Here is a 56,183-nt window from a genome sequence, read left to right on the forward strand (position 1 = left end):
ATCTGCACACGCTCTGCACGGCAGGCGCACATGTCGCCCGCGCCCGAGTGGCAACCGGCGTCCCGATACGGGCTCCCACGCACGGGTGATGTCGGCAACATGGCCGGACAGTAACGGTTTTCGGCCAAGTCGACGTGGCGCGAACATGTCAAAATGTACATTGACGTGCGCAAATGAATTTCAACGCAACGGAAATGGGAATGCTTGACGGTAACCCTCCGCAGTGGTACGGAAGTTAACAACTCTCGGTTTGATCTGGTTTCGTACGTGGGTGTCGCGTGGCTGATGCAAGGGTGTTGCCATACCGGGTTCCGCTGGGTGTTCTCTGCCGTGTACGACGTGGTTAAAGTGCTGGAGCAGAAGCTGAGGCAGGAGCACGGAGCAGGAGCGATTGCGGCCGACGTCATGGCGACGCCGGCCGGAGCCGAACGGGGAACAGCGTGCCGACCGCAATAGCAGTGACCAGTGCTGATCTGGTCCTACCGCCGACCGATCAGCAGACGCCGACGGCTGCCCTGCTGCAGGCGCCCGGTGCCCAGGCGATGGACTTGGCGATCGGCGACATGCACCTGATGCTGGAGCAGCACGGGTATGTGATCGCCGTCTATTCGACGGGCATCGCACCCGAGCACGAGCGGCGGCTTCACGCCGTCCGGTCCGTGCTGGAGAGCGATCGCATCGCGCTGCTCAAGGTGGACCTGCCGCCCCTGGGGGTCGCCGTGCTGGTGCGGCAGTTGAGGCAGCTGTCCATCTGTGACTTCAGCCCCGGAGTGGTGGCCTCCTCCGCACGGCTCCTGTCCCATTACATCCATGCGGGCGCCCTGCTGAACTCGGTGACCAAGCTCGATCGCGTCCCCGTCAGCCTGAAGGCGCACGCCAAGTCCTGGGTCCCCGGATCCCAGTTCGCCGTCCTCGCGGGACCGAACCCCCAGCTCATCAAGGTCGGCCCGGCGGCGGAGCCGCTGGCCGGTCCCGAGTTCGGCACGCATCTGCTGGTCGCCAGGGGGCAGTTGCAGTCCGACTGGGTGCAGCAGACCCTGGCGCCCGCCTGGAAGGTCCAGGCGACTCACGACGCGACGCTTCCCGCCGATTCCTCCCGTTGGTGGGGAACCGGGAAGCTGATCGAATTTGCCGCTTACCTTCCGGATATCTCCGTCCTGTACCAACTCGTGTCCTCAGTAAGGCGAGAGACGTGTCACTGGTGCGGAATGGAGCTCATCGGTGATCGCTGCGGGTTCTGTTCCTCACCGCTTGCCGTTCCCGAGAACCGAATGCCGCCGTCCGGTGTCCTGAACCATGGAGCGCCGGCACCGCCACGGTCGTAGCGTCCGCGGATTCCTCCTCCCCGGACGCCCCCGTGGCACGGACACCGCCCGTGCCACACACCCCGCTCTCCAGACAACAGCCCCGCTCAGCGCCCCACAGCCCCCCGCGCATTCTTCTGTCCGCTGCCCCACGCATCCGACCCGAACGAGGTTGTCCGGCCCATGAACTCCCGCCAGCGCCGCGGCGTGATACTCCTGCTCCTCTCGGTCCTGTGCGCCTTCGGCGCCTTCGCCGGAGTGCTCTCGGTGATCAGCGACGTCAACTCGAAGGTCGGACCCGAGGTCTCGGCCTACGAGCTGAAGAGCGACGTCGCACCCTTCACCAACTTGACTCCGGACAAGTTCGAGAAGGTCTCGATGCCGAAGCGGTGGCTCTCGTCCAACGCGGTGACCGACATCTCCGAGGTCAACGGCAAGATCTCCCTCACCACGCTCAAGGAGGGCTCGCTGCTCCAGTCCGACATGATGCAGTCCCGGCCCGCCCTGCAGCCCGGTGAGCAGGAGATCGCGATCATGATCGACGCCGCGACCGGCGTCGCGGGGAAGATCACCTCCGGTGCCACGGTCAACGTCTACGCCACGTTCGCGGGCGAGCGCGAGGGCGAGCCGGCGCAGTCGAAGGTCATCGTCTCCAACGCCAAGGTCCTGGACGTCGGCAAGCTGACCGCCCTGGACCCGAGCCGCGACGGCAAGGGCAGTCAGGCCACCGAAGCGGTACCGATCACCTTCGCGCTGAACACGCTCGACACCCAGCGCATCGCGTACGCGGAGTCGTTCGCGATGCACGTACGCCTCGCGCTCATCGCCACCGGCAGCGACAGCAGTATCCGTCCGGGCGACCGCACCTACACGCTCGACAAGGACAAGTGAGGATTGGATGACCACGAGGATCCTCCCGGCCGTCGGTGAGGCCGATGCGGCCAGATCCGTCACCACCCTGCTCAGCCAGCTCCCCGACGCGGAGCCGGCCGCTCCGGTCGGCGACTCGACACAGCTCATCGACACGCTCGCGCGCCTCGCGGGCGAGTCGCTCGACGAGCTGCCCGAGGTCGTGCTGGTCCACGAGCGGATCGGTCCGGTGCCGGCTCTGGAACTGATCCGGGAGGTATCCCTGCGCTTCCCCGCCATCGGGGTCGTGCTCATCACCGCCGACGCGAGCCCCGGTCTGTTCTCCGCCGCGATGGACTCCGGGGCCCGTGGCCTGGTCACGTTGCCGCTGAGCTACGAGGAACTGGTCAACCGGGTCCAGTCCGCCGCCCAGTGGTCCGTCGGCGTCCGCCGGCACCTGGGCGCCGGCAGCGACGTCTTCACCGGTCCCGGCGGCACCGTCGTGACGGTCAGCGGCGCCAAGGGCGGTGTGGGAGTCACCGTCGCAGCGGTCCAGCTCGCCCTCGCCGCCCAGGCATCGGGCCGGACCGTCGCCCTGGTCGACATGGACCTCCAGTCCGGGGACATCGCCTCGTACCTGGACGTGCAGTTCCGCCGGTCCATCGTCGACCTGGCGGCGATCAGCGACATCTCCCCGCGCGTCCTGGCCGACGCGGTGTTCAGCCACAGCACCGGAATCGCCCTGCTCCTCGCACCCGGCGAGGGGGAACGAGGCGAAGAGGTCAGCGACCGCGCGGCCCGGCAGATCGTCAGCGCACTGCGCTCGCGCTACGAGATCGTGGTCATCGACTGCGGCAGCCAGATGAACGGTGCCAACGCGGCGGCCATCGAGATGGCTGACACCGCACTGCTGGTCACGACCCCGGACGTGGTCGCGGTGCGCGGCGCGAAGCGCATCGTACGGATGTGGGACCGGCTCCAGATCCGCAAGGCGGAGGAGACGACGACAGTCGTCAACCGCTTCAACCGCAACACCGAGATCCAGCCGCCGCTGATCCAGAAGATCACCGGAACCCGGATCGCCGGAACAGCGGTCCCCGCCAATTTCAAGGAACTTCAGGGTGCCGTCGACGCGGGACGGATGCATGAACTCGATGCGAAGAGTGTCGTGAAACAGGCACTGTGGGCCTTGGCGGGAGAGCTGGGCCTGGTGAAGCTCCCCGCAGGCGCGGCAGGCAGCGAGAAGTACAAGACCGACCGGGGCTCGATCGGCCGTTCCCGCAGACGGGGCGATTCCGCGGGCCGTGGCAAGACCGACTGAGGGGGCAGGTTGATCCATGGCAACCATGGAGATGGCGGAAACAGGCATAGGCAGGAGGCGTGACCGCGACCGCGGACAGACCGCGATCGAGTTCGTCGGGGTTACGCCACTGATCATCCTGCTGCTCGTCGCGCTCTGGCAGTGCGCGCTGATCGGCTACACGTTCAGCCTGGCGAGCAACGCGGCGGATCAGGCGGCGCGGGCGGGAAACGTCTCGCAGTCGGGCCATAGGGCGGCCTGCACGAGGGCAGCGAACGAGGATCTGCCCAACGCCTGGCACACCGACGACATCGACTGCATCAGCGGCGAACGCGGCTTGTACCGGGCCAGGGTCCACCTCGCCGTACCCGTCCTGGTACCCGGAGTGCTCGACTGGGGACCGAAGATCACCGGCGAAGCCGCCTCGGCGAAGGAGGGCTGATCCATGGCCGGGAACAAGCGAAGGTCCGCTCGCGACCGCGGGCAGGTCGCCTTCGAGTACATGGGGTTCATCCCGCTGCTGCTGCTGGTCGGCCTCTGCGCCATCCAGCTGGGCATCGCGGCGTACGCGGCCAACCAGGCGGGCACCGGTGCCCGGGCGGCGGCACGTACGGCCAGTCACGACCGGCCGGAGATCCCGCCGGAGGTGGCGGGCAGGTCGGCCATGAGCCATTGGCTCACCAAGCAGGGCCACACCGACTTCGACCACTCCTTCGGCGACGGCACGGTGACCTACACCGCCAAGGTCAAGGTCCCCTCGATCATCCCGTGGATCGACGACTTCGGCCCCGCCGAGCGCAGCTCCACCATGCCCCTCGACTGACACGGCCACCCCACCCCACCCCACCCCGCACCACCGGCAAGCCGGACCTAGGAGTCAGCGAAATGAGCCTGCGGGCACGCATCACCGCCCCCGAGGAGCACGGTGGGGGGCGGGAGGACGGCCACATGGTCGCCTCCTACCGGGCCAAGCTGCTTGAGGAGATCGACCTCGCGGAGATGTCCTCGCTGGCCGCTGCCGACCGGCGGGCCCGCCTGGAGCGCGTACTCGGCCACATCATCAGCCGTGAAGGACCGGTCCTCTCGACCGTCGAACGCTCACAGCTGATCCGCCGGGTCGTCGACGAGGCCCTCGGCCTCGGCATCCTGGAACCACTGCTCGAAGACGCGTCCATCACCGAGATCATGGTGAACGGACCGGACCAGATCTTCGTCGAGCGCAGCGGCAAGGTCGAACAGCTCCCGATGCGCTTCGGCTCGCACGAACAGCTGATGCAGACCATCGAGCGCATCGTCTCGACGGTCAACCGCCGTGTGGACGAAGCGAATCCGATGGTCGACGCCCGCCTCCCCAGCGGCGAGCGTGTCAACGTGATCATCCCGCCGCTGTCCCTGACCGGCGCCACGCTCACCATCCGGCGGTTCCCGAGGGCCTTCACCCTCCAGGAGATGATCGGCTTCGGCTCGCTCGACGAGCAGATGCTGGTCCTGCTCTCGGGACTCGTCCAGGCCAAGCTCAACATCATCGTCTCCGGCGCCACCGGCACCGGCAAGACGACCCTGCTCAACGCGCTCTCCGGACTGATCCCGAACAACGAGCGCATCGTCACCATCGAGGACTCGGCCGAACTCCAGCTCCAGCAGAACCACGTCATCCGGCTGGAGTCCCGCCCGGCGAACGTGGAGGGCAAGGGCCAGATCAGCATCCGCGACCTGGTCCGCAACTCCCTGCGTATGCGCCCCGACCGCATCGTCGTCGGTGAGGTCCGTGGCGGCGAGTCGCTCGACATGCTCCAGGCGATGTCCACCGGTCACGACGGCTCCCTCGCGACCGTTCACGCCAACAACGCCGAGGACGCGCTGATGCGTCTGCAGACCCTGGCCTCGATGTCGGAGATCAAGATCCCCTTCGAGGCGCTGCACGACCAGATCAACAGCGCCGTCGACGTGATCGTCCAGCTCACCCGGCACGCCGACGGTGGCCGAAAGATCACCGAGATCGCGATCCTCGACTCGCACGGCCGCGACAACTACCGCATCGTCAGCGTGGCCCGCTTCATCCCCCAGCCGATGTCCGCCGACGGGCGGATCCACGGCCGGTTCCAGTACCTTCCGCTCCCGCGCAAGATCGCCGAACGGCTCTATATGGCCAGCCAGCCCATCCCCCAGGCGTTCGGCGTCGCCTCGTCCGACGAACAGCTCGCCACCCGAGAGGCCAAGTAGGTACCGCGCCATGACCAATCTCCCCCTCCTCACGATCGGCGTCACGCTCGTCTGCGGCGTGCTCGGCGTCATGGGCCTGCACGCGTACGCCGGTGGCAAGGCCGACCGCGACGCCCTCGTCGACCGCCTCTCGCACACGGGCCAGATACAGGCCGCAGGCCGCCACCGCCGCTTCCAGGGCGTCGACCGCAGACTGCGCAGAACGAGTCTGGGCCGCAAGATCGAGCTGAAGCTCGCGGTCACTGGCCTGGAAATCACCCCGGGCGAGTTCTTCGTCTACGCACTGGTCGCCATGGCCGGGCTGTGGATGACCGCCTCGTCGATCCTGGCCTCCTTCTTCGGCCCGGTCGCCGCCCTGATCGGTCTCTGGGGCACCAACGCCTTCCTGAACTGGCAGCGGACCAAGCGCACCGACCGCTTCATCAACCAGCTCCCCGAGCTCTCCCGCATCCTCGCCAACGCCACCCAGGCCGGACTGGCCCTGCGCACCGCGCTCGCCATGGCCGCGGACGAACTGGAGGACCCCGCCGGCGAGGAACTCGCCCGGGTCGCACGCCGTCTCGGCGTCGGTGAATCGCTCGACGAGGCGCTGAGCGAGCTGACCGAGCGGCTGCCGTCCCGCGAACTCGTCGTCCTCGTCACGACCCTCGTCCTGTCCAACCGGGCCGGCGGTACGGTCGTCAGCTCCCTGCGCAACCTCACCGAGACGCTGGAGGAACGCAAGGAGACCCGGCGTGAGGTCAAGACGCAGCTGTCGCAGGTGACGGTCACCGCCTACGCGGTCCCGGGCTTCGGCTTCGGCGCGATGCTCCTGATGAACGCCGTGATGCCGGGCGCACTCGACCGTATGACCGGCGCACTGATCGGCCAGGCCGCGGTCATCGTCTCGCTCATCCTGTACGCGATCGGATTCATCGTGATCCGCCGCCTGTCCCGTATCGACGTCTGAGGGGAGGACCTGACATGGACCTGTTGCTCGCACTCGTTGTAGGTCTCGCAGTGTTCGGAGCCATCGCCGGCATCCGGATGTACCGGGCCGACGCCAAGCTCCCCGGCGACCTCGCCATCGCCCTGGAGGTCGGCTCCACCCGCACCGGCGCGGTCGGCTCCGGCATCGACCGGATGGGCATGCGCTGGGCCCCCGCGGTGCTCAGGATGATGGGCCCCAAAGCCGTCAACAAGAAGCGCCGCCAGATCGACATGGCCGGTAACCCCGGCGGTCTCACCATCGACCGGTACGCCGCCCGCCGTGCCGTCTACGGAGCGCTCGGCGCGTTCGGCGCCCTGTCGATGCTCATGCGCGGCCAGCTCTTCTTCGCCATCCTGCTGCTCGCCTTCGGCGCCTTCTGGGTCGAGGTCGGCATCTGGTCGGCCGTCCGGGTCCGCAAGGAGCACATCGAGCGCACGCTCCCCGACTTCCTCGACGTCCTCGCGGTCGTCGTCTCGGCGGGCCTCGGCTTCCGCCAGGCGCTGGAACGCGTCGCGGAGAAGTACGAGGGCCCCTGGGCCGACGAACTCCGCATCACCCTGCGCCAGATGGACATGGGCGTCAGCCGTCGCCAGGCCTTCGAGGAGCTCCGCAAGCGCAACGACTCGGAACAGGTCGCGATGTTCGTGACCACACTCCAGCAGGGCGAGGAACTGGGCGCGCCGATCGTCGAGACACTGATCCAGATCGCCAACGACATGCGCCGCACCGATGCCCAGAACGCCCGGCGCAAGGCGGCCAAGGCCGTCCCGAAGGCCACCTTCGCGGTCACCTCCTTCCTGCTCCCGGGCACCCTGCTGCTGCTGACGGTCGGATTCGTGTACGGGGCCAACGTCGACTTCTCGTTCCTCGGCGGATGACCCGCATGACGGGGATGATGGGCATCACGAGCAGGGGGAGGTGACAGGCGCATGGCATTCCAATTCAGCGACTCACAACCGGGACTGACGAGCGAGGTGCGCCAGGCGCTCTCCAATCCGGGCGCTCAGCCGGCCTTCACGATCCAGCTCAACGCGCTCCAGGCCATGTGCCGCCAGGTCTTCGGGTTCCGTCTCGCGATGACCGCCATAGCGACACCGTTCGCGATCGCCCACACGGCACCTGGTCTCGCGACCTGGCTGATCGGCGCGGCCATCCTCACCACCTTCATGGGCTCCTACGTCCTCTTCCGGGACTGGGAGCGCTTCGGCCCGCTCTTCCTGCGCCACCGCTGGCTGCTCGGCGTCGACGCGTTCATCGGCGCGCTGCTGCTGATCACCGCCACACCCGAATCCACCCTGGCGTACGTCACCGTCTGCACGCCGCTGCTCGCCGGGCTCGTCTACGGCTGGCGCGGCGCGGCGGTGTTCACCACACTCCAGACGCTGATCATCTTCGGCGTCCACGGAACCAACCCGAGGCTGGAGGGCGGTGGGGCGACCGCGCTCCTGCTCCCCGGCTTCTGCGTGATCGCCGGGGCCGTCGGCGTCACCCTGCGCAACCTGCTGCTCCGCTTCGGCACGGCGAGCCAGGCCCTCACGGAGACCAGGGCACGGCTCGCGGTCAACGAGGCCGTCGAGGGAGAGCGCACCCGGCTGGCCCGCGAGATGCACGACTCGGTCGCCAAGACCCTGCACGGGCTGGCACTCGCCGCCGATGGTCTGGCCCACTCGTCGGACCGGATGGACCCCCTCACGGTGAAGCACCAGGCCGAACTGGTCGCCCGGTCGGCCCGCCGGGCAGCCGCGGAATCACGCGAACTCCTGTCCGACCTGCGCAGGGAGTCCGGCCTGGACGGCGGTGTGGACCTCGTCGGCGAACTCCGCGCCCGTGCCCAGGACTTCACCCGCCGCCACGGCCTCGTCGCCACCTTCAGGACCCTCAACGAGACACCGGTCCCGCCGGTACCCCAGGCGGTCGGCCGCCAACTCCTCACCATTGCCTCCGAGGCCATGGAGAACGCGCACCGCCACGCCCACCCGACGTACCTGGTCGTCCTGGCCGGGGTGAAGGGGGACGTTCTGCGCGTCAGCGTCTACGACGACGGGCGGGGCCTGCCCTCGGGCACCACGCTCGACGACCTCAAGCGGGCCGGCCACTTCGGCCTCGTGGGCATGGTCGAACGCGCCGCGTCCATCGGCGCCCGTATCCGTATCGGCAAGGGCAAGGCGGCCACCGGCACGGAAGTCCGCCTGGAGCTGCCGATGGCCGCCCTGTCCCAGGAACCATCCGTGCAGCAGTTCAACTGACCCGTTCCACACCGTCCCCCACAGAGTCTGAGAGGAGGTCGCAGAATGCCGGACGAGATCTCGCACACGTCGGGCCAGAACTGGGCAGCACAGCATCACGCATCCCAGCACACGTCCTCGCATGCCACGCCCATCAATTCGGAATCCAGCTCCCCAGGATTCCCCGCTCCGCAGCAGCCCGCGGCATCCGGAGCGCTGCCCGCCTTCCCCCCCGCCCCCGACCTGCCCGCCCCCGGACCGTTGAGGGTCGTCGTCGCCGACGACAACCCCGTGGTCCGGGCCGGCCTCGGCGCCCTGCTCTCGGGCCGTGACGACGTCGAGGTCGCGGCAGAGGCGGCGGACGGCCGCCAGGCCTACGACATGGCCTTGCGGCACCGTCCGGACGTCGTCCTGCTCGACGTCCGGATGCCCGGCGTGGACGGTATCTCCGCCCTGCCCCACCTGGTACAGGTCGCACCCGTCATGATGCTGACCTACAGCCGCGAGAGCGAGATCGTCCACGAGGCACTGCGCCTGGGCGCGAGCGGCTATCTGGTCCACGGCGAGTTCACGGCGGACCAGCTCGTGCAGGCGGTACGCGACACGAAGAACGGCCGCGCGCACTTCACGGCCACGGCGGCCAACGCGCTGCTCGCCCACATGCGACAGGGCCCCGGACCGCAGGGCGCACAGCTGCCGGAGGGCCTCGGATCCGCCCTGACCACGGGCGTTCCCTACCAGATCCCCGGCTACGACGCCCATGGCTCAGGCCATGCGCCCGGATATGCGCCTGGTCATGTGCCCGGCCATGCGTCCGGACCGGGAGTGTCACCGCAGCACGGTGCGTATGCATACATGCCCCCGCCCGGAACGGCTTCGCCGATGCCGCCACCTGCGGCGCAGCCGGTACGACCATCTCAGGGTCTTTCGCATGTGCAACCAGGTATGGGACAGTCTTCGGTAGTCGGGGGGCCGGGCGCCGCCCAGAACAGGCAGCAGTACGGGTTGAGTTCGAGGGAGGTGGAGGTCATGGAGCTGATCGCGTCCGGTATGAGCAATCAGCAAATCGCCGCCACCTGCTTCATCAGCGAGAAGACCGTGAAGAACCACATCAACCGGATCTTCACCAAGCTGCACAGCAGCAGCCGCAGCGAGGCGATCGCCCGCTGGCTCGGCACAGCGCCGGCCTCGGGTCCCGGTGCACAGGGGGGCAGGTAGCCGTGTCCGAGCGGGGGAACCGGCGAGACGTCGGTACGGGTACGGGTACGGCCGGCGCAATGAGTGAGGGCCCCGGGGCCCAGCACCGGTCCGGCAGGGCCCAACTGGGCGATTGGGCCCGGGAATGGGCCCTGGGACCCTCTGGTGGGCATGGTGTTCCGCCGTATGTTTCTCATGTCGCAAACGGCACCGGCCAGGAGGAAGCCGGTAACGGGAGTGACAACAAAGGAACGTGCGAGTCGGCCGGCAAACGGTCGGCCGAATCTGGAGGGGAACACCATGTCGAACATCACCCTGAAGACCGCCGTCCGCGTCAACGGCTGGGCCAACACCGCGGTCTCCAAGATCCAGAAGCGCTACGAGACCGCGGACCGCGGCCAGACGGCCTTCGAGTACCTCGGCATCATCCTGGTGGTCGTCGCGATCATCGGTGGCATGGTGGCCTCGGGCATCGGTTCGGCGATCACGACTCGCATCACCGGCCTGGTGGACTCGATCACCGCTGGCTCGTGATCGATCGTCGCCGCAGCGACCGAGGGCAGGCCTTCCCCATCTACATTGTGATGGTGGCGGGCCTGCTCTTCCTCGCGTTCGCCTTCTTTGCTGTTGGTCAGGCCTCCGCCACACGTAACGGCGCCCAGGGTGCTGCGGACGCCGCCGCGCTCGCTGCCGCTCAGGAAGCCCGGAAGGACCTCGGAGTGCCGTTCCTCGCCGCTCTGCGGACACCGGACGGCCTCACCGAGTTCTTGGCGAATCATCGGTACTTCAGCGCCGGTTGTTCGGACGCGCAGCAACTGGCATCCGTCAATCGCGCGTATCTCTACACCGATGATCCCGTCAGCCGGCCTCGTTGCCGCTGGGACGAGGGATTCCTCCAGGACAAGGTCACGGTCAGCGTCAAGACCAGTTACACGGTGGGTTCCTCGGTGATCCCCAGCACGAAGACCAAGCACGCCACGGCCACGGCCACTGCCGTGATCGAGTTCCGGTGTTCGCCGGAGCTCAAGGATGTGCCGAGTGCCGACCCCGACCCTGGCTCCGACGACAAGGACGACGAGGGCGACAAGCCGGATCTGCCGATCTCCACTCTTGATTGTCGCGGGGGCAGTCTTGATGTCGACCCCGCTCATCCGGAGCTGTGGGCGGACGTGGCCAAGACCATCTTCGCCGTGCACTTGATCGACGACTGACAGCGAACGACGAGTAAAGGAATCTGAACCCATGAGCATTCGGCGCACCTCGAAATCCCGAAGGGTAGCGGCAGTTGCCTCTATGGCAGCTGTTCTGGCCCTGGTTGTCACCGGGTGCGGTGGTGACGACGGCGGAACCACAAAGGATCCGGGATCGTCGTCCGCCAAGCCCTCGGATGGAGACAAGGGAGCGAAGGAAGACACTGCTGCTGGGGATCAGGTGGACCAGAATGCCAAGCTCGCTCAGGTCAACGGGCGTGATGGGCTGACTCTCGTCGTCAATGAGGTCAAGCGTGACAGCGGTGGCTTCGTGACCGTCAGTGGCGTGATCAAGAACGACGGAGACGGCGTTCGCAGCGGCGGTCAGTGGGCGGGTACGGAGAGCGCCGTCCTGGCGAAGAACCCCAACTCCGTAGCCGGTGCGACCCTTGTCGACAAGGTCGGCAAGAAGCGCTACTACATTCTCCGGGACACGGATGGACGGTGCCTCTGCACCACTGGGCTGACGGCAATTCAACCTGGAAAGTCCGTCTCTGTCTTCATGCAGTTCCCGGCACCGCCGGAGACCAGCACTGAAGTCGACTTCACGCTTCCGACGTTCGCCACCGCCTCGCTGAAGATCTCCGGGTGATGGCGGATATGAAGAGCATTCACACGCAGCACAGGGCAGGCCATCTCGTGGGCCGGGGCATCGCTGTCGCAGTACTGCTCGCCGGCGCCACGGTCTTCGGTGCGACGACGGCCCTGGCAGACGACGGCCCGAGCGTTCCTCCAGGCACTGAAGCCTCGTCCGAGCCGCCCGTCAAGCTGGACAGCAACGACCCCGACCTCAAGATGCCCGAGGGTGGCACCCTCGCCCCGGGCAAGGTCCTCGACATCATCCAGGTGGTCGAGGACGAGGGCGGCGAGGAGCGTCGCGAGGACACCAACGCGGACATCAAGTTCGCGCTGCAGTCCGAGGTCCTCTTCGGCAAGGACAGCGCGAAGCTGAGCTCCGCCGCCAACTCCCGTATCGCGGCCATTGCCGCCGAGATCAAGAAGCAGAACGCCTCGAAGGTGCGCGTCTTCGGCTTCACCGACAACCTCGGCTCGTCGGCACACGGTGACGTGCTGTCCAAGCAGCGTGCCGAGGCCGTGCACGGGGTGCTGGAGAAGCAGGTGGGCTCGTCCATCACGTTCGAGATCCGAGGCTACGGCGAGCAGTACCCGATCGCCAGCAACACCACGGAAGAGGGCCGGAAGAAGAACCGCCGCGTGGAGGTCTCCTTCCCGCGCGGCAGCTCCTCCTGACCTGACCTGCACGTAACAGGGCCTGGCACCGCAATCGGTGTCAGGCCCTGGCGCTGTGTCACAGCAGGTGGTCGGCCTTGCCGGCTTTGATGTCGAGGATGAGCTGCTGGAGTGCCTCGCGGCTGTCGGTGAGGAAGTGGTCCTCCGAGCCGAGGACGGTGATGTAGCTGTTGCCGTGGTCGTCGGTGCCGAGCCGGTAGCAGCTGGCTCCCTCACCACAGAACGGCTCTTCCCATGCGACGTCCTGCATGAAGGGTCCCTTCTCAGAGGTGGCGTGCGATGTTGCGCATGAAGTCCTGCGACCGATCGGGTGTGAGCGCAATCCGTTCCATCCAGTCCAGATGTGCACGGTACTTGGTCAGCTGATGCTCCTCATAGAGAAAATCCGGTCCATGAGTGCTGTCCACTTGCACGGTGTCCAGCTGAGGAACAGGCCCCTCTGCGTAGTTGACTGTTTGTCCGGCTCCGGGGAATGCGCCCGCCTCGAAGGTGATGACGCGCAATGAGATGTGAGGACGCTCCGAGACGGTGAGCAGGTGGTCGAGTTGGGCGCGCGCCACCGCACGACCGCCGAACTGCATACGCAGAGCCGCTTCGTGTATGACTCCCAGGTACTCGGGAGGAGCGGCGCCGTCCAGGACCTGTTGGCGTTCCACTCGGTGGGCCAGGCGCAGTGCGACTTCGTGGTTGGGCAGCGGAGGGACAACGGCCCGGAACACGGCGAGTGCGTGATCGCTGGTCTGAAGGATCCCGGGGATGTGAACGGAGTGGGCGGTCCGCATCCGTAGCGCATTGGCCTCAAGCTCGGCAATGTCGAGGAGGCCTGCCGGGAGGGAGTCGCGGTATCGAGCCCACCACTTTCGTGATGCGGGTCGGGCCATCGCGACCAGGGCGTCCACATAGTCCGTGTCCGGGCAGTCGCAAGCGTGTGCCAGGCTTCGCAAGCGCTCCTCGGTGATGGCTCGGATGCCCTGTTCGATGTTGGAGAGTCTGGACCGGTCAACCCCGAGAAGCCCGGCCGCGGTCTCGGCGGACACCCCGGCGGCCGTGCGCATTTTCCGAAGTTCGCTGCCCAGGCGCTTCTGCCGCTCGGTCGGGGACGTTCGCGCTGACATGTCAGTCCTTCCATGGCCTTCCGGGTGAAGTCTGCCGTGTGGCGGGCGCCTTGTGCCACGGAGGAGTCATCTTTACGTGAATGGGTGGCCAATATGACCCGTCGCACACTACATTCAGTGACGCACAGCTCACGCTCCGATGGGCCGGAAGTGCATCGCGCGGTGCTGCCCGCTGTCTCCTTTCCCGGGAGGGGCGGTGTCGCGTCAGGGAGACAGGCCACTGCTCATCGGACTCGGCGTGAGCCACTTGTGCGCATCGACGCGAACGCGAGATCCGCCAACTTGTCACCCGAACCAGGGGAGCCAGCCATGCACTCATCTTCACTCGCCGCGCTCTGCCCGGCCCTCGCCGAATCCCGTACGTCGATCCCGCCTCTGCTCCCGCCTCTGTCCCCCGCCCGTCAACACGCCCATGCGCAGACCTACTTGCGCCCGAAGGGTCGCTCCGGCAGCGAGCGCGGGCTCACTCTGAGTTTTACGTTGCCCGGCGACACCCGCAGTGCGTTCATCGGGCGTACGGCGATCGCTGCCGCGCTGGAGGCGTACGGGCTCGCCCCGTACGTCTGGCCGGTGACGCATGCCGCGTCCGAACTCGTCGCGGTGACCGCGAGGATGACCCCGGGCAGGGAGCTCTACGTATCACTGCGGCACCGCGACGACGCTGTCCGTCTCCTCGTCTGGGACCAGCATCCGCAGCACGCTGAAACGGACATGGCCGCACTCTGCGAAGCGCGGTGCCGACGGGCGCTGTGGCTTCTGGCGGCTGTCGTGGACGACTGGGGTGGGGAGTGGGGAACGTGCGAGGCGTCGCAGACACAGCAGGGCCGTAAGTCCTGGGTGGTTATGCCGCGTTGACGTGTGACGACGCGACGCGCTGCACAGGGTCCGCCTTCATTCCGTCCCGCACCACGACGCTCCGTACCGCCGGGCCCCTCGACGACGGGCAGAGGGGACCGGCTCGCCAAGTGCGTTCAGTCGTCCAGTTCGGTGATCGGCCGGTCGGTGACGGCGACCGTGAGGACCATCGGGGCGTCGCCGTCGCACTGGTTGACGGAGACGGCAACCCACCGGCTGCCGGTTGGCCCGGCGGCGGGCCCTGCCGGGTCCACCGGCCCCCATACCGACAGGTCGCCGAGGAAGTCCCCGTCGCACAGCGTCCGGAACAGCAGTGGCATCGGTTCGTCCGCGATCTTCCGGTTGATCGGCACCCGCATCCCCACCGACCGGTGCGGCCCCCATCGACGGTCCAACTCGGCCACGAGTGCGGCCAGGTTGCGCTCTCCGACCTCCGAGGCCGCCTCCCACTCGGAGTCGTACAGGCCTGTGAAGCTGTCGCTCTCCCAGAGCGGAGCGAGCAGGAGCCCACGGTCCATGGTCAGGGCCCACTCCTCGGTGACTGGTACTTCCTTCCAGGCTGCGGGCCCCGCCTCCGGGAGGGGGCGGGTCAGCAAGCTGTCGATGTCGGAGACGGCTCGTGCGATCTCGAAGGTCTCGCCGGCGCGGGTGGTCATTGACATGGTGTGGCCGTTTCCATGGGGGTGGGAAGTGGCTGGAGTGCGCCGGAATCGAGTAGCCGCGCGTTGGCCCGGACGACGCTCTCGGCATCTGGCACCCGCCCGGCGCGGAGGGCAGCGAGCGGGGATACGTCACCGTGACGCGGGTCGATGGCGGATCCGGCGGCGTGGACGTGAACAGGCATCCGGTCGTCGCCCGTCCTCGAACCGGAACCCGCTGCCGGGAGAAGTCCGGTGACCCGGGCGAGGACCGCCTTCCCCCGTGCGGGGAGCGCTTCGGCCAGCTCCTCCCGGGGACCCGAGGTGCCCCGAATCGCACGATCCACCTCTCGCCCCGTCGTTAATCTTCCGGCACTCTCACCCAGTCACGCTAACCGCCGTGACGCGGCAGCCGAGCTTCGGCGGGGCGGGAAGTCGGGAGAGGTATGGGCGCCCGGGGTACCGCTCGGGCGGGCCCGGTGGTGCGGGTGTGTGCCCGAATCACTTCCAACTACGTGTGCGAAGGGAATGGAGGGCCGCGATGATCTCGGCGACGACTCGCTCCGGGTGGCGGTAGATCTCCGTTGCCGTGAAGCGGAGAATACGGCGGATCTCCGGGCAGCCCTGAAGCTCGTTGAAACGGCGAAGGTCCTCCGCATGTGCTTCGCGGGTGCCGTGGAAGGCGTAGCCCTCGATCTCGACGACCAGCCCCTCGGCCCGGAAGAAGAAGTCCGGGCGAAGATTGCGGCCGTTGGGGGTGCGTAGTTCCGCCTGCGTTTCGGGGTGCAGGCCGGAGTCGTGGAGGAGCAGGCGGGCGACCGTTTCGGCGGGAGAGCCGGCGAGCGGGTCGAGGAGCGGGAGCAGGCTGCGGGCGCGGGCGGTGCGGTGACGGGGGTTCGCGAGTTCCGCGTGAAGCGCCCGGAGAGGGCGGAGCGGCGGTCGGCGTACTCCGTGCACCCGGCGCGCGGAGAGGGCGGAGTCCGCGAGGACGACCGCCTCGTCGCGGGGGAGGAGCCGTAGAAGGTCGCCGACCGTGCGGGCCGGGGACGTGACGTGGAGGCCCCGTCGAACGGTGCGGTCGGCGGGGGAGAGGGGGAGCCGGTGGACTCGGGTGCCGGGGCGCCCGCGGTACGGCCGGGGCGCGGGTCGGTGAACTCGACCTCGGCGTCGTGAGTCGGGCCGTGCAGGAGTTCGAGGCGGTGAAGAGCCGCCGCGGTGCCGTGGCCGCACACGAGGTTCGGCTGGAGGTTCTGTACGACCCAGGCGCGGGTGAACCAGTCGACCCTGCGCCCCGGGGCGGCCCAGGCCCAGGCGCCCCGGTGGATCGGCTGCCACTGCTCGTTCCGGAGCCGATGGGTCAGCCGCCGCGGGGCCCAGCCCGCTTCGAGGGCCCGGGCGGTGAAGAGGACACCACCCGGCGCGAGCTTCGCCAACTCCGCAACTTCATCGGCTCGCTGTCGGGCTCGTGGCCCCCGCGGTGGTGAGGCGACGCGTGCTGAGTTCATGGCGCCACGATTCCTCAGCGGACCTGGAGGCGTTTGAGCCTGTGGATAACCTCGGCCGCGCCGGGGTGGGCGAAGCCCGTGGACGTGAGTTCCGGGGTCGGAACCGGGCCCGGAACCGGGTGCGTTGACAGGGGATCGGCCGATGCGTGTAATGGAAGCGGTGTCGCGCGGCGCCGGTCAAAGAGCAGTGGGCCGGTCGGCGATCGAGCGAACACCCATCACTCAAGGGTCCGTTATGAGTTCTTACTCCGCGCCCTGTACCTGACGCTGCGCAGCCGCGCACTCCCGGCGCCCCCGCGTGCACCGTACGCGTGGCCCGTCCGGCGAGAGGCTTGTGCGGTCCCTTCGCCCTGGGCACATCACCACACGCCGTGACCGCAGTCGCTGCGGACTCACCGAAGCTCCCGGAGATACGCATCCGTATGCCCATGTCCTTCAACGAAACGATTATCGAGGAGTTCCGCGCCAACGAGGGGAAGATCGGCGGCCCCTTCGAAGGCGGCGACCTCCTCCTGCTGACGACTACCGGCGCGAAGTCGGGGACCGAGCGGACCACACCCCTCGGGTACATCCGGCACGGCGAGCTGCTCCTGCTCGTCGGGTCCAACCTCGGCGCCCCGAACCACCCCGCCTGGTACCACAACCTGCTCGCCCACCCGGTGGTACGGGTCGAGATCGGAACCCGCACCTTCCAGGCCCTCGCGGTTCCCGCCGAGGGGGCCAGGCGCGACGAGCTGTTCGCGCACGCCGTACGGTCTGCCCCCGGGTACGGCGACTACCAGGATCGGACCACCCGGCTCCTGCCCGTCGTCGTGCTGGAACGCGCCGAGCCCGACGGGTGGGCGGGGCCCGGAGAGGTCCGCACCCTCGCCGACAAGGTCATGGAGGTTCACACCTGGCTGCGCGGCCAGTTGCGTCAGGTGGCGGCCGAGACGGAAGCCCACTTCGCCGAGCGCGCGGCCCATCAAGGTCCCGGTGAGCCACCGGTGCCGGGCCTGGGGCTGCAGATCAGGCAGCGATGCCTGGCGTTCTGCCAGGCCCTGGAGTTCCACCACACCAGTGAGGACGGGCACCTGTTCCCCGGGATCGCGCGCCACCACCCCCACCTGGGCGACACCTTCGCCCGGCTTGAGGACGAGCACCGCACCGTCGCACGGATTCAGACGGCGCTCGTGGACCTGCTCGCCGGCATCGGGATCGCCGAACCGAAGCGCTTCCGGGTCGAGTTGGCGGCGATGGCGGCTGAGCTGAACGCCCATCTCGACTACGAGGAGGAGGCGATCGTCCCCCTCCTGGCCGAGGTCCCCTGGCCGCCGGTTCCGCCCGCGGAGGCCGCGGAGCCCGCAGGCGGCGGGGCGGGCCGCGCCTGACCCCGGTGAACGCCCCCGCGTACGAGGCATTCGTTGCCGAGTTCGCTACCGCCGCCGCCCGCTACCGGGAGTGCTGAACCCCGTAGCGGCGGCGCGCCGCCGAGGTGGGGTTCGCCCCAGTCCCAGCCCAAGTCTCAGTCCCAGCCCCGGACCCCGCCCCGGTGGCCTGGACGAGGAGTCTCAGTGCGGCCTGGGAAGCCGATCTGGGGGTGGCGGTGACCATGACCAGCGACTGCTCGGGCTGGGACGGTACGGTCAGCGTCTGCTGCCTGACCGTCAGCGGACCGACGAGCGGGTGCCGTAGCCCGTACTCGGCGGTGTCGCACGCCCGAACCCGGTGGTCGGCCCACATGCCGGCGAACTCCGGGCTCCGGGTCGTCAGTTCGCCGATGAGCGACGTCAGCAGGGCGTCCTGCGGATGCCGCCCCGCAACCAGTCGCAGATTGCCGACCACGGCTCGGGCCTTCGCCGTCCAGTCGACGTAGAGCTCACGGATGTGGGCGTCCAGGAAGACCAGCCGCGCCATGTTCGGACGGTCCGCCGGGCGGTCCGGGCCGGTCGGGTCCACATGCCCGGCCAGCAGGGCGTGCCCCGCGCTGTTCCAGGCCAGTACGTCGCTGCGCCGCCCGGTCACCACGACGGGCACCTCGGCCAAGGACCGCACCAGTTCGCGCACGGCCGGGGCCAGCCGCTCGGCCGGGGGCCGGCGGGCCGTGGTCCGGTGCCGGCAGGCGGTGGCCAGGTCGTGCAGGTGCAGCCGTTCCGTCTCCTCCAGGCGCAGGCCCCGGGCGATCGCGTCCAGCACCTCGACGGACGCGTGACACGAAGCCCCCTGCTCCAGACGCGTGTAGTAGGAGGAGCTGACGCCCGCCAGCAGGGCCAGCTCCTCACGCCGCAGTCCCGGAACCCGTCGGCGGTCCCCGTAGGTCGGCAGCCCGACGTCCTGGGGCCGCAACTGGGCCCGCCGCGCCTGGAGGAAGGCGCCGAGCTGTCCGTGTGCGTCCATGGCCCCGAGTATCCAGTGCCGAGGCGCACACAGCCTGCCCCTGCCGGGGATAGGCAGAGCCGGGGCTGGTTGCCCACCGCCGACCGGACACACAGTGGGGCCTCGGCGAGCCCCGGCCGCCACGGTGGGGCGGGAACGTCACCTGACGGGAACGCCCCCGCGCGGCAGGCCCGCACCGCACCCTCACTCACGACGCAAGGACGAGACGTGTCATCGAAGTTCGCAAGGAACCTGCTGGTCGCCGCCATCGCGACGGCCTCGCTCGCAGTTGTGGGCCCGACCGGTTCGGCGACGGCCGTCACGGCGCCGTTGTCACATGCCCGCATCACCGAGCACTTCGACCTGCCCGGCGGGCAGATGCCGGAGAACATCGTCCTGGAACCCAACGGCAGCATCGATCTGTCCTTCTCCGCCGCGGGCCAGATCGCCCAGGTCACCCGCAACGGCAAGGTGCGGGTGCTGGCGACCCTGCCCGCACCGGCCGATGACGGCGTGCACACTCCGGCGCTCGGCTTCCCCCTGGTCACCGGCCTGGTCAGGGACGCGCACGGCACGCTGTACTTCCTGTACGCCACGGGCACCGCCGACCTCACCGGCGTCTGGCGGCTCACGCCCGGCGGCACCCCGGAGCGGATCGCCGCGCTGCCGGCCGACGGCCTGCCCAACGGACTGGCGCTGGACTCCGGCCGCCTCTACATCACCGACTCGGTCCGTGGCGTCATCTGGCGCGTACCGGCCGCAGGCGGCACCGCGACGGTCTGGGCGGACGGCACCGAGCTCGCCCCGACCGGCTTCCTCGGCGCCAACGGCCTGAAGGTGCACAACGGTGCCGTCTGGGTGTCCAACCTGGACAAGGGCACCGTGGTCCGATACCCGGTGAGGAGGAACGGCGCTGCGGGCCCCGCCCGGATCAGGGCCGAACAGCTCCCCGGAATCGACGACTTCGCCTTCATCGGCCGCAGCGACCGAATCCTCGCCGCCCTCGACCAGACCGACCAGGTGGCCCTGGTCGAGTCCGACGGTACTCACACCATCGTCCTCAGTGCCCAGGACGGCCTGCAGAACCCCACGGCCGTCGCCGTGCGCGGCGACGCCGTGTACGTGACCTCGGCCGCCTACCTCACCAAGCGGGACCCCAACCTGCTCACCGCCCGCATCCACAAGCGCCACTGACGAACCCGACACACAGATGGGGCGCACCCGGGCGCCGAGGGAATGAACCGGAGCGCCGACGAGACGGACCGGAGTACCGACGGCAAACCGGAGCAGAAGAGGATAGGCAGCACACGGCGTCTCCCGCGTCCCCCTGCGTCCGCGCAGCGGGAGGCGCCGGACCGTGCTTGCCCGTCTTCCTACGCCCCAGGAGACTCATCCGTGTTCAGCAAGATCAGCGACACCGCCGCCGCGGCACCGCCCCGGGCAACCGGGCGTGCCGGGCGTGCCGGGCGTGCCGGGCGTGCCGGGCGTGCCGGGCATCCCGGGCCCGCCCGGCGCTGGCCCGTCGCGCTGCGGCGGACGCCCGTCTCCCTGTGGAACGACGACCTCTCGGACTGGGCGGCGGCCCTGACGTACTACGCCATCCTCGCGCTGCTCCCGGCGCTCCTGGTGACGGTGTCCGTCATCGGACTGGCCAACCCCCGGGCCACGGACACGCTGATCGCCGACATCACCGCCTTCGCACCGGCGGAGTCCGGCGCCGCGCTGCGCCAGCCCCTGCTGGCGGCCACGCACGAGCGGACCGCGGTCTGGCTGCTGGTCGCGACCGGCACCGTCAGCGCGGTCTGGTCCGCGTCCAGCTATCTCGCCGTGTTCCGGCGGGCGCTGCACGCGATGCACGGGGTCCGGGACACCCGGCCCGCCCTGCGCAAGGCGCACATCATCGTGGCGACGGCGTTCGGGCTGTTGCTGCTCCTGATGACGAGCGCGTTCGCCCTGGTGCTCTCCGGTCCGCTGGCCCGCTGGCTCGGACACCGGATGGGGCTGGCACATCTGGGGGACGAGCTGTGGGCGGGGCTGAAGTGGCCCGTGCTGCTCTGTCTGGTCGCCTGCCTGATCACGGTCCTCTTCCGGACCGGTCCGGCATCGGCACGTGGGTCACGGCAGGTGCTTCCGGGCGGAGTGCTGGCGGCCCTTCTGTGGCTGGTGGCCTCGGCCGGGTTCACGCTGTACGCGACGTACATCGGCTCCTACAGCCGGTTGTACGGGTCCCTGGCGGGGCTGGTGGTGTTCCTGATCTGGGTGTGGTTCACCAACCTGGCGCTGCTGACGGGCGCCCAGTTCAACGTGGAGCTGAGCCGGGTGCGGCCCGGAGGCACCGACACTCCGCGCGGAGACACCGACACCCGGCCCGGCGGCCATGACGCGGCCGAGGACGAGAGCGAGGACGGGCCCGAGGACGGGTCCGGGGACCAGACCGGCCGCGACACCCGGGACCAGATCGAGGCCTCGCCCGGCAGTTCGTGAGCCGAGCTAGGACCCCGTGCTGCCGTCGACGATCTCTCGGATGATGTCGAGGTGGCCGTTGTGCCGTGCGGTCTCCTCGACGAGGTGCAGCAGGATCCAGCGCAGATCGGGGTTGCGGCCATCGCGCCGCGGACGCTTGGCCGGGGTGTCCAGGTCATGGGCGGCGACGAGCTCCCGGTAGCGGGCGCACTGCTCCTCGTACTCCGTCAGCACGTCGGCGAGCGGCATGTCGACGGCGATGCGCATCTCGCGGTCGGGATCCTCATCGGTCCACGGGCCCTCGTCCTCCCCACCGAGGAACACGACCTCGAACCAGTAGTACTCGACCCAGCGGAGATGGTTGACCACACCCGCGAGCGTCATCAGGGGCGAGCCCGGCAGCGGAGCCTCACGGGCATCCTCCTGCGCGAGGCCTTCGCACTTGGCCGTCGCGGTCGCGCGGGTGTAGTCGAGGAATGTGGTCAGCTGAGTGCGCTCGTCCCAGGCGGGAGGCGAATCGGTGCGTGTCATCGCGGTACACCCTCGCGTCCCGTATCCGGCCTGTCCACCGATTAGGGCGCGAGGCGCCTGCCCCCTCCTTCGCTCCTTGCCTCCTTCCCCCCTCGGGCCTCACCCGCCGCCGGGGGAACCGCGTTGGGGTCCCCCATGGGCCCGTGGGCCCTCGCCGCGGGCCGCAGGGCTGATTACGCTCGTGAGTGACCAACTGCGAGCCGTCCGACACCGCCGCCATCAGGCGGCTGATCAGGCGCGCTCCGGTGCGCAGGGATCTTCACGCTCTACCTGATCTGCAGGGCGGTCACCTCTCAGCCGGCGTGCCCGGGTGAAGCGGGGTGCTCACACTTTTATGGGGTGCAGTGTCATGAGTGACGGTTTCTTCTACTCGTACCACCTGGGCTGGAGCCGCCCCGACGCCGAGTCGCTGCTCGGTGACCTGGAGGCGGCGGGCGTGGGGCCCGCCCACCCGGTCACCCGCCGCATCACGCTCATCAGCCCGGGAGCCGAGTCGTCGGGCACCCAGTCGTGGGTGACCAGGGACCAGTTGGTGCTCCTGGCCGGCCTGCAACGCCTGGACCAGGTCGACTTCCTGCTCTGGGTGGGCAGCGGAGCCGGGGTACCCACCCGGGTCCGGCGGACGGACGACGGTACGGTCGCGCTGCAGTTCACCCTCGGCCGGCTGAGCCCCGACGAGCGGGAAGCGGTCGTCCGGGCGATCCGCGAGGCGATAGGCAGGGCCTCGGTGCTCTGCGTCGGCTTCGTGGTCGACCGGGAGGGCGCGTCCGCGGAGACCGACTGGAGAGGCTTCATAGTGAAGGGGTCGGCGTACTTCGACTGCTGGCCGGACACGCTGGCGGTACGTTCCGAAGTCGCCTCCATGCAACCGCAGTTGTCCGGTGTCAGCTCGTTCGAACAATCGCCCTGGGTCGTCTACGGCAGTGAAGTCCCCAGCAGGTAAGGGCAGTAGGGGACCGCGAGCGGGATCGACTCCGGCCGGTCGCACCACAGTGAGACCGGCCGTTGAGGAGCGGCCCTCAACGGCTGCTCGCTCATCGCGCACCTGCTCCACTTCAGAGGCTGCCGCCGACACCGACACCGACACCGACCGTGGCCGCGACGAGTGCGATCACCCCGAGGTAGTCCATCGCGCTGGTGCCGTTGTCGCGCCAGTCGTACGAGCCGGGGGCGGCGGACTGCGTCCCGTCGTCCTCCACCAGCCGGTCGACGGCCAGGCCCACGGCGGAGCCGGTCACCAGAACGACGGCCGGCATCAGTGCGCCCTCGACCCCCAGGACCTCCCACGGAACGGCGTATCGGTGGCCGAGCGCCACGAGGGGAACGCCGAGTGAGGCGAGCGGGTACAGCAGACGGGACGAGCGCTGGTCCTCGGGCAGGACGCGGGCTGCGGCGAGAACGGTCAGTGCGGTGCTGACGACGGCGGGCACATGCAGCAGGGCCAGCCGCCAGGTGAACACGTCGAGCCGCTCGTCGGTGGCCAGGTGCTCGACGATCCCGCGCGAGAGCAGATACCCGGAGACGAGGAGAACGAGGACGCCGACCGCCCAGCTGCGGATCAGCGCGAAGAGCGAACCGCTGCCGCCGCGCCTGCCGCCACTGCCGGATCCGCCGGTACCGCGCCCAGGAGGTACCTGGCCCGCACCTCCGCTTCCCCAGCCGCTGCCACCATTCACGGTTCTTCCCTTCCGGCGTTCGCACGCACAGCCCACGCCCCGCACGATCCGACCACCGTGCGCGGCGTGAGCGTACGTCGGTCCGCCCCGGATTGCCTGGGCCGTTGGTCCCAAAGTCGGTCCCAAACAGGGGTGTTGCAGCGAAACCGTCAACTCCGGAGTGTGCGGGAGGAGGACGGCTGGTACCGAATCTTCGACAGGTTCAACAAGCCGTCGAACAAGAAGAAGAGCCGCCGGAGGGCACTCCCGCGTCCGAGATGGCCAAGAACGATGGCGGAGCACGTATCGCGGGTCAGGACCTGTCCCCGGATCAGCTCAGGCGAATGGACGAGGCATGGAATGCCAAGAGTGACAGCGAGAAGTACCAAGCGCGCATGACCGGCAAGTTGAAGGACCCCAGGACAGCGATGGAATACCAGGGTGTCTCGTGAGGAAGGGGTGGCGCAACCATGGGTGAGCGGTCGGATCTGGAGGCTCTGGAAGCCGCGATCGACGGGTACGAGCCACCGCCGGTCGAGTGGACGGACGACCTGTGGGCCCTGTACGAGCGTACGGAGACGGAGCCGTACCTGCCGCTCACCCAGGAGCAGCGGCGTCTCTTCGCACAGGAACGCGTCCGGGAACGCCGGATGGCCGAAGTCCAGCGTCTGTTCGAGTCCCTGAACAGGTGGCTGGAGGAGACCGGGCTGCGGGAACCGGCGCGGGCCGCCGATCTGGCGGAGCGTTGGGTGAGGATGAACCTCTACGCGCTCCCCGGGACGAGGCTGCTGTACGAGCTGGGCGTGCCGCACGGGGAGGCGGCGTTGCCGCGCCTCGTGGCCGACGAGGCGGTGGACCCTGCCGACCGGGCGGTTGTCCGTTCATGGCTCATCACGCTGCGCACGCCGCGCAACCGTGCGCTGGGCCGTCGACCCCAGCTTGGTGAGACACCGCTGTTCCCTCCGGCGGTGCACGGCCTGGCCGACGCCTGGAGGGCCGGCACCGAAGCGCCGAGCGAGGTCGCGGTGAACCGGGAGAACATCGCCGCCGTCCGCGCCGCGCTGGAAGCGCTCCTGCAAGGAGTCGGGCAGGACCTGAGCGGCACGGCGGAGCGGCGAGCCGGGCGGGGCTCCTCGCCGCGGGTTGGGCCCCTGGGCCCACGCGTCCGCGTCGATCGGGTTGTTAGCGTGCGGAGTCCGTATGCATGCGCGTCCGCGTCAGCGGTTCGCCGGTCAGGAGCGGTGAGAAATGAAGGCACGTACGGCAGCCATGGCGGCCACCACAGCAGTGCTCTGCCTCGCGGCCGTCGCCTGCGGGCCCTCCGACGACAAACCCGGGAACGACGGCAAGGGAGCCGGTACGTCCGCGAAGCCGAGCGGTACGGACACCCAGGACCCGGCCGCCGGTGACTCCGCCGCCCCGGACCCCACCTCGACGCCCACCAGCAGCGGCAAGGTCCTCAGCAAGGCGGAGCTCGCCAAGGTGGCCCTGACCACCGGCGAGGTGGCGCACTATGAGGTCACCCCCATGCAGGGCGGCGACGAGACCGGCACCGAGAAGTCCGAGAACGAGGACTGCCGGCCCCTGGTCGCCGTGATCAACGGCGCCCCCGAGCCCGCCGCGGCCGCCACCGTCTTCCGTACCGTCATGGACAAGTCCGAGGAGGGCCAGGACGACCAGACCGTCGTCACCGAGATCCTCACCTCGCACCCCAACGGCTCCGCGCAGCAGATCATGCGCGATGTCCGCGACGCGGTCCATGCCTGCGCGGGCGGATTCCGTACGTCGAGCGAGGACGGCCCCTCCTCGTACACCCAGGTCAAGCGGCTGAACCTGCCCAGGGCAGGCCAGGAGAGCATCGCCTACCAGGTGACCGGGAGCATCGAGGGGGACAAGGTGCCGCTGGTCTTCCAGCTGGTTCGGACGGGGTCGACCGTCGTCACCTTCTACGTGGCCAACTTCCTCGACACGAAGACCCCGCAGCTCCCGGCCGAGCTGGTCACCGCCCAGGCCGCGAAGCTGCCCTGACCCGGAGCAGTCGCGAGGGACAGGGCCCGGACCGGCACGGTCCGGGCCCTGTCGCCGCTGCGCAGGTGCGCGCCCCGGGTCAGGCGCCCGGGCTCTTCCCGTAGTAGGGCCTGACGGTCCTGCCCAGCTTCCGCTGGATCGACCGCAGCATCCGGATGGTCGGCTCGTCGGCGAGTCCGGTGGTCGTCGGCCATTCGACACCCGTGCCCGCGAGGTCGCTGACGAAGACGATCTCCGTGGCCAGCAGCACGCGTGCCCAGTCCGCCGGTGGGAGCGGGACGTCGTCGCCGAGCGCGTCACGCAGCAGATCGGTCCGGTCGACGAGATCCCGGGCGTCCGCGAACCCCATACCGACGGCGAGCTGATCGCTGCACCGGGCCGGGCCGCCCCATTCGAGGAGCGCCCGCCGCAGCAGCCTCGTCTCGTCCTCGGTCAGCAGTTCGCTCGCCGCCACTTCGCTTCCCGGCATCAGTTCAGCTCTTCCCAGTACTTCTCGAGTTTGGCCGGGTCCCGCCGGAACACGGTTCCGCCGTCCGGGCTCATCGGGTCGTGGATCACGATAGTCGTGCCGTCCTTGCCCAGGAACGCCTTCCGACCGCCGCCCAGCTCCTTGGTCCGCGACGGATTCTTGATCACGTCCTTGGTGAGGTCGGCGAGATCCTTCTGCGACAGACCGGGGAAGTCACCGGCGTGCTTGCCGTCCGCGTGCCCCTTGGCGATGTCGTCGGCGTCCTCGAACCGGTCCTCGTCGGTGCACCAGGAGTTGTTGTGCACCAGGAGGGGGACGCCGCCGGCCAGCACGTAGTACGTGTGGATGCCGTTGACGGTGAGGTCGTGGGTGGTCTGCCGCTGGGTGTAGCGGGAGACACCGGCGACGGTGAGCACGGAACCGTCGGGGGTACGCAGGTCCATACCCGGGGAGATGTCGCCGGCGTCGGCCCAGCGCCGCTCGCCGGTCACCCAGAACGGGTGGGTGTCGGTCGCGGTGATCACCGCGGGACCGCCGGAGGTGCGGAAGACCAGGCGGGTGAAGTCCTTGTCGTCGTGGGTCGTGATCGACCGCTCGACGCGGCGTGCCCGGGTCAGGCCGCTGTCCGGGTCCGTGGCCTCGACCAGGTCACCGGCCCGGACCGCCTCGATGGAGACCGTACGTCCGTCGGCGAGCAGTACCCGCGTACCGGGCAGGAAGCTGTGCTTGACCTTGCAGTTGGGTTTCTCGTCCTTCTTCGGCGGGCTCTTCTTCTCGCCCTCGACCTTCTTTCCGGCCTTCTCCAGGGCCTCTTCGGCTTCCTTGACCTTCTTCCGGCTCTTGATGAGGCCCTTGAGGCCGTCGTAGAGCTCGGTGCCGTGCTTCTTCAAGCTCTTGATGAGCTTGTAGGCCTTCTTCCACTTCCAGGGCGCCCCGTACTTCGCCCCCAGCTTTCCGACCGCGCCGCCGATCAGGCTCAGCAGGACGTTGATGAGGGTTTCGGTGCAGGCGCCCATGTCGCCCTTGGTGATGCAGTCCAGGGCGTCGGTGATGCCCAGCTCGTCGGCGAGGATCTTCGCGAGTTCCTTCGCGGCCTCGAGCGCCTTGTCACCGTTGGACTTCGATTCCTTCTGCGCGTCCTCAAGGCCCTTCAGCGCCTTGTCGTACTCGATCTGTGCCGGAGTCTTGGCCGAACCGTCCGGATTCCTGTCCGACGCCGGGTCACCGTTGCCCGGACTGTTCGAACCGCCGTTCCGCGCGCCGGCGTTACCGTCGCCGCCGCAGTTCCCGCCGCCACCGATCCGGCAGACCTGAACCCCGATCTTCTCCGTCAGATCGGCGCCGATCCCCGTCGCCACCAACGCGCCGACGACCGCCGCGACCACCAGGACCAGACCCAGATACTCCAGCGCACCCTGACCCCGGTCGCGCCGTCCACGGCGCTTGCGCCCGCCACGTAACCCCAGCAGACGCGCATCCGTTCGCGGCACGGCATGCCGAAACCTGCGACGCACTCGGCGTACCCGACGAAAGACCCCCGACTGTGACATGTCTCGACACTAGGTTCCGGGCACCCCCGTCGTCTTGGGCCCCCGGCCCCATCTCCGGGCTCAGCGGCGGCTGTTCAGCCGAGCTCCTCGTCGCTCTGGGCGATCTCCACCCGTATGCCCGGCCGCAGCCCCCACTTCGCCATCGCACCGGCCTCCGACTCGATCACGTGCCGGGCCTGGATCCGCGGCAGTCCCAGCCGTCCCGGCTTCATCGTGTGGACCGCCACCACGTTCAACTTCCGGTCCAGGTAGGCCACATCGATCGTGAACCGCATACGGAAGGAGTGCACACTCCCGCACGGCGTGATCAGCAGCGCGCCGTCGATGCCGTCCTGCCCGAGCAGCCCGCGGCTCCGGTGACGGTACGAGGCCGCGATCCGCAGCGGTATCTCTGCCTGCCGTTCCCCCTCTTGGTCCGTGATCGTGAGCGTTCCTGTGCCATTGCGCCATCGAGCCATGGCCATGACGGTAGCGCCACGTGACGGCCTATGGGCCCGTAACGGCGCGCTGTGGGCCCCAGGGCCCATGCCCCCTGTACGCGGGGGCGCCTAGGGTCGGTGACGTGTACGCCATGCTGATAGGGGTCGCCGCCCTCTGGGGCGCCGCGACCGGACTGCTGGTCCCGCGCGCGGCCTACCGGTTCTCCGTCGAACCCGAGGACGCATGGCGGGACACCTGCCCAGCCGGCCATGCCCTCACCGGGCCGGGCCGCGGCTGGCTCGGCTCCACGCGCTGTACGACCTGCGCCGAGGTGGGGGCGGCCATCGCCGTGCACACGGCCACCGGGCCAGGGGCGGCCCAGCCGGAGCCGGACGCGGAGGCCGATCCGGAAACGGACACAGGAACGGTCACGGCTACGGACGCCGCGGGCACGACGCCGCGCGGCGGCGGCCCACGCTACGCACCGTCCCTCCTCGTCCCCGTCGTCTCCACCCTCGGCTGCGCCGCAGTCGCCGCGACCACCGGGGCCCGCCCCGAGCTCGCCGTGTGGCTGCTGCTCGCCCCCGTCGCGGTACTCCTCGCGGCCATCGACCGCCGCGTCCACCGGCTGCCGGACGAGCTGACGCTGCCGGCCGCGGGGATCGCCGCGGCCCTCCTGGGCATTGCCGTACTGCTCCCGGAACACGGCGGCTCCTGGCTGTCCGCCCTGCTCGGCGGAGCGGCCCTCGGCGCCTTCTACTTCCTGCTCTTCCTCATCAACCCGACCGGAATGGGCTTCGGCGACGTCAAGCTCGCGCTCTCGCTGGGCGTGGCGCTCGGCTGGTACGGCTGGGCCGTCGTGTTCGCCGGGGGCTTCGCCGGATTCCTGTTCGGCGCGGCGTACGGTCTCGCCCTGATGATCATGCGCGGCGCCGGGCGCAAGACGGGCATCCCGTTCGGCCCGTTCATGATCGCCGGTGCACTGGTGGGGATCTTCCTCGGCGGCCTGACGGCCTGACGGGCGTGACGGGCGTGACGGGCCTGACGGGCGTGGCGGCCTGGCGGCGTGGCGGCGTGGCGGGCCTGGCGGCCTGAGCCCGGCCCTCGTCCGCCAACTGCCCCTGCCCCGTCCTATTACGGTCGCGTGCGGCGGTGCCCGGCTGAGACCATTCGGTATGGCCGGAACACCCGAGGACACACAAGCGGCAGAGGCGGCCCGGCGGGCCCGGTTCGACGCCCTGGTCACCGAGGCGGACACCGTCTCCGTGGCCGGCTGGGACTTCTCCTGGCTCGACGGCCGGGCCACCGAGGAACGGCCCTCCTGGGGTTACGCCCGTGCCATGGGGGAGCGGCTCGGCAGGGCGAGCGCCGCGCTCGACATCCAGACCGGCGGCGGCGAGGTCCTCGCCTCCGCGCCGAAACTGCCGCCGCTGACCGTCGCCACCGAGTCCTGGCCGCCCAACATCGCCCGCGCCACCGCCCTTCTGCACCCGCTCGGTGCGGCCGTGGTCGCGGACGCCGACGAGCCGCCGCTGCCGTTCGGCGACGCGGCCTTCGACCTCGTCGTCAGCCGGCATCCGGTGACCACCTGGTGGGACGAGATCGCCCGGGTCCTGGCGCCCGGCGGCACGTACTTCTCGCAGCAGGTCGGCCCGGCCAGCGTCTTCGAACTCGTCGAGTACTTCCTCGGCCCGCAGCCGCCGGAGGTACGCGGCGGACGCGACCCGGAACAGGCGCGCGCCGCGGCCGAGGCGGCCGGACTCGAAGTCGTCGACCTGCGGTTCGAGCGACTGCGTGCGGAGTTCTTCGACATCGGCGCCGTCGTCTACTTCCTGCGCAAGGTGATCTGGATGGTGCCGGGCTTCACCGTCGAGCGGTACCGGCCACAACTCGCCGCACTGCACCGCCGGATCGAGACCGAGGGGCCGTTCGTCGCACACACCACCCGCTTTCTGGTCGAGGCCCGCAAACCCGGGCGGCCGGTCTGAGGCCCCATGCCCTTCACACGCCGGAAGGATGGCACTCTGGTCGCTCAGCGCACAGGGAAGGAGCAGGCCATGAGGGTCGGCAGCGACGAAGAAGCCACGCGCAGCCCGCGGCAGGGGAACTCCGAATGGCTCAGAGGCGCACGGATCGTGGGTGTCCTCGGCGTCTTCTACCGCCCGGAGGGGCGGATGGGTGAGCCGGAGGCCGTCGAATTCCTGCTCTCCGACAGCCAGTCGGTGATTCTGACCTGTGCCTCCGACGGCACCCTGCACGTCGGCGCCGGTACCTGGCCACGCCTTCCCGACTGGTGTGTACCGGCCGCGCAGTGGGAGTTCGCCGCGATGGCGAACCTGCCGCAACCGCCCGACGGCGGCTGGACGGTGCTGAGCACCGAGGAGCGCCGGGACGAGCGGGGCGAGGTCCACGAGGCCGTCATCCGCTGCGAGGGCGGCCGCTTCGTGGTCATCGGCGGCGACACCGTGGGAATCAGGTTCACCCGGGGCCACCGGGGCGCCGCGTCGGCCACCTGACGGCAGGCGGCCACGGGCAGGCGGACGCCGACGCCATCCGGAGGGCACCGGCGTCGCGAACCCCGGCGGCGGCCGCTCACAGCCGGAATGTGGACGTCCTGTGCATCTCTCGTGGACACCTCCGGCGTCAAGGCGACACTCCCGGGCGTCCGCGCAGGTCCAGAGGCTCCGGAACCCCGTATTCCGTGCTCACAACGGAGTCCCGCACATTCGGAGAGTAATTATTTGACGGCGATGCACACAGCATCACTTACGAAGGGTTATGGTGTAACCCCCCCCTCGGGCCGGTCCGTAACCCCCCCCACGGACCGGCCCGTTTTTTTGTGCCCCCGCGCAAGCGGGGCCGCGGCACCCGCCGAGGTGCGGACCGTCAGGCCCGTCCGGCCCAGATGTTGGTGCCCGCGGTATCCACGGCGAAGGTGTCGATCTCCTTCAGATCCGCCGCGGACAGAGCCGGCCCGGCCAGCGCCGCGACGTTCTCCTCCAGCTGCCGCACGCTCGACGCGCCGATCAGAGCCGACGTCATACGGCTGTCGCGCAGCACCCAGTTGAGGGCCAGCTGGGCCAGCGACTGGCCGCGCCGGTGCGCGATGTCGTTCAGCCCGTTGAGCCGGCGCACCACCTCGTCCGAGAGCAGGTCCGGGTCGAGGGACTTGCCCTGAGTGGCGCGCGAACCCTCAGGAATGCCCTTCAGGTACTTGTTGGTCAGCAGCCCCTGGGCGAGCGGCACGAAGGAGATGCAGCCCATGCCGGCCGCCTCCAGCGTGTCCAGCAGACCGTCGTCCTCGGTCCAGCGGTTGATCATCGAGTAGGACGGCTGGTGGATCAGGGCCGGCACGCCCATCTCCTTGAGCAGCCGGGCCGCCTCGGCGGTCTGCTCGGAGTTGTACGAGGACACCCCGACGTACAGCGCCTTGCCCTGCCGCACGGCGGAGGCCAGCGCCCCCATCGTCTCCTCCAGCGGGGTGTCCGGGTCGAAGCGGTGGGAGTAGAAGATGTCGACGTGGTCGAGGCCCATCCGCTTGAGGGAGGCGTCGAGCGACGACAGCAGGTACTTGCGCGAGCCCCACTCGCCGTACGGGCCGGGGTGCATGTCGTACCCGGCCTTGGTGGAGATGACCAGCTCGTCGCGGTAGGGGGCGAAGTCCTGGCGGAAGAGCTTCCCGAAGTTGAGCTCGGCGGAGCCGGGCGGCGGGCCGTAGTTGTTGGCCAGGTCGAAATGGGTCACGCCGAGGTCGAAGGCGCGGCGCAGAATGGCGCGCTGCGAGTCGAGGGTGCGGTCGTCGCCGAAGTTGTGCCACAGGCCGAGCGAGACGGCCGGGAGCTTGAGGCCGCTGCGGCCGGTGCGGCGGTACTCCATGGAGTCGTAGCGCGACCCGGCGGCCCGGTATGAGGAATGGGGAGAAGGGGAATCAGTCACGTTTCCCTCTCTATCACGGACTTGTGACAGGCCGGGTTGGGCCGGTGCGGCGACCGCGCAGTAATGTGGCGGCTTCGGGACTGCCACGGCACGGCCGGGGCGATCAGCCCCTCCCAGTGCGGCGGTCCCCAGAGGGGACAGCCCCGGGCAAGGCGGCGGGCGGGCCCGCACGGAACCGAGAGGTGGACTCAGTGAACTTGCGCGACCTGGTGTACGGGCTCTATGCCCGCCGGGTGGAGGCCCGCCTCGATCACGCCCAGGTGCCCAAGCACATCGGTGTCATCCTCGACGGGAACCGGCGCTGGGCGAAGGCCTCCGGCGGCACCGCCGCGGAGGGACACCAGGCGGGCGCGGACAAGATCAAGGAACTCCTCGGCTGGTGCAGCGAGACCGACGTCGAAGTCGTCACCCTCTGGATGCTGTCCACGGACAACTTCGACCGGCCCGAGTCCGAGCTCATCCCGCTCCTCGGCATCATCGAGAACACCGTGCGGGACCTCGTCGCGGACGGCCGCTGGCGGGTCCACCACGTCGGCACGCTCGACCTGCTGCCCGCGCACACCCAGACGGTCCTCAAGGAGGCCGAGCAGGCCACGATCGGGGTCGACGGAATACTCGTCAACGTCGCCGTCGGCTACGGCGGCAGGCAGGAGATCGCGGACGCGGTGCGGTCGCTGCTGCTCGACCACTCCTCGAAGGGCACGTCCTTCGAGGACCTGGCGGAGATCGTCTCCACCGACCTGATCTCCGAGCACCTCTACACCCGGGGCCAGCCCGACCCCGACCTCGTGATCCGGACCAGCGGGGAGCAGCGCCTCTCGGGCTTCATGCTCTGGCAGAGCGCCCATTCGGAGTACTACTTCTGCGAGGTCTTCTGGCCGGCCTTCCGCCGGGTCGACTTCCTGCGGGCCCTGCGTGATTACGCGGCCCGCCACCGCCGCTACGGCGGCTGACACCACAGGCGCCCCCACCGCCGCGCGTGACGGAGCGGCTCGGGCGGCATGTCTTCGCGGGTTCCAGGGCATACCCCTGACAGGTCGACGTCCGGTCAGGAACCAGGCGGACGTCGTCACCAAGTGAGCGGCATGGAGTCCGCTCGCCCGGGAGGCCCTTTGCACACGAAGGACCGTACATACAGTGCGGCTGACGTCGAGGGCCGGCGCTCGGCCCGCGCAAGGTGGCCGAAGCCCGGTCCGTCCTCTCCCTTTGGGATGCTCCGCGACGTCGTCGCACCCCAACCTCGTCCGAGGGGGTACGTCCTTCCGTGGTGACCAGCACAAAGCGCCGCATGCCCGACAGGCGCACCTATGTTCTCGACACCAGCGTCCTGCTGGCCGATCCGAACGCCATGTCCCGGTTCGACGAGCACGAAGTCGTGCTCCCGATCGTCGTGGTCACGGAACTGGAGGCCAAACGGCAGCATCCGGAGCTCGGGTACTTCGCCCGGCAGGCCCTGCGCCTGCTGGACGACTTCCGGGTCCGGTACGGCCGGCTGGATGCCCCGATCCCGCTCGGGGATCTGGGCGGGACGCTGCGCGTCGAACTCAACCATTCCGATCCCGGCGTACTGCCCGCCGGCTACCGGTTGGGGGACAACGACTCACGGATTCTCGCGGTCGCGCGCAATCTCCAGGCCGAGGGGTACGACGTCACGGTCGTCTCCAAGGATCTGCCGCTCCGTATCAAGGCGTCGTCGGTCGGCCTTCTCGCCGAGGAGTACCGCGCCGAACTCGCCATCACCGACGCGGGCTGGACGGGTATGGGCGATCTGCCCCTCTCCGCCGAACAGGTGGATCTGCTCTTCGGAGAGGAGACGCTGTACATCCCCGAGGTCGCCGATCTGCCCGTGCACACCGGTCTGGTCCTCCAGTCCGAGCGCGGCAAGGCGCTCGGCCGGGTGACGCCGGAGGGCAACGTCCGGCTCGTCCGCGGCGACCGGGAGGCCTTCGGCATCCACGGCCGCAGCGCCGAGCAGCGCATCGCCCTGGATCTGCTGCTGGACCAGGACGTCGGCATCGTCTCGCTCGGCGGCCGGGCCGGCACCGGTAAGTCCGCACTGGCGCTCTGCGCCGGTCTGGAGGCCGTGCTGGAGCGGGGGCAGCACAAGAAGGTGATGGTCTTCCGCCCGCTGTACGCGGTCGGTGGGCAGGATCTCGGCTATCTGCCCGGTTCCGAGGCCGAGAAGATGGGCCCCTGGGCGCAGGCGGTCTTCGACACGCTCTCGGCGGTCGCCGGGCGCGACGTCATCGAGGAGGTCCTGGGGCGCGGCATGCTGGAGGTGCTGCCGCTCACCCACATCCGGGGCCGGTCGCTCCACGACGCCTTCGTGATCGTCGACGAGGCCCAGTCGCTGGAACGGAACGTCCTGCTGACCGTGTTGTCCCGGATCGGGGCGAATTCCCGGGTGGTGCTCACGCATGACGTGGCCCAGCGGGACAACCTCCGGGTCGGCCGGTACGACGGAGTGGTCGCCGTGGTCGAGAAGCTGAAGGGACACCCGCTCTTCGCCCACGTCACGCTCACCCGGTCCGAGCGCTCGCCCATCGCCGCGCTGGTGACCGAAATGCTGGAGGAAGGTCAGATCTGACAGGGGATGGGACAGTTGGTGCCGCCCGGCGAGCCAGAGAGCTTAGCCGGGCGGCATCGTGTTGCGGTGCCATTTCCGCAATTCACATGCTCCAAACGAGGTGTGAGCTTTCACACGCAACGGATAATTGCTTCCCGGCGTTCCGTTCCGGCAGAGTCTTGCTTCCGTCAGGCCCCGCATACGGCACACCCGCACCTTCAGAGGTGCACCGCACCTCACAACTCAACAATCGCCGTCCGTATGCCGCCCGCGAGCACCACGCGGCGCTTCCTCCGGGGAGTCGCCCACCGGGCCCGTGCCTCCCGTGACCCAAGCAGTAGGGAGGCCAGCGTTCAGGGGCACGATTGCGCCCGCGAGGTCACCTAAGCGGGCGATGCTGGAAGGACACCGTGTGAGCCGGATCTCGGTCCGGGGGTTCGCTGTGGCATCTGCCACAGCGGTAACCACCGTAGGCGCCGTCGTAGGAGTTGCGGCGGGCAGCACCCCTGCTGTCGACGACAACAACTTCGAGGCCACCGCAGCCGACACCACGCTGCTCGCTGACATCCCCGCGGGCCAGCAGGCCCAGGTGCAGACCGCTTCGCTGACGCAGCAGGCCGACGCCCAGGCGTCCGCGGCCGATGCGACGGCGAAGAAGTCCGCGGAGGAATCGGCCCGCATCCAGGCCGCCAAGGACGCCAAGACCAAGAAGCAGGCGGCCGAGGACCAGCTGGCGAAGGAGCGGAAGGCCGAGCAGGACAAGAAGGACGCTGCCGAACGCGCCAGCCGTTCCGAGGTCCGCAGCGCCTCCGCGTTCGCCACTCAGGGCTCGTACTCCGTCGCCGAGGTTCAGGCGATGGCGCGTCAGATGATTCCTGGCGACCAGTTCCAGTGCTTCAGCAACATCGTGAACCACGAGTCCACCTGGAACTACCGGGCGAGCAACCCGTCCTCCGGTGCCTACGGCCTCGTCCAGGCACTGCCCGGCTCCAAGATGGCGTCCGCCGGTGCCGACTGGCAGACGAACCCGGCTACCCAGATCAAGTGGGGCCTCAGCTACATGGACGGCCGCTACGGCAGCCCGTGCGGTGCCTGGTCCTTCTGGCAGGCCAACCACTGGTACTAGAACCTTCCGAGGTTCGGTTCTCAACCTCACGAAGCCCCTCGCCGTCCTACGGTGAGGGGCTTCGCGCATGTACGGTCGTGCGGGACCGCTTCCGGGGGGAGCGGTGGGGAGAGTGGACGGGGGTAGAGGAACCGTTATGTCGAAACTGCCGGGATGGCTCGGACAGCTGGGTGCCGAACTGACCAAAATGGGTGAGCGCCTGGAGGAACTCCGCGTCGAGGCGGACGACGAGGACGACCGGGCGGTGCACGAGGGTGCGCCGGTGACGGCCGACGCGGTGCCGGGGGCCGGGTCCGCGAAGGGCGCCGCCGCCGACCATGTGCCGCCACCGCCCGCGTACGCGCCCTCGGTCGCCGCGCGCCCCGATCCGGTCGCGGCGATCCCCTGGGGGATGCGGGTCGCCGCCGAGGCCGGCTGGCGGCTGCTCGTGCTCGCGGGCACCCTCTGGGTGCTGATGCGGGTCATCAGCGCGGTGCAGCTGGTGGTGCTGGCCTTCGTCGCCGCACTCTTCGTCACCGCGATGCTCCAGCCGACGGTCGCCCGGCTGAAGGGGTACGGACTGCCGCGTGGACTGGCCACCGCGGTCACCGCGGTCCTGGGCTTCGTGATCATGGGCCTGGTCGGCTGGTTCGTGGTCTGGCAGGTGATGGACAACATCGACACCCTCTCCGACAAGGTGCGCACGGGTATCGACGACCTGAAGAACTGGCTGCTGGACAGCCCGCTCCATGTCACCGACCAGCAGATCAACGACGTCGCGAAGAACCTCAGCGACACCGTCGGCACCAACACCGAGGCGATAACGTCCGCCGGACTCCAGGGCGTCACGGTGATGGTGGAGCTCCTCACCGGGATGCTCCTGGCGATGTTCTCCACGCTGTTCCTGCTGTACGACGGCAAGCGCATCTGGCACTGGGTGCTGAAGCTCGTGCCCGCCCAGGCGCGGCCGGGTGTCGCCGGTGCCGGTCCGCGCGCCTGGCGGACGCTGACCGCCTATGTGCGGGGCACGGTCATAGTCGCGATGATCGACGCGATCTTCATCGGGCTCGGGATCTACTTCCTCAATGTGCCGATGGCCGTACCGCTGGCCGTCTTCATCTTCCTCTTCGCCTTCATCCCGCTCGTCGGAGCGGTGGTCTCCGGCGCACTGGCCGTGGTGGTCGCGCTGGTCACCGAGGGCGTGTTCACGGCACTGATGGTGCTGGTGGTGGTGCTGGCGGTGCAGCAGATCGAGGGCCACGTCCTGCAGCCGTTCATCCTGGGCCGCGCGGTGCGGGTGCATCCGCTGGCCGTGGTGCTCTCGGTCGCCGCGGGCGGCATGATCGCGGGCATCGGGGGTGCGGTCGTCGCGGTGCCGCTGGTCGCGGTGACCAATACCGTGGTCGGCTATCTGCGGTCGTACGGGCAGGAGGAGTCCCGGCGCCACTCGCCGCCACCGCACGGCTCGACCGCACTGGACACGGCGCCGACCCCGGCACCCGGATCGCCGCCGGAGGACATCGACGACGGCAGCGACGACGAGCCGGTGGACCACGCGCCGAAGAAGATCTGAGCGGGCACGAAAGAAGGGCCCCGAGGACGGTCGGTCGTCCTCGGGGCCCTTCTCGTTCATGGGTACTGCGGGTGCTACTCGGCGAGAACGGCCTCGGCTTCGAGGGTCACGCCGACCGCCTGGATCACCGAGGCAATCTTGACGGCTTCCTGAATGGTCTCACGGTCCACGCCGGCCGCGCGCAGCACCTGCTCGTGGGAGTCCAGGCACTGGCCGCAGCCGTTGATCGCGGAGACGGCGAGCGACCACAGCTCGAAGTCGACCTTCTCCACGCCCGGCTTGCCGATCACGTTCATCCGCAGGCCCGCACGGAGCGTCCCGTACTCGGGGTCCGACAGCAGGTGCCGGGTCCGGTAGAAGACGTTGTTCATCGCCATGATGGCGGCGGCCGACTTCGCGGCGGTGTACGCCTCCGCGGAGAGGTTGGCCTTCGCCTCCGGCTCCAGCTCGCGCAGCACCTTCGGCGAGCGCGAGGCGATCGCGCAGGCGAGGACGGTGCCCCAGAGCTGCTGCTGCGGCAGTTCGCTGTTCCCGATGACCGAACCGAGGTTCAGCTTCAGGTCCTTGGCGAAGTCCGGAACGGCGGCCTTCAGTTCGTCGAGTGCCATGTCTGTGTCAGCTCACTCGCCCGAGAGGAGCGCGACCGGGTCCAGGGTCGTCTCGCCCTTGGTCCAGTTGCAGGGGCAGAGCTCGTCGGTCTGCAGGGCGTCGAGGACCCGCAGGACCTCCTTGGGGTTACGGCCCACGGAACCGGCGGTCACCATCGTGAACTGGATCTCGTTGTTCTGGTCGACGATGAAGACGGCGCGCTGCGCGAAGCCGTCCTCGCCCTCGATGCCGAGGTCACGCATGAGCTCGTGCTTGGAGTCGGCCAGCATCGGGAACGGCAGGTCGGTCAGGTCCGGGTGGTCCTTGCGCCAGGCGTGGTGCACGAACTCGGAGTCACCGGAGAAGCCGAGGATCTGGGCGTCGCGGTCGGCGAACTCCTCGTTCAGCTTGCCGAAGGCGGCGATCTCGGTGGGGCACACGAAGGTGAAGTCCTTCGGCCACGCGAAGACGATCTTCCACTGGCCCTCGTAGGTCTTGTGGTTGATCTGCTCGAACTCCTTGCCGCTCTCCAGCGAAACACAAGCAGTCAGGTCGAACTCGGGGAACTTGTCACCGACAGTGAGCACGCGCTCTCCTTGCAGCGTAGGAATTCCCTTTTTGGGGGAGTTCCTGAGGGTTGGACGGTTCCCACCATGGCACAGAGTGCATTGATCGCGGAAATAGCTACACTCGGTCGTGATGATCGGAGGTGCCTATCAGTGGCGCAGGCGAACCAGGGCAACCGGCCCAAACAGCCCAGCCTCTCTCAGCTGCGCGCCTTCGCGGCGGTGGCGGAACATCTGCACTTCCGGGACGCGGCGGCGGCCATCGGGATGAGTCAGCCCGCACTCTCCGGAGCCGTTTCGGCGCTGGAGGAGTCACTGGGTGTCCAGCTCATCGAGCGCACGACGCGCAAGGTACTGCTCTCGCCCGCCGGAGAGCGGCTCGCGGTGCGGGCCCGCGCCGTGCTGGAGGCCGTCGGTGAGCTGATGGAGGAGGCCGAAGCGGTGCGGGCGCCCTTCACCGGGGTGCTCAGGCTCGGCGTGATCCCGACCGTCGCCCCGTACCTGCTGCCGACCGTGCTGCGACTGGTCCATGAGCGCTACCCGGACCTCGACCTCCAGGTGCACGAGGAACAGACCTCCTCGCTGCTGGAGGGGCTGGCCGCGGGGCGGCTCGATCTGCTGCTGCTCGCGGTGCCCCTCGGGGTGCCCGGGGTGACCGAACTCCCGCTCTTCGAGGAGGACTTCGTGCTGGTCATGGAGCGCAGCCACTGGCTCGGCGGACGGGCCGACATCCCGCGCGAGGCGCTGCGGGAGCTGCCGCTGCTGCTGCTCGACGAGGGGCACTGCCTGCGCGACCAGGCGCTCGACATCTGCCGGGAGGCGGGCCGTACCGAGGGCGCGCCCGTCACCACGACCGCGGCCGGGCTCTCCACCCTGGTGCAGCTCGTGGCCGGCGGGCTCGGGGTGACGCTGCTGCCGCGCACCGCGGTGACGGTCGAGACCGCCCGCAACGAGGCGCTGACCACCGGGTACTTCGCGGATCCGGCACCCGCCCGGCGGGTCGCGCTCGGGATGCGGACGGGGGCGGCCCGGCACGAGGAGTTCGAGGAGTTCGCGGCGGCGCTGCGCGGGGCGATGACGACGCTGCCGGTACGGGTGGCGACGGCCGGCCGGACCTGATCACGGGCCCGGCCGGCCGTCAGGGCGCTACTCGCTGCGCAGCCCGTCGGGGCGCATCATGCGCCACAGCGGTGGCAGGGAGAGCAGGGTGACCACCAGGATGAGGGCCGCACCCGCGCCCGCCATCGGCAGGAACAGCCACCAGTCGGTCGCTTCCTTGCCGACCATCCAGCACAGCGTGGCGCCGAGGGCGAGGCCGCCGGCCACCGCCACCACGAGCCCGATGACCACCGGGATCGCGGTCTGCCACAGCACCGACCAGCCGAGGGTGACCCGGCGGGCGCCGAAGGCGACCAGGACCGACAGCAGCCGCTTGCGCTCGCGCAGCTGCTCCAACTGGGAGACCAGCATGGACGCGGCGATCAGCAGCAGGGTGGCGGTCGCGCCGACCTGCAGGCCGGTCCGGACGCTCGCGTACTGCCGGTCGCGCTCGACCGCGGCCAGGGCGGACACGCGCATGCCGGGGTCGAGACGGGCCGCCGTGTTGCGTACGTACTCGGCGGCGTCGGGGACGTGTTCGTCGATGCTGATCTGTGCGATGGTCTCGGCTCCTGGCAAGGACCGCGCGTCGATCGCCCCCGGCGTGACCATGATGCCCGAGTGTTCCTCGCCGAACGGGTCTGTCCTGCCTCTGACGGTCGGGCTGTCGGCCGGCAGCGTCCAGTGCAGCGGCTTGCCCCGGCCGTAGGAACCGAACTCGATCACCTTGCCCTTGCGGGCGGTCTGGTCGACCCACCCGGCCTGCCCCTTGTCCCTGGGGTGGACGACGAAGGTGTCGCCGTCCCGGCAGGACGTGATCCGGGCGAGCTCGCGCAGGGTCGCGCAGTCCCCGACGCTGAACGACGTGGTGGGCTGGAGGTCGTCGTCGGCGTACTTTCCCGGCTTGGTCGCGTATGCCTCGACCGTGCCGATGACCTTGGCGACACCCTTGGTGGCGCGGAGTTCCTTGATCGTGTTCAGGGCGGCGTCGCCGCTGACGATCTCGGAGGCGATGTAGATCTGGGCGCGGGACGGGTCCTGGCCGGTGATCTTGTTGAAGTCGTCGTTCATCGCGGCGAACAGCATCTGCAGGGCCACCGCACCGGCCACGGCGACGGTGACGCCGCTGACCGCGCGGGAGGCAGCCCCGCTGCTCAGCTGGAGCCGGCGGGTGGCCAGCTGCCAGGGGACCGGGCCGCCGCGCAGCCGTTTCACGCAGGCCTCGACCAGCCAGGGCAGGAGCAGGGCGAGCCCGAGCAGGACCAGCACCGCGCCTATGACGATCGGGTACGGGTTGACGGGTCCGTACTCCTCGAACCTGCCGGTGACTCCGAAGACCGCGAGCCCGGCGACCGGCAGCAGCAGCCGCCACCACAGGCGGCGCTTGCGGCTGCCGCCGTTGCGTACGACACCCAGCGGCTCTATGACCACGGACCGCATCGCGATCAGGGTGACGAGCACCGAGGTGAGCGGCACCGCGACGGCGATCAGTGCGGCGATCCGGGTGTCCGGGGCCAGGTCGGCGGGGAAGGCGCTGAAGTCCCACACCTCGACGTATCCGACGAAGTGACGTCCCACCAGGAAGACGACGAGGCCGATGACGAGGCCGAGGACCGCACCGAACAGGGCCTCGCCGGCTGCGATCCTGTGGGTCATCCGGATGTCCGCACCCACCAGGCGCAGCGCGGCGAGACGGCGGTCGCGGCGGTCGCCGCCGAAGCGCACGGCGGTGGCGATGAAGATGGCCACGGGGGCCAGCAGCACCACGCAGACCATGGCGGCCAGCACGACGAGCATCGGCGGCAGTGGGTCGGCAGGTCCGGTGCCGCCGTATCCCGCGATCCGCTGGCCGCCGGCCGCTCCGGTCAGGGTGTCGCTGCCGGCGTAGAACCACAGCTCGCCGGGGGAGCGCAGGCCCGTGTCCGCGATCGTGCCGGTCACTTCGTACGGCAGCCGCTCCTTGAGCAGCGCGTTCTCCGGGGAGTCGAGGAGTTTCCCGAGCGCGGGGGAGACCACCATCTCGCCGGGGGCGGGGAGGGTGTCGATGCCCGGGGGGACGACCGGGTGGCCGCCGTCGGCGCGCATCAGGAAGCCCGTGACGGGGCGGCCGTGGTACGCGGTGCTCGCTTCTATCCGCAGGACCGTGCTGTCCGACTTCTTCGCCGAGGCGCCGGGGAAGCCGGAGATCTTGGTCACGGAGCGGGACTGGTCCCGGGCGGACCGCTCGTCGAGCGCGTGCGGCACGGAGGAGGCGGTGAGCAGCAGCGCCACACCGAGTCCCACGCCGACGGCGGTGAGCAGGGTGCGGACCCAGCCCTCGCGGCCGCCGCCGGCGGCGAACCGGATGCCGAGCCCGAGGTCGCGCAGCCAGGGAGCGGTGCGGGACGGGGCCTGGGCAGGAGGCACCGGTCCGGCCGGGGCCCTCTTCCGGTCGAGCAGGGTCATATGGAGTGCTCCAGGTCGCGGGCCCGGCCGTCGCGCACGGTGACGTCGCGGTCGGAGTAGGCGGCGACACGGGCCTCGTGGGTCACCAGGACCACGGCGACGTTGGCGGACCGGGCCGCCTCGGTGAGCAGCTGCATGACGCGTTCGCCGTTGAGGGAGTCCAGGGCGCCGGTCGGCTCGTCCGCGAAGATCACCTTCGGGGAGGCGGCCAGTGCGCGGGCCACGGCGACGCGCTGGCCCTGGCCGCCGGACACCTCGCCGGGACGCTTGGCGCCGAGGTCGTCGACCTCCAGGCGCTCCATCCACTCCAGGGCGGTGCGCTCGGCGGCCTTGCGCCGGGTGCCGTTCAGCCGGAGCGGCAGGGCCACGTTCTCCACGCAGGTCAGCTCGGGGACGAGCTGGCCGAACTGGAACACGAAGCCGAACTCGCTGCGGCGCAGGGCGCTGCGCTCGGCGTCGGACATCGCCGACAGCTCCCGGCCGGCGTAGGTGATGGTGCCGGAGTCGGGGGTGATGATCCCGGCGAGGCAGTGCAGCAGGGTGGACTTGCCGGAGCCGGAGGGGCCCATCACGGCGACGACCTCGCCGGGGTGGACGGAGAACGAGGCGCCGTCGAGCGCGGGTGTCGTCCCGTACGTCTTGTGCAGGTCGTGGGCTGCGAGCAGCGAACCGGCGGGGGTCACGGGGCTACCACCTCGGCGAGCTTGTCGAGCCGTGCGGCGGTCAGTTCCAGCCAGCGCAGATCGGCTTCGAGGTGGAACAGGGCGTGGTCGCAGATCAGCTGGTCGGCGAGGTCGCCCTGGCGCTTGCGGTCGGTGAGGATGCGCATCAGGCGCAGGTGCTCGGAGCGCTGGGCGTCCAGCACCCCGGCGGCGCTGCGGCCGGTGAGCATCGCCAGGACGACCTTGGTGTAGAGGGTCGACTGGAGATACGGCTCCGGCTTCTCGGGCTGCGCCAGCCAGGTGGCGACGTCGCTGATGCCGGCGTCGGTGATGGCGTAGCGCTTGCGCTCGGGACCGCCGTCGGTCTCCACGCCGTCGACCTCGACGAGGCCGTTCTTGAGGAGCCGGGACATGGTCGAGTAGACCTGCCCGTAGTGCAGCGGGCGGTCGTGACCGAACTTCTCGTCGAACGTCCGCTTGAGGTCGTAGCCGTGGCGGGGGCCGGACTCAAGGAGCCCGAGCAGGGTGTGGCCGATAGACATGCGGGCACTGTACACGGTGTGTATACCTCGCGTGTATACCGGTCGCTCCGTCGCTCGCGGGCCCGCCCCGCGGCCGGGGAACGCCGGGGAACGGAGTTCCGGGGCGGGTCCTTCGGGCGGTCATTCCGGCTCGGGCGCCCCCGGCGGCCGCCCCCGGCGCCGGATCGGTGCGGCCCCGCCGGGCAGCCGCCCCGCCTCCGCGAGCGCCCGCCGCAGCAGGAACTCGATCTGCGCGTTCGCGCTGCGCAGCTCGTCCGACGCCCAGCGTGCCAGTGCGTCGTGTACCGCGGGATCCAGCCGCAGCAGCATCTGCTTGCGCTGCTGCGGCCTGCGCCGCGGCGTTTCGTCCGTCACTGGTAGAGCGTGCCCGTGTTGAGGACCGGCTGCACCGCGCGGTCGCCGCACAGCACCACCATCAGATTGCTCACCATGGCCGCCTTCCGCTCCGGGTCGAGCTCGACGATGTCCTGCTCGGCGATCCGGCTGAGAGCCATCTCGACCATGCCGACGGCGCCCTCCACGATCTGCTGCCGCGCCGCGACCACGGCGCCGGCCTGCTGGCGCTGGAGCATCGCGGAGGCGATCTCGGGGGCGTACGCGAGGTGGCTGAAGCGCGACTCGATGATCCGGACGCCCGCGGCCTGCACCCGTGCCGTCAGCTCCACGGCCAGCTTCTCGGTGATCTCCTCGGCGTTGCCCCGCAGCGAGAGGCCACCCTCGTCGTGGGCGTCGTACGGGTACTCGATCGCGATGTGCCGGACGGCCGCCTCGGTCTGGGTGGCGACGAACTCAAGGAAGTCGTCGACCTCGAAGAGGGCCTGTGCGGTGTCCTCGACCTTCCAGACGACGATCGCGGCCAGCTCGATCGGGTTGCCGTAGGCGTCGTTGACCTTGAGGACCGCGGTCTCGTGGTTGCGGACGCGGGTGGAGATCTTGCGGCTGGAGGTCAGCGGGTTGATCCAGCGCAGACCGTCGGAACGGATCGTGCCCACGTACCGGCCGAAGAGCTGGATGACCCGGGCCTCGCCCGGTGCGACCATCTTCACACCGCCCATGCAGAAGAACGAGACGATGACGAGCAACACCCCGAGGACGCAGACCGGGACGCCGACGCCGTTGTTCCCGTTCGAGCCGATGACGCCGCCGACGATGGCCAGCCCGACGCCGACGATCACGCCGATCACCGTCAGCAGCAGGCCGAGGCCGCCCGCGATGCTGTGCGCCTTCGTCTCGCGGACCTGCGGTTCCGGCATCTGCGGCGCGTCCGGCGTGAGGTCGGCCGACGGTGTGGTGGTGGTGGCCGGAACGTGTGGGTCAGTCATGGAATCCCCCGTGTGGATGGGCTGGCACAACGCTAGCAATGTGATTACACATTAACTGATTTGGCAACCCTGAGCGCCTCTCATGAGTCGGTTCCCTTGAAAGCGGGTGCTGATTGTCACGTACGGAAACGGGTGGATCGTTGGCTTTCCGCCCTTGCCAACGGTGTTAGCTGGCAGGTCCGAGCTGATCCGGTCGAGCAGAGAAACGGGAGCAACACAGCAATGGGTCGAGCGGATGCGCGACGAGCCCAGCGGCACGGGTCGCGGCGGGCCGTGAAGAGCGGCGGCATACGCAGGCTCTTCACCTGGCGAAAACTACTGGGCGCGGCCTTCGGGCTCTGCCTGCTGGGCATGGGCGCGTTCGCCGTGCTCTACATGGTCGTGCAGGTACCGGAGGGCAACGCGCAGGCCAGGCTCCAGGCCAACGTCTACAAGTACTCCGACGGCACGTTGCTGGCCCGGACGGGCGAGATCAACCGGGAGATAGTGAGCCTCGCCGAGGTGCCCAAGGACGTTCAGCGGACCTTCGTGGCCGCCGAGAACAAGTCCTTCTACCACGACCAGGGCGTCGACTTCAAAGGCACCGCCCGTGGCCTGATCAACACCGTTTCCGGCAAGGGCAAGCAGGGTGGCTCGACCATCACCCAGCAGTACGTCAAGAACTACTACCTCGACGCGGACCAGACGGTCACCCGCAAGCTCAAAGAGCTGGTCATCTCGCTGAAGGTCGACCAGCAGCGGAGCAAGAGCGAGATCCTCGCCGGGTACATCAACACCAGTTACTACGGCCGCGGCGCCTACGGGATCCAGGCCGCGGCACAGGCGTACTACGGCAAGGACGCCAAGGACCTGGACGTCGCCGAGGGCGCCTACCTCGCAGCCCTGCTCCAGGCCCCGAGCCAGTACGACTGGGCCGTCGCCACCCCGAGGGGGAAGGCGCTCGTCAAGGAGCGCTGGAACTACGTGCTGGACAACATGGTCGGGGAGCACTGGCTGGACTCCGGCGCGCGCCAGGGGATGAAGTTCAAGATTCCGCAGACCCCGAAGCCGGCGGAGGGGATCACCGGCCAGAAGGGCTACATCGTCAACGCGGCCCGTGCGGTGGTGCAGAAGCAGGAGAACATCACCGACGCGCAGTTCGACGTCGGCGGCTGGACGATCATCGTCAACATCGACAAGAAGAAGCAGCGGCAGCTGGAGAAGTCGGTCAAGACGAAGCTGATCGACAAGCTGGACACCAAGGGGCGCAAGCTCGACAAGGACGTCCAGGCCGGCGCGGTCTCGGTCGAACCGAAGACCGGCAAGGTGCTCGCCCTGTACGGCGGACGCGGCCTGACCGAGCACTGGACGTCGAACGCCACCCGGCGCGACTACCAGCCCGCCTCCACCTTCAAGCCGATCATCCTCGCCGCCGCACTCGACCAGGAGTCGCAGACCCAGGACGACCAGCAGATCACCGCCAACACCCGCTACGACGGCACGAGCAAGCGCCCGGTCAAGGGCAGCGACGACGCCTTCGCACCGGAGAACGAGGACGACCAGAACTACGGCCAGGTCACCGTCCAGACCGCGATGAACAAGTCCATCAACTCCGTCTTCGCGCAGATGGGCGTGGACGTCGGCATGGACCGCGTGATGCAGACCGCGGGCAAGCTCGGCATGGATGTGAAGGGACTCCCGGCGGTGCCGGCGCAGACACTCGGCTCCATGGGCGCGAGCCCGATGGAGATGGCCGGGATCTACGCGACCCTCGACAACCACGGCAAGAAGGTCACGCCGCAGATCGTGAAGTCCGCCCAGAAGCAGGGCGACGAACCGGTCAAGCTGCCCGACGCGATCGGCGACCAGGTGATCAAGCGCCAGGCCGCGGACTCCGTGACCTCCGTGCTGACCGGTGTGGTCGACGACGGTACGGCCCACCAGGCGGTGCGTAACGCCGAGGGACTGGCCGACCAGCAGATCGCGGGCAAGACCGGTACGTCGGACGACAACAAGTCGGCCTGGTTCACCGGCTACACCCCGGACCTGGTCACCTCGGTGGGCCTCTTCGGTGAGGCCGCCTTCCCCCGCACCGCCGACGACGGCAAGAAGCTGCGGACCGGGTCCCAGGTGCCGCTGAAGGGCGCCGGCGGTGGCGGCCGGGTCAACGGCGGTGGCTTCCCGGCCGAGATCTGGGCGGACTTCACCGCTCAGGCGATGGGCGCGCCGAGCAAGTTCGACCTCGACACCGACATGGGCGCGGCGGTCACCCCGCCGCCGGACACCAGCTCGCCCAGCCCGAGCACCTCGCCCTCCGACAAGGCGTCCCCGTCGAAGAGGCCGTCCAGCCCGCCCCCGTCGTCGAATCCGCCGACGCGGAGCGAGACGCCGGTGACACCGCCGCCCGTCACTCCCTCGGACGACCCGACGACGGACCCGCCCACCGACCCGACGACCGAGCCGGGACCGACGAGCCCGACCGACCCCCCGGTGAACCCGGGGGACAGCCGGCCCAACGGCGACAACAGCCTGACGCAGTGACCACCGGAACGGGCGGTGTACGAGGAGTCCTCCTCGTACACCGCCCGTTCCGTCGTTCCGGCGGCCGGGGTCAGCCGCCGTTGACCTTCTTCGCGACCCGGTCGCCGAGGTCCTTGTCCACGTTGCGCCAGTACTGCAGCGCCCGGTCCAGAACGGGGCGGCTCACACCGTCCAGCAGATGGCCGGAAATGTTGGACACCAGCCGTTCCCGCGCCGCGTCGTCGAGGACCGTACGCACCAACGTGCCCGCCTGGCCCCAGTCGTCGTCGTCCCGGCGCAGCGTGTACGCCTCGTGCACCATCTCGCCCGCGGTGGCCCAGCCGGCCGGCTCGCCGAAGCGGTCGGTGTCCGCCGCCGGACCGCCGTACGAGTTCGGGGCGTAGACCGCGCCCGTACGCGACGGCTCGTACCGCATCGGGCCGTCCTTCGAGTACGAGTTGCGCGAGAAGCGCGGCCGGTTCGGCGGGAGCTGCGCGTAGTTCGGGCCGATCCGGTACCGGTGGGTGTCCGGGTACGAGAACAGCCGGCCCAGCAGCATCTTGTCGGGCGACGGACCGATGCCGGGCACCAGGTTCGACGGCTCGAAGGACGACTGCTCGATGTGGACGAAGAAGTCCTCGGGGTTCTCGTTCAGCGTCATCCGGCCGACCTCGGTCAGCGGGTAGTCGCCGTGCGGCCAGACCTTGGTCAGGTCGAACGGGTTGAACCGGTAGTCCGGGGCGTCGTCGAACGGCATGATCTGGACCGAGAGCGTCCAGCTCGGGTGGTCGCCGCGCTTGATCGACTCGAACAGGTCCCGGCGGTGGACGTCACCGTCGGTCCCGGCCATCGCGTCGGCCTCGTCCTGGGTGAAGAACTCGATGCCCTGGTCGGTCTTGAAGTGGTACTTGACCCAGAACCGCTCGCCGCCCGCGTTCACCCACATGTAGGTGTGCGAGCTGAAGCCGTCCATGTTCCGGTACGTCTTGGGGATGCCCCGGTCGCCCATCAGCCACGTCACCTGGTGCGCGCTCTCGGGGGAGAGGGTCCAGAAGTCCCACTGCATGTCGTGGTCGCGCACCCCGCTGTCGGGGCGGCGCTTCTGCGAGCGGATGAAGTCCTGGAACTTCATCGGGTCCCGCACGAAGAAGACCGGCGTGTTGTTGCCGACCATGTCGTAGTTGCCGTGCTCGGTGTAGAACTTCAGCGCGAAACCGCGGGGGTCGCGCCAGGTGTCGGGGGAGCCCTGTTCACCGGCGACCGTGGAGAAGCGGGCGAGCATGGCGGTCTGTTTGCCCGGCTGGAAGAGGTCGGCCTTGGTGAACTGGCTGACGTCGTTGGTCACCTGGAAGATGCCGTACGCGCCGGACCCCTTCGCATGGACCACGCGCTCGGGGACCCGTTCACGGTTGAACTGGGCCATCTTCTCGATCAAATAGTGATCCTGCAGCAGGATCGGGCCGTCCGTCCCGACGGTGAGCGAGTGTTCGTCGCTCTCCACCGGGATTCCGGCGTTGTTCGTGGTGTAAGGGGCGTTCTTGGTCCTGGATTCCTCGGCCACGAGCGTCCTCCCGTCGGTGGGGGTATCGATCAGGTCGCGTCGTACACGTCTGAAGTCAACTCCGCCGACAGGAGGTCGGCAACATTTGGATACCGTCCGTGACGGTTCCCGCTCGGGGCCCGGCTACTGAACTCCGGTCGGCATCTCGAACCAGACGACCTTGCCCGACGACAGGCGCGTCGCACCCCACCGCCGGGCCAGCCGGTTCACCAGGAACAGACCGCGGCCGCCCTCGTCCATGTCCCGGGCACGGCGCTGGCGGGGCAGTTGCGGAGAGTCGTCACCGACCTCGCAGCGCAGGATGTCGGTCCGCAGCAGCCGCAGCGTCACCGGCCGCTCCGCATACCGCACGGCGTTGGTCACCACCTCGCTGACCAGCAGCTCCACCGAGTCCGACAGGTCGTCCAGACCCCATCGGCTGAGCGCGCGGCGGGCCAGCCTGCGGGCCCGTCCCGGGGCGGAGTCCTCCGGCTCCAGGAACCAGTAGGCGACATCGCTCGGCGCGATCCCGTCGAAGCGGGCGGCGAGCAGGGCGATGTCGTCGTCCCGGTCGCCGGGACCGAGCATGTCCAGCACGTCGTCGCAGAGGGCCTCCAGCGGCGGCGAGTGGTCGGGCCCGGTCAGCCGGGCGGTGGTGGCCAGCCGCTCGCGCAGCTGCTCGATGCCGGTCCAGACGTCCCGGAGGCGGGACTCCACCAGACCGTCGGTGTAGAGGAGCAGGGTGGCGCCCGCGGGCGCGTCCAGCTCGACGGCCTCGAAGTCGACCCCGCCGACGCCGATCGGGGCACCGGGCGGCACCCGCAGCACCTCGGCGTGGCCGCCGAGGTGGAGCAGCACGGGCGGCGGGTGCCCGGCGTTGGCGATGGTGATGCGGTGCGCGACCGGGTCGTACACCGCGTACAGGCAGGTCGCCATGCGGTCGCTGCCGAGCCGCTGCGCCTGCTCGTCGAGGTGGTGCAGCACCTCCTGCGGCGGCAGGTCGAGACCGGCCAGGGTCTGTGCGGTGGTGCGCAGCTGGCCCATGATCGCGGCGGAGGTCATGGAGTGGCCCATGACGTCGCCGACGACCAGGGCGACCCTGCTGCCGGGCAGCGGGATCGCGTCGTACCAGTCGCCGCCGACCCGGGCCGTCTCGGCGGCCGGGAGGTAGCGGGAGGCGAGCCGGACACCGGTGGGCTGCGGCAGCGAGTCGGGCAGCATGGTGCGCTGGAGCTCGTCGGCGATGTAGGCCTCGCGCCCGTACAGCACGGCCTTGTCGATGCCGAGCGCGGTGTGCGTCGCCAGCTGGGCCGCGACCAGCAGGTCGTTGGCCTCGAACGGCGGGCGTTCGGTACCGCGCAGGAAGACCGCCGCGCCGATCACCCGGCGCCGGCCGCGCAGCGGGGCCAGGATCGCCCGGTGTCCGGACGGCACCGTACGGCCCGCGCCGAGCAGCTCGGGCAGTGCGGCACGGGCCGCGGCGGAGTCGCCGAAGACCGGCCGCACCCCGCGCAGCACCTCGGCCAGCGCACCGCCGGGGAGGACCTCGCACAGTTCGGCGGCGGGCGTCAGGTCGGTCTGCGGATCGATGACGGCCGGCCGGAGCCGCTCGCTCTCCGAGAGCCCGTCGGTGATCTCGTCGCTCAGCCGCAGCCGGTCGGAGCGGCGCAGCCGCAGCACGAACGGGTTGACGGGGCGCTCGTCGCCGACCGGCAGCGGGTCGCGGAGGTAGACCAGTATGGCGTCGGAGAACGTCGGCACGCTGGCCCGGCACAGACCCAGCACGATCTCGTCCAGATCTATCCCGCGGGCGATCCGGCGGGTCGCGGCACCCACGAAGCGCAGCCGGTCGCCCTCGCGGCGGGCTGCCGCCTGCGGGTCGGGGCCCGCCGCGGGCCCCGACCCGGCCGCGGTCGGACCGGGGCCCTTGGCCGGGGCCGGGATCGCCGTGGTGGCGGCGGCGGGCGCCGACGCGGCGTCCCGCTGCCGCGGCCGGGTGCGTTCCTGTGGCCGGGCGGCGAGAGGCTGCCGGCCTTCGTGGGAGGTGGGATGCTCCGTCACGCTTGGGGTTCCGTCCGTCCGGGCCGGTTGTATGAGGCAATCACCTTGTGGGGCGCTACTGTCCCCCGGCAGGAGCGGCAATGACAACGGCTGACACCGTTTGCCCCGGAACACCGGGCCGAAACCGGACGTCCGGGATCGGAATCGGTGACAACGTTTTCCGTGGTGGAGCTGCGAAAAGCGTGCACATCTCCACCCCCTCGTAGTGGCTCATGCGGTTCGGGCAACTCGTGCGACTCGTACGACTGATGCGGGCCATGAAGCGTGCAGCTCGTGCGATGACGTGATGATCTACGGTCAGCTCGTGTGCGGCGCCCGTGGGTTGGGGTGGATCGGCCTTCATCGGGACGATCCTACGTTTGTCCCCCTGGGGTGCATCAAGGGTCTCACGACGGCATGGCGGAGGGGGTGCGGTCCCAGTCATCCGGAAGCGCGGGTACCCGCCAGTGCGGATCCGGCCGCCAGTCCTCCCAGCCGTCCCGGAACGGCGCCCCCCATTCGCGGATCACCCCGACCGCCGCGCGCCCCGCCGCCCGCACCCGCCGCGCGGTCGCGGAGGACATCAGGCCGACCCGCTGGGCTTGGGCGAACTCGTCCTCGTCGCGCCAGAGCCAGCTGCGGTCCGGGTAGACGGAGATGTCGAGGAAGTGGTCCTCGGAGTCGATGCCGCCGGCCCAGCGGGTACGCGGTTCCTCCAGGTTCACGTACCAGCTGCGGAACTGCCAGCCGTGCTCCCAGAACAGCCAGACCGACCACGGCTCGCCGGGCCTGGCCAGCTTCAGCACCCCGCTGCCCAGCCAGGGCGAGCGGGCGGTGGTGCGCGGTGCGGTGTACCGGGTGGCGAGCGGCTCGGCGTGCACGTCGGTGCCGTTCGCCAGCACCGGCTTCACGCACTCGGTGCCGGGCGCCACCCAGACGGCGAGCAGCTCGTCGGTGTCCTGCGCGACGGTGACCGGACGGCAGATGTGCACCGGGTTCGGCGTCCGGCCGGGCGCGGGGCCGTGCCGCAGTGGTCCGATGCCGCGGTAGCGCCACAGGATCTGATCACCCGGCGCCCAGTGCTCGATGTCTCCGGTACCTGCCATGAAGGGATCTTAGGGCCTGTCCGGCGAGTGGTCCCGTCGCGGAGACGCACGTCACGGGCGGGTCATGCGCAACACGTCCAGCGCCTCGTCGAGCTGCTCCACGGTGAGGTCGCCGCGCTCGACATACCCCGAGGTCAGCACCACCTCGCGGATCGTCCGCCGTTCGGCGAGGGACTTCTTGGCGACCTTCGCCGCCTCCTCGTACCCGATGTACTTGTTGAGCGGGGTGACGACGGACGGCGAGGACTCCGCGTACTCCCTGGCCCGCTCCACGTTCGCGGTGATCCCGTCGACCGTGCGGTCCGCGAGCAGCCGGGAGACGTTGGCGAGCAGTCGCACCGACTCCAGCAGGTTCTTCGCGATGACCGGGAGCATCACGTTCAGCTCGAAGTTGCCGGCGGCGCCCGCGACGGCGACCGTCGCGTCGTTCCCCATCACCTGGGCGGCGACCATCAGCACGGCCTCGGGAATGACCGGATTCACCTTCCCCGGCATGATCGAGGAGCCCGGCTGGAGGTCGGGGAGGTTGATCTCGGCCAGGCCGGTGCGCGGTCCCGAGGCCATCCAGCGCAGATCGTTGGAGATCTTGGTGAGCGAGACCGCGACGGTGCGGAGCTGGCCGGAGGTCTCCACGAGGCCGTCCCGCGCGCTCTGCGCCTCGAAGTGGTCCCGGGCCTCGGTGAGCGGCAGTCCGGTGGTGCGGGCGACCTCGGCGATCACGGCGGCCGAGAAGCCGGGCGGGGTGTTGATGCCGGTGCCGACGGCCGTGCCGCCCAGCGGCAGCTCGGCGAGGCGGGGGAGCGAGGCGCGCAGCCGCTCGATCCCGTAGCGGATCTGGGCGGCGTACCCACCGAACTCCTGGCCCAGGGTCACCGGGGTGGCGTCCATCAGATGGGTGCGCCCAGCTTTCACGACCGCCGCGAACTCGGCGGACTTGCGCTCCAGGGCGGCCGCGAGATGGTCCAGGGCCGGGATCAGCTCACCCGTCACCGAGGCCGTCGCGGCGATGTGGATGGAGGACGGGAACACGTCGTTGGAGGACTGCGAGGCGTTGACGTGGTCGTTGGGGTGGACCTCGCGGCCGAGGCGCTCGGTGGCGAGGGTGGCCACCACCTCGTTGGTGTTCATGTTCGACGAGGTGCCCGAGCCGGTCTGGAAGACGTCGATCGGGAAGTGCGCGTCCCAGCGCCCCTCGGCGACCTCGGCCGCGGCGCTCCCGATGGCCGCCGCGATCTCCGGGTCGAGCACGTTCAGCTCGGCGTTCACCTTGGCCGCGGCGGCCTTGATACGGGCCAGGGCCTCGATGTGGGCCCGCTCCAGGCGCTGTCCGGAGACCGGGAAGTTCTCCACGGCCCGCTGGGTCTGGGCCCGCCACTTCGCGTCGGCGGGGACTCTCACCTCGCCCATCGAGTCGTGTTCGATGCGGTGCTTCCCGTCAGCGGAGACGCTGTCCGCCGGGATATGAGTGCCGTCCATTCCGGTTCAACCTCCTGAAAAAGATGAGCAGTTGTCTTGTTCTGACTATTCCCAAGACGCCTACCGACCAGTAAATACCGTGGGTAACAACAATCTCGGGAGGCACAGTGAGGCGTACGAGGTTCAGACTCCGATGTACGGTCGCGGCCGTCGCCGCCACGGCGGCGGCAGTGGGCGGGATGACCGCGGCAGCCGGCCCGGCAGGCGCTGCCCAGTCCGGTACCACCAGTACCTCATCCACCGCCCTGTCGCCCGAACTGGAAGCCATCCGCGCGGCGGAGGCCACCCAGCTGTACGGCAGCCCGGCCGAGCGCCCGCTCGCCGACCGCAAGACCGGGCTGATCTCGCTCGGCGACAGCGAGATCTCCGGCGAGGGCGTCGGCACGTACGAGGCCGGCACCAACGGCCCCGACAACTGGTGCCACCGCTCGCCCGACTCCGCCATCCACCGCACCGGCATCCCGGCCGACGAGACGTACAACGTCTCCTGCTCCGGCGCGTACACCGGAAACATCGTCATCGGCGGATCGAAGCAGTACGCCGACGAACTGGTGCAGAGCGACAACCTCGCCATCAAGGCGCGCAACACCCGCATCAAGATGATCGTGCTGGTGGCGGGCGCCAATGACGACCTCCAGTTCGGCCCGGTCATGACGGACTGCGTCGAGCGCTGGATCCTCTCCCAGGGCACGTGCGAGCCGAAGTACAACGGCGGCTGGCAGGCCCGGGTCGACGCACTCGTCCCCAAGGTCGAGAAGACCGTGGGCGACCTGCGGACCGTCATGTCGAACGCCGGATACGCCAACAACGACTACAAGCTCGTCGTCATGGGCTACCCGAGCCCGATCGGCCCGGACTTCGGTGACAACCCGAACTTCCCCGGCAAGCTTCCCGGTGGCTGCGCCGGATACGACTCCGACGCCGCCTGGGGTCGTAACACCGCCGTTCCCGCCTTCGAGCGCGGCATGCGCAAGGCCGCGTCCGACACGGGAGCCGTCTACCTGGACAACTCCCGGCTCTTCCACGGCCACGAGGTGTGCAGCGAGTCCACCTGGGCCCGCGGCCTCTTCATCGACCTGTCGCACTTCCCGCCGGACTCCAACTCCGTCCGGCAGTCCTTCCACCCGAACGCAGCCGGCCACGGCGCCTTCGCCTCCTGCCTGACCCAGATCTACAACTCGGGTCTGCGCGAGGCGAGCTGTGCCGACCCGGCGAGCACCGGAACGCCCGTGCTGCAGCCCGCGGCCTGGGACGACGTATTCAAGCCGATGCGCAACGAGGCCACCGGCACCTGTCTGGACGCCCCCGCCTCGGTCACCCGCAACAACACCGGAGCGACCGGCTGGGAGTGCCACGGCGGCCGCAACCAGGGCTGGTGGTACGACTCCGGCACGAAGACCGTCCGTACGGAGCTGAGCCACGACCGCTGCCTGGACGTACCGGGCGCCCACTACAAGGCCGGCGCCGCCCTCATCCTCTACAACTGCTCGGGCGCGGCCAACCAGCAGTTCGTCCGGCAGTCGGGCACCCTGCGCCCCGCCGCCTCGACGGGGCTGTGCGCGACACTGGCGGGCGCACATGACCCGCTGAGGCTCCAGACCTGCGACGGGAGCGCGAACCAGCGCTTCGCGTAGCAGCACGGGACCGGCTGTACGGGGAGCGGACCAGCGCTTCGCGTGACAGCCAGGACCGGCTGTACGGGGAGGGGCGCACGACGCGGCCCCTCCCCGTACTCCGTACCCCGGGGTCAGCCGGACGTCACGAACGCGCCCAGGATCGCCGCCAGGTGCCCCGGGTCGTCCGCCCCGCACAGTTCGCGCGCCGAGTGCATCGACAGCCCCGGTACCCCCACGTCCACGGTTGGGACACCCAGCCGGGCCGCGGTGAGCGGGCCGATCGAGGTACCGCACGGCATCGCGTTGTTGGAGACGAACGGCTGCCACGGGGCTCCCGCCCGCTCGCAGGCCGACGCGAACAGCGCGATGCCCGTCGAGTCGGTGGCGTAGCGCTGGTTGACGTTGACCTTGACGGTGGGGCCGCTGTTGGGCAGCGGGCGGTGGTCGGGGTCGTGCCGCTCCGCGTAGTTGGGGTGCACCGCGTGCGCCATGTCGGCCGAGACGCAGAAGGCACCGGCCAGGGCCCGCGACCAGTCCTCCGGGCTTCCGCCGCGTGCGGTGACCGAACGGCTCAGGACGCGCTCCAGCAGCGGGCTCTGCGCACCCGTGTCGGAACCGCTGCCGACCTCCTCGTGGTCGAAGGCCGCCAGGACGGGGATGTACGCGGGCTCCTCGGCGGCCGTCGCCGCACCGGCCAGGGCCGTGACGCCGGCGTGCACCGACACCAGGTTGTCCAGCCGGGAGGAGACCACGAACTCCCTTTCGGCGCCCAGGTATCCGGGCGGCTGGATGTCGTGGAGCATCAGGTCCCAGCCCAGCACCTCGTCCGGGTCGGCCTCCGCCGCCGCCGCGACCCGGCGCAGCAGCGCCCCCTCCTCGGCGGCGCCGAGCGACCAGACCGGGGCGATATGGCGCTGCCGGTCCAGCGCCAGGCCGTCGTTGACGGCCCGGTCCAGGTGGATGGCCAGCTGGGGCACCCGCAGCAGCGGTTCGTCGATCTGGACGAGCCGGGAGTCGGTCGTGCCGCCGGGGCCGCGGAGGGCGAGGCGGCCGGAGATGCCCAGATCGCGGTCGAGCCAGGTGTTGAGCGGGACTCCGCCGTAGATCTCCACCGCGATCTGACGCCAGCCCGCGGAGGAGGTGTCGGGGGTGGGCTTGATCCGCAGGTTCGGTGAGTCGGTGTGGGTGCCGACGATCCGGAAGGGCGTGTGCGCGGGCGTGCCCTCGGGGGCGTACCAGGCGATCAGCGCGCCGCCGCGGACGACGAAGCTGCCGCCCGTGGTGCCCGTCCAGTCGTCGGTGCCCCGCAGTTCACGGAAGCCGGCCTTCTCCAGCCGCTGGGCGGCGCTC

54 protein-coding genes (1 of these 54 running past the window's edge) are annotated in these 56,183 nt (G+C 69.7%); 31 read left to right on the forward strand and 23 right to left on the reverse strand.

Annotated features, from left to right (window positions below; translation table 11 throughout):
• Window positions 1-458: 458 nt before the first annotated feature.
• From FHX80_RS19210 to FHX80_RS19275, 14 genes are all read left to right on the forward strand, one after another.
• On the forward strand, window positions 459-1,325 hold the full coding sequence (locus FHX80_RS19210; protein ID WP_145765308.1) for a hypothetical protein: 867 nt from the start codon (window positions 459-461) through the stop codon (window positions 1,323-1,325).
• A 162-nt stretch (window positions 1,326-1,487) separates the two neighbouring features.
• Entirely contained in the window at window positions 1,488-2,195 is a 708-nt protein-coding gene (gene cpaB / locus FHX80_RS19215; protein ID WP_145765309.1) for a Flp pilus assembly protein CpaB, read from the forward strand.
• Window positions 2,196-2,202: 7 nt separating this feature from the next.
• Window positions 2,203-3,474 carry a CpaE/TadZ family protein gene (locus tag FHX80_RS19220; protein WP_145765310.1) on the forward strand — a complete coding sequence of 424 codons (1,272 nt, stop codon included), beginning with the start codon at window positions 2,203-2,205 and terminating at the stop codon, window positions 3,472-3,474.
• 16 nt (window positions 3,475-3,490) lie between these two features.
• Window positions 3,491-3,895, forward strand: coding sequence for a TadE family protein (locus FHX80_RS19225; protein WP_145765311.1), 405 nt, complete (start codon window positions 3,491-3,493; stop codon window positions 3,893-3,895).
• Between the two features lie 3 nt (window positions 3,896-3,898).
• Complete coding sequence (locus FHX80_RS19230; protein ID WP_145765312.1) at window positions 3,899-4,276, forward strand: TadE/TadG family type IV pilus assembly protein; 378 nt, start codon at window positions 3,899-3,901, stop codon at window positions 4,274-4,276.
• Window positions 4,277-4,338: 62 nt separating this feature from the next.
• Window positions 4,339-5,676 (forward strand): TadA family conjugal transfer-associated ATPase, encoded by a 1,338-nt coding sequence (locus FHX80_RS19235; RefSeq protein ID WP_145765313.1) that lies wholly within the window; start codon window positions 4,339-4,341, stop codon window positions 5,674-5,676.
• Between the two features lie 10 nt (window positions 5,677-5,686).
• Window positions 5,687-6,625: a type II secretion system F family protein gene (locus tag FHX80_RS19240; protein ID WP_145765314.1), complete on the forward strand. Its 939-nt coding sequence runs from the start codon at window positions 5,687-5,689 to the stop codon at window positions 6,623-6,625.
• 14 nt (window positions 6,626-6,639) lie between these two features.
• Complete coding sequence (locus tag FHX80_RS19245; protein WP_145765315.1) at window positions 6,640-7,524, forward strand: DUF5936 domain-containing protein; 885 nt, start codon at window positions 6,640-6,642, stop codon at window positions 7,522-7,524.
• Window positions 7,525-7,575: 51 nt separating this feature from the next.
• The gene (locus tag FHX80_RS19250) at window positions 7,576-8,892 is read left to right on the forward strand and encodes a sensor histidine kinase (protein WP_145765316.1); all 1,317 of its coding nucleotides are present in this window, start codon (window positions 7,576-7,578) and stop codon (window positions 8,890-8,892) included.
• Between the two features lie 45 nt (window positions 8,893-8,937).
• Window positions 8,938-10,089, forward strand: coding sequence for a response regulator transcription factor (locus FHX80_RS19255; protein ID WP_145765317.1), 1,152 nt, complete (start codon window positions 8,938-8,940; stop codon window positions 10,087-10,089).
• Window positions 10,090-10,368: 279 nt separating this feature from the next.
• Complete coding sequence (locus tag FHX80_RS19260) at window positions 10,369-10,602, forward strand: hypothetical protein (RefSeq protein WP_145765318.1); 234 nt, start codon at window positions 10,369-10,371, stop codon at window positions 10,600-10,602.
• Complete coding sequence (locus FHX80_RS19265) at window positions 10,599-11,279, forward strand: pilus assembly protein TadG-related protein (protein WP_145765319.1); 681 nt, start codon at window positions 10,599-10,601, stop codon at window positions 11,277-11,279. Before FHX80_RS19260 ends, FHX80_RS19265 begins: the two co-directional genes overlap by 4 nt.
• Before the next feature lie 31 nt (window positions 11,280-11,310).
• Complete coding sequence (locus FHX80_RS19270; RefSeq protein ID WP_145765320.1) at window positions 11,311-11,910, forward strand: hypothetical protein; 600 nt, start codon at window positions 11,311-11,313, stop codon at window positions 11,908-11,910.
• Between the two features lie 8 nt (window positions 11,911-11,918).
• Window positions 11,919-12,569, forward strand: coding sequence for an OmpA family protein (locus FHX80_RS19275; protein ID WP_145765321.1), 651 nt, complete (start codon window positions 11,919-11,921; stop codon window positions 12,567-12,569).
• A gap of 58 nt (window positions 12,570-12,627) precedes the next feature.
• Here the strand turns inward: FHX80_RS19275 and FHX80_RS19280 are convergent, their stop codons facing one another.
• Both FHX80_RS19280 and FHX80_RS19285 read right to left on the reverse strand, forming a co-directional pair.
• The gene (locus tag FHX80_RS19280) at window positions 12,628-12,819 is read right to left on the reverse strand and encodes a hypothetical protein (RefSeq protein ID WP_145765322.1); all 192 of its coding nucleotides are present in this window, start codon (window positions 12,817-12,819) and stop codon (window positions 12,628-12,630) included.
• Between the two features lie 13 nt (window positions 12,820-12,832).
• The gene (locus FHX80_RS19285; RefSeq protein WP_145765323.1) at window positions 12,833-13,684 is read right to left on the reverse strand and encodes a helix-turn-helix domain-containing protein; all 852 of its coding nucleotides are present in this window, start codon (window positions 13,682-13,684) and stop codon (window positions 12,833-12,835) included.
• A gap of 309 nt (window positions 13,685-13,993) precedes the next feature.
• Between FHX80_RS19285 and FHX80_RS19290 the strand changes: the two genes are divergently transcribed.
• Window positions 13,994-14,539 carry an ATP-binding protein gene (locus tag FHX80_RS19290; RefSeq protein ID WP_145765324.1) on the forward strand — a complete coding sequence of 182 codons (546 nt, stop codon included), beginning with the start codon at window positions 13,994-13,996 and terminating at the stop codon, window positions 14,537-14,539.
• A 116-nt stretch (window positions 14,540-14,655) separates the two neighbouring features.
• On the opposite strand, the gene FHX80_RS19295 is transcribed toward FHX80_RS19290, so the two are convergent.
• Window positions 14,656-15,201, reverse strand: a complete 546-nt coding sequence (locus FHX80_RS19295) for a hypothetical protein (protein WP_244318330.1) — start codon at window positions 15,199-15,201, stop codon at window positions 14,656-14,658.
• Window positions 15,202-15,678: 477 nt separating this feature from the next.
• A complete protein-coding gene (locus FHX80_RS35795; protein ID WP_244318331.1) occupies window positions 15,679-16,134 on the reverse strand; it encodes an endonuclease domain-containing protein in 456 nt (151 codons plus the stop codon).
• A 970-nt stretch (window positions 16,135-17,104) separates the two neighbouring features.
• Here FHX80_RS35795 and FHX80_RS19305 point away from each other — a divergent pair.
• A complete protein-coding gene (locus FHX80_RS19305) occupies window positions 17,105-18,052 on the forward strand; it encodes a nitroreductase/quinone reductase family protein (RefSeq protein ID WP_145767382.1) in 948 nt (315 codons plus the stop codon).
• A gap of 61 nt (window positions 18,053-18,113) precedes the next feature.
• On the opposite strand, the gene FHX80_RS19310 is transcribed toward FHX80_RS19305, so the two are convergent.
• Window positions 18,114-19,058 (reverse strand): helix-turn-helix domain-containing protein, encoded by a 945-nt coding sequence (locus tag FHX80_RS19310; protein WP_145765326.1) that lies wholly within the window; start codon window positions 19,056-19,058, stop codon window positions 18,114-18,116.
• A gap of 207 nt (window positions 19,059-19,265) precedes the next feature.
• On the opposite strand from FHX80_RS19310, the gene FHX80_RS19315 reads away from it, so the two are divergent.
• A complete protein-coding gene (locus FHX80_RS19315) occupies window positions 19,266-20,231 on the forward strand; it encodes an SMP-30/gluconolactonase/LRE family protein (RefSeq protein WP_145765327.1) in 966 nt (321 codons plus the stop codon).
• Window positions 20,232-20,432: 201 nt separating this feature from the next.
• The gene (locus tag FHX80_RS19320; RefSeq protein WP_145765328.1) at window positions 20,433-21,521 is read left to right on the forward strand and encodes a YihY/virulence factor BrkB family protein; all 1,089 of its coding nucleotides are present in this window, start codon (window positions 20,433-20,435) and stop codon (window positions 21,519-21,521) included.
• A 6-nt stretch (window positions 21,522-21,527) separates the two neighbouring features.
• Here the strand turns inward: FHX80_RS19320 and FHX80_RS19325 are convergent, their stop codons facing one another.
• Window positions 21,528-22,031, reverse strand: coding sequence for a DinB family protein (locus tag FHX80_RS19325; RefSeq protein WP_145765329.1), 504 nt, complete (start codon window positions 22,029-22,031; stop codon window positions 21,528-21,530).
• A gap of 349 nt (window positions 22,032-22,380) precedes the next feature.
• On the opposite strand from FHX80_RS19325, the gene FHX80_RS19330 reads away from it, so the two are divergent.
• Window positions 22,381-22,974: a hypothetical protein gene (locus FHX80_RS19330; protein WP_145765330.1), complete on the forward strand. Its 594-nt coding sequence runs from the start codon at window positions 22,381-22,383 to the stop codon at window positions 22,972-22,974.
• A gap of 112 nt (window positions 22,975-23,086) precedes the next feature.
• On the opposite strand, the gene FHX80_RS19335 is transcribed toward FHX80_RS19330, so the two are convergent.
• Entirely contained in the window at window positions 23,087-23,707 is a 621-nt protein-coding gene (locus tag FHX80_RS19335) for a hypothetical protein (RefSeq protein ID WP_145765331.1), read from the reverse strand.
• A 257-nt stretch (window positions 23,708-23,964) separates the two neighbouring features.
• Between FHX80_RS19335 and FHX80_RS34765 the strand changes: the two genes are divergently transcribed.
• Both FHX80_RS34765 and FHX80_RS19340 read left to right on the forward strand, forming a co-directional pair.
• The gene (locus FHX80_RS34765) at window positions 23,965-24,138 is read left to right on the forward strand and encodes a hypothetical protein (protein WP_167523576.1); all 174 of its coding nucleotides are present in this window, start codon (window positions 23,965-23,967) and stop codon (window positions 24,136-24,138) included.
• A gap of 796 nt (window positions 24,139-24,934) precedes the next feature.
• Window positions 24,935-25,714: a hypothetical protein gene (locus FHX80_RS19340; protein ID WP_145765332.1), complete on the forward strand. Its 780-nt coding sequence runs from the start codon at window positions 24,935-24,937 to the stop codon at window positions 25,712-25,714.
• 79 nt (window positions 25,715-25,793) lie between these two features.
• Here FHX80_RS19340 and FHX80_RS19345 read toward each other — a convergent pair whose 3' ends face one another.
• The 3 genes from FHX80_RS19345 to FHX80_RS19355 form a co-directional block, all read right to left on the reverse strand.
• A complete protein-coding gene (locus FHX80_RS19345) occupies window positions 25,794-26,183 on the reverse strand; it encodes a hypothetical protein (protein WP_145765333.1) in 390 nt (129 codons plus the stop codon).
• Window positions 26,183-27,673, reverse strand: a complete 1,491-nt coding sequence (locus FHX80_RS19350; RefSeq protein WP_145765334.1) for a Hint domain-containing protein — start codon at window positions 27,671-27,673, stop codon at window positions 26,183-26,185. The genes FHX80_RS19345 and FHX80_RS19350 overlap by 1 nt, the downstream gene beginning before the upstream one ends.
• Window positions 27,674-27,807: 134 nt before the next feature.
• Window positions 27,808-28,191, reverse strand: a complete 384-nt coding sequence (locus FHX80_RS19355; RefSeq protein WP_145765335.1) for a DUF192 domain-containing protein — start codon at window positions 28,189-28,191, stop codon at window positions 27,808-27,810.
• Window positions 28,192-28,295: 104 nt separating this feature from the next.
• Here FHX80_RS19355 and FHX80_RS19360 point away from each other — a divergent pair, with 104 nt between their 5' ends.
• The 3 genes from FHX80_RS19360 to FHX80_RS19370 all read left to right on the forward strand — a co-directional run bounded on the left by FHX80_RS19360 (window position 28,296) and on the right by FHX80_RS19370 (window position 30,669).
• Window positions 28,296-29,171 carry a prepilin peptidase gene (locus tag FHX80_RS19360; RefSeq protein WP_145765336.1) on the forward strand — a complete coding sequence of 292 codons (876 nt, stop codon included), beginning with the start codon at window positions 28,296-28,298 and terminating at the stop codon, window positions 29,169-29,171.
• Between the two features lie 157 nt (window positions 29,172-29,328).
• Window positions 29,329-30,141, forward strand: coding sequence for a class I SAM-dependent methyltransferase (locus tag FHX80_RS19365; RefSeq protein WP_145765337.1), 813 nt, complete (start codon window positions 29,329-29,331; stop codon window positions 30,139-30,141).
• Window positions 30,142-30,210: 69 nt separating this feature from the next.
• Complete coding sequence (locus tag FHX80_RS19370; RefSeq protein WP_145765338.1) at window positions 30,211-30,669, forward strand: hypothetical protein; 459 nt, start codon at window positions 30,211-30,213, stop codon at window positions 30,667-30,669.
• Between the two features lie 370 nt (window positions 30,670-31,039).
• Here FHX80_RS19370 and mgrA read toward each other — a convergent pair whose 3' ends face one another.
• Window positions 31,040-32,089, reverse strand: a complete 1,050-nt coding sequence (gene mgrA, locus FHX80_RS19375) for an L-glyceraldehyde 3-phosphate reductase (protein ID WP_145765339.1) — start codon at window positions 32,087-32,089, stop codon at window positions 31,040-31,042.
• A gap of 191 nt (window positions 32,090-32,280) precedes the next feature.
• Here mgrA and FHX80_RS19380 point away from each other — a divergent pair, with 191 nt between their 5' ends.
• The 4 genes from FHX80_RS19380 to FHX80_RS19395 all read left to right on the forward strand — a co-directional run bounded on the left by FHX80_RS19380 (window position 32,281) and on the right by FHX80_RS19395 (window position 37,333).
• Window positions 32,281-33,042 (forward strand): isoprenyl transferase, encoded by a 762-nt coding sequence (locus tag FHX80_RS19380; protein ID WP_145765340.1) that lies wholly within the window; start codon window positions 32,281-32,283, stop codon window positions 33,040-33,042.
• Window positions 33,043-33,353: 311 nt separating this feature from the next.
• Window positions 33,354-34,676, forward strand: a complete 1,323-nt coding sequence (gene phoH2, locus FHX80_RS19385; protein WP_145765341.1) for an RNA 5'-3' helicase PhoH2 — start codon at window positions 33,354-33,356, stop codon at window positions 34,674-34,676.
• A 391-nt stretch (window positions 34,677-35,067) separates the two neighbouring features.
• Window positions 35,068-35,781 (forward strand): aggregation-promoting factor C-terminal-like domain-containing protein, encoded by a 714-nt coding sequence (locus tag FHX80_RS19390; protein ID WP_145765342.1) that lies wholly within the window; start codon window positions 35,068-35,070, stop codon window positions 35,779-35,781.
• A 136-nt stretch (window positions 35,782-35,917) separates the two neighbouring features.
• Window positions 35,918-37,333, forward strand: a complete 1,416-nt coding sequence (locus tag FHX80_RS19395) for an AI-2E family transporter (protein ID WP_145765343.1) — start codon at window positions 35,918-35,920, stop codon at window positions 37,331-37,333.
• Between the two features lie 74 nt (window positions 37,334-37,407).
• Here FHX80_RS19395 and FHX80_RS19400 read toward each other — a convergent pair whose 3' ends face one another.
• Both FHX80_RS19400 and FHX80_RS19405 read right to left on the reverse strand, forming a co-directional pair.
• The gene (locus tag FHX80_RS19400; RefSeq protein WP_145765344.1) at window positions 37,408-37,941 is read right to left on the reverse strand and encodes an alkyl hydroperoxide reductase; all 534 of its coding nucleotides are present in this window, start codon (window positions 37,939-37,941) and stop codon (window positions 37,408-37,410) included.
• Window positions 37,942-37,953: 12 nt separating this feature from the next.
• Window positions 37,954-38,508, reverse strand: coding sequence for a peroxiredoxin (locus FHX80_RS19405; protein ID WP_123461343.1), 555 nt, complete (start codon window positions 38,506-38,508; stop codon window positions 37,954-37,956).
• A gap of 132 nt (window positions 38,509-38,640) precedes the next feature.
• Between FHX80_RS19405 and FHX80_RS19410 the strand changes: the two genes are divergently transcribed.
• Entirely contained in the window at window positions 38,641-39,606 is a 966-nt protein-coding gene (locus tag FHX80_RS19410; RefSeq protein ID WP_145765345.1) for a hydrogen peroxide-inducible genes activator, read from the forward strand.
• Between the two features lie 27 nt (window positions 39,607-39,633).
• Here FHX80_RS19410 and FHX80_RS19415 read toward each other — a convergent pair whose 3' ends face one another.
• The 5 genes from FHX80_RS19415 to FHX80_RS19435 form a co-directional block, all read right to left on the reverse strand.
• Window positions 39,634-42,030 (reverse strand): FtsX-like permease family protein, encoded by a 2,397-nt coding sequence (locus tag FHX80_RS19415; protein WP_145765346.1) that lies wholly within the window; start codon window positions 42,028-42,030, stop codon window positions 39,634-39,636.
• Entirely contained in the window at window positions 42,027-42,713 is a 687-nt protein-coding gene (locus tag FHX80_RS19420) for an ABC transporter ATP-binding protein (RefSeq protein ID WP_145765347.1), read from the reverse strand. The genes FHX80_RS19415 and FHX80_RS19420 overlap by 4 nt, the downstream gene beginning before the upstream one ends.
• Window positions 42,710-43,234, reverse strand: coding sequence for a PadR family transcriptional regulator (locus tag FHX80_RS19425; protein ID WP_145765348.1), 525 nt, complete (start codon window positions 43,232-43,234; stop codon window positions 42,710-42,712). Before FHX80_RS19425 ends, FHX80_RS19420 begins: the two co-directional genes overlap by 4 nt.
• Before the next feature lie 120 nt (window positions 43,235-43,354).
• Window positions 43,355-43,639, reverse strand: coding sequence for a type II toxin-antitoxin system antitoxin (locus FHX80_RS19430; RefSeq protein WP_375885304.1), 285 nt, complete (start codon window positions 43,637-43,639; stop codon window positions 43,355-43,357).
• Window positions 43,585-44,556, reverse strand: a complete 972-nt coding sequence (locus FHX80_RS19435) for an SPFH domain-containing protein (RefSeq protein WP_145765350.1) — start codon at window positions 44,554-44,556, stop codon at window positions 43,585-43,587. The genes FHX80_RS19430 and FHX80_RS19435 overlap by 55 nt, the downstream gene beginning before the upstream one ends.
• 222 nt (window positions 44,557-44,778) lie before the next feature.
• Between FHX80_RS19435 and FHX80_RS19440 the strand changes: the two genes are divergently transcribed.
• Window positions 44,779-47,076, forward strand: coding sequence for a transglycosylase domain-containing protein (locus tag FHX80_RS19440; protein ID WP_145765351.1), 2,298 nt, complete (start codon window positions 44,779-44,781; stop codon window positions 47,074-47,076).
• Window positions 47,077-47,146: 70 nt separating this feature from the next.
• On the opposite strand, the gene FHX80_RS19445 is transcribed toward FHX80_RS19440, so the two are convergent.
• From FHX80_RS19445 to FHX80_RS19460, 4 genes are all read right to left on the reverse strand, one after another.
• A complete protein-coding gene (locus FHX80_RS19445; RefSeq protein ID WP_145765352.1) occupies window positions 47,147-48,616 on the reverse strand; it encodes a catalase in 1,470 nt (489 codons plus the stop codon).
• A gap of 123 nt (window positions 48,617-48,739) precedes the next feature.
• Window positions 48,740-50,656 (reverse strand): SpoIIE family protein phosphatase, encoded by a 1,917-nt coding sequence (locus FHX80_RS19450; protein ID WP_145765353.1) that lies wholly within the window; start codon window positions 50,654-50,656, stop codon window positions 48,740-48,742.
• A gap of 386 nt (window positions 50,657-51,042) precedes the next feature.
• Complete coding sequence (gene fomD, locus FHX80_RS19455) at window positions 51,043-51,741, reverse strand: cytidylyl-2-hydroxypropylphosphonate hydrolase (RefSeq protein ID WP_145765354.1); 699 nt, start codon at window positions 51,739-51,741, stop codon at window positions 51,043-51,045.
• Window positions 51,742-51,792: 51 nt separating this feature from the next.
• Window positions 51,793-53,217, reverse strand: coding sequence for a class II fumarate hydratase (locus FHX80_RS19460; protein WP_145765355.1), 1,425 nt, complete (start codon window positions 53,215-53,217; stop codon window positions 51,793-51,795).
• A 107-nt stretch (window positions 53,218-53,324) separates the two neighbouring features.
• Between FHX80_RS19460 and FHX80_RS19465 the strand changes: the two genes are divergently transcribed.
• The gene (locus FHX80_RS19465) at window positions 53,325-54,851 is read left to right on the forward strand and encodes a ricin-type beta-trefoil lectin domain protein (RefSeq protein ID WP_145765356.1); all 1,527 of its coding nucleotides are present in this window, start codon (window positions 53,325-53,327) and stop codon (window positions 54,849-54,851) included.
• A gap of 113 nt (window positions 54,852-54,964) precedes the next feature.
• On the opposite strand, the gene FHX80_RS19470 is transcribed toward FHX80_RS19465, so the two are convergent.
• On the reverse strand, window positions 54,965-56,183 hold the 3' portion of the coding sequence (locus FHX80_RS19470) for a M18 family aminopeptidase (protein WP_145765357.1). Its footprint extends 83 nt past the window's final position; only the last 1,219 of its 1,302 coding nucleotides appear in the window; its start codon lies beyond the right edge, outside the window — the gene reads right to left on this strand; the stop codon is at window positions 54,965-54,967.

The sequence above is a fragment of the Streptomyces brevispora genome (genome assembly GCF_007829885.1).
Lineage (GTDB): Bacteria > Actinomycetota > Actinomycetes > Streptomycetales > Streptomycetaceae > Streptomyces > Streptomyces brevispora.

What these genes read in the sequence shown, in the direction of transcription:
- cpaB (WP_145765309.1), top strand. Translation starts at nt 1,488, where the DNA reads ATGAACTCCCGCCAGCGCCGCGGCGTGATACTCCTGCTCCTCTCGGTC.
- FHX80_RS19220 (WP_145765310.1), top strand. Translation starts at nt 2,203, where the DNA reads ATGACCACGAGGATCCTCCCGGCCGTCGGTGAGGCCGATGCGGCCAGA.
- FHX80_RS19225 (WP_145765311.1), top strand. Translation starts at nt 3,491, where the DNA reads ATGGCAACCATGGAGATGGCGGAAACAGGCATAGGCAGGAGGCGTGAC.
- FHX80_RS19230 (WP_145765312.1), top strand. Translation starts at nt 3,899, where the DNA reads ATGGCCGGGAACAAGCGAAGGTCCGCTCGCGACCGCGGGCAGGTCGCC.
- FHX80_RS19235 (WP_145765313.1), top strand. Translation starts at nt 4,339, where the DNA reads ATGAGCCTGCGGGCACGCATCACCGCCCCCGAGGAGCACGGTGGGGGG.
- FHX80_RS19240 (WP_145765314.1), top strand. Translation starts at nt 5,687, where the DNA reads ATGACCAATCTCCCCCTCCTCACGATCGGCGTCACGCTCGTCTGCGGC.
- FHX80_RS19245 (WP_145765315.1), top strand. Translation starts at nt 6,640, where the DNA reads ATGGACCTGTTGCTCGCACTCGTTGTAGGTCTCGCAGTGTTCGGAGCC.
- FHX80_RS19250 (WP_145765316.1), top strand. Translation starts at nt 7,576, where the DNA reads ATGGCATTCCAATTCAGCGACTCACAACCGGGACTGACGAGCGAGGTG.
- FHX80_RS19255 (WP_145765317.1), top strand. Translation starts at nt 8,938, where the DNA reads ATGCCGGACGAGATCTCGCACACGTCGGGCCAGAACTGGGCAGCACAG.
- FHX80_RS19260 (WP_145765318.1), top strand. Translation starts at nt 10,369, where the DNA reads ATGTCGAACATCACCCTGAAGACCGCCGTCCGCGTCAACGGCTGGGCC.
- FHX80_RS19270 (WP_145765320.1), top strand. Translation starts at nt 11,311, where the DNA reads ATGAGCATTCGGCGCACCTCGAAATCCCGAAGGGTAGCGGCAGTTGCC.
- FHX80_RS19275 (WP_145765321.1), top strand. Translation starts at nt 11,919, where the DNA reads ATGAAGAGCATTCACACGCAGCACAGGGCAGGCCATCTCGTGGGCCGG.
- FHX80_RS19280 (WP_145765322.1), bottom strand. Translation starts at nt 12,819, where the DNA reads ATGCAGGACGTCGCATGGGAAGAGCCGTTCTGTGGTGAGGGAGCCAGC.
- FHX80_RS19285 (WP_145765323.1), bottom strand. Translation starts at nt 13,684, where the DNA reads ATGTCAGCGCGAACGTCCCCGACCGAGCGGCAGAAGCGCCTGGGCAGC.
- FHX80_RS19290 (WP_145765324.1), top strand. Translation starts at nt 13,994, where the DNA reads ATGCACTCATCTTCACTCGCCGCGCTCTGCCCGGCCCTCGCCGAATCC.
- FHX80_RS19295 (WP_244318330.1), bottom strand. Translation starts at nt 15,201, where the DNA reads ATGTCAATGACCACCCGCGCCGGCGAGACCTTCGAGATCGCACGAGCC.
- FHX80_RS19305 (WP_145767382.1), top strand. Translation starts at nt 17,105, where the DNA reads ATGCCCATGTCCTTCAACGAAACGATTATCGAGGAGTTCCGCGCCAAC.
- FHX80_RS19310 (WP_145765326.1), bottom strand. Translation starts at nt 19,058, where the DNA reads ATGGACGCACACGGACAGCTCGGCGCCTTCCTCCAGGCGCGGCGGGCC.
- FHX80_RS19325 (WP_145765329.1), bottom strand. Translation starts at nt 22,031, where the DNA reads ATGACACGCACCGATTCGCCTCCCGCCTGGGACGAGCGCACTCAGCTG.
- FHX80_RS19330 (WP_145765330.1), top strand. Translation starts at nt 22,381, where the DNA reads ATGAGTGACGGTTTCTTCTACTCGTACCACCTGGGCTGGAGCCGCCCC.
- FHX80_RS34765 (WP_167523576.1), top strand. Translation starts at nt 23,965, where the DNA reads ATGGCCAAGAACGATGGCGGAGCACGTATCGCGGGTCAGGACCTGTCC.
- FHX80_RS19340 (WP_145765332.1), top strand. Translation starts at nt 24,935, where the DNA reads ATGAAGGCACGTACGGCAGCCATGGCGGCCACCACAGCAGTGCTCTGC.
- FHX80_RS19345 (WP_145765333.1), bottom strand. Translation starts at nt 26,183, where the DNA reads ATGCCGGGAAGCGAAGTGGCGGCGAGCGAACTGCTGACCGAGGACGAG.
- FHX80_RS19355 (WP_145765335.1), bottom strand. Translation starts at nt 28,191, where the DNA reads ATGGCTCGATGGCGCAATGGCACAGGAACGCTCACGATCACGGACCAA.
- FHX80_RS19365 (WP_145765337.1), top strand. Translation starts at nt 29,329, where the DNA reads ATGGCCGGAACACCCGAGGACACACAAGCGGCAGAGGCGGCCCGGCGG.
- FHX80_RS19370 (WP_145765338.1), top strand. Translation starts at nt 30,211, where the DNA reads ATGAGGGTCGGCAGCGACGAAGAAGCCACGCGCAGCCCGCGGCAGGGG.
- FHX80_RS19395 (WP_145765343.1), top strand. Translation starts at nt 35,918, where the DNA reads ATGTCGAAACTGCCGGGATGGCTCGGACAGCTGGGTGCCGAACTGACC.
- FHX80_RS19400 (WP_145765344.1), bottom strand. Translation starts at nt 37,941, where the DNA reads ATGGCACTCGACGAACTGAAGGCCGCCGTTCCGGACTTCGCCAAGGAC.
- FHX80_RS19415 (WP_145765346.1), bottom strand. Translation starts at nt 42,030, where the DNA reads ATGACCCTGCTCGACCGGAAGAGGGCCCCGGCCGGACCGGTGCCTCCT.
- FHX80_RS19425 (WP_145765348.1), bottom strand. Translation starts at nt 43,234, where the DNA reads ATGTCTATCGGCCACACCCTGCTCGGGCTCCTTGAGTCCGGCCCCCGC.
- FHX80_RS19435 (WP_145765350.1), bottom strand. Translation starts at nt 44,556, where the DNA reads ATGACTGACCCACACGTTCCGGCCACCACCACCACACCGTCGGCCGAC.
- FHX80_RS19440 (WP_145765351.1), top strand. Translation starts at nt 44,779, where the DNA reads ATGGGTCGAGCGGATGCGCGACGAGCCCAGCGGCACGGGTCGCGGCGG.
- fomD (WP_145765354.1), bottom strand. Translation starts at nt 51,741, where the DNA reads ATGGCAGGTACCGGAGACATCGAGCACTGGGCGCCGGGTGATCAGATC.
- FHX80_RS19460 (WP_145765355.1), bottom strand. Translation starts at nt 53,217, where the DNA reads ATGGACGGCACTCATATCCCGGCGGACAGCGTCTCCGCTGACGGGAAG.